Below are 57,671 nucleotides of genomic sequence, written 5' to 3'. Positions count from 1 at the left end.
AATCTTTTCAGGCCAGTCAGGATTAGCAAGAGCCCCTGTTCCAAGCGCAATTAAATCTGTGTGACCACCCGTTAATACACGATCCGCCTCTGATGGAATGTGAAGTCCTCCGTTGGCAATAACACTAAGTTTTGTTAGCTCTTTCGCCTGCCGCGGCAGACTTTCGCCTGTTCGCGTTAAACAACCATGATCAAAGCCCTTTCCTTCACTAGCAAAATGAATGTAATGCGCACCTGCTTCTTCAATTGCTGAAAAAAAGACTTTTCCGTCCTCCAGACCACCTGACCATAGGTAATCAAAATCATTCACTTTCCCTTGTGAAAGCCTGACACCAACAATAAAATCAGGAGAGACAGCAGATCGAATTTTTTGAGTGATCTCACATGTTAGACGCACCCTGTTTTCAAGTGACCCCCCATATTGGTCTTCCCGCATATTTGTATAGTCTGTGATAAATTGATCGAGAAGATAGCCATTAGCTGAATGAATTTCCACACCGTCAAACCCTGCCTCTTCTGCCATAAGTGCAGATTTTAAAAACCCGTCGATGACCTGATCTATCTCCGCTGAATTCATTGCCTCGGGTATTGGATACCGTCCTTGCTTACGGCTGTAACCCGGTAACATGGTGCGCATAGGCTCAATCTTTGAAGGTCCGCGGGTGCTGCTTAAATGCTGTGATAGTGCGCCAGCATGCATTAACTGCAATATAATTTTTGCGCCTTTGCTTTTTACCGCCTGAACAACTTTACGCCAACCATCCTGTTGTTGGCTGGTCGTTATTCCGGGTTGATTTGGGTAGGCTTGTGCATAATATCTATCGGTATAGGTTCCTTCAGTTATCACCGCTGCAAAGCCACCAGCCGCAAAGGAAGAATAATAATCTGCCATTGCCTTTGTTGGTATTCCGTCCCCGGCAGTACTTACCCTGCTCATGGGGGCTACAACTGCCCTATTCCTTAGTATCTGGTTATTCAGTGTATAATCTTTCAATGCGATATGGGTCATTTACTTGTCTCCTTGCTTGTCAATGCAGGAGAAATAATTACTATACGCAAAACAAACAAGTACGCACTATTTTGTGCTATAGTATCAAAATGTATACTGCAAAAGATCTAAGGAACAACTATGGACGATGACATTTGCCCAACTGAAACGGCGCTTGATGTGATTGGTGGGAAGTGGAAAGGGATGATTTTATTTTATCTCAATCCTGATAAAAAACGCTTCAACGAACTGCGGCGAGTATTACCAGGCATCACACAGAGAATGCTCACCAAGCAATTGCGTGAACTGGAAGAAGACGGTCTCGTACACAGAGAAGTATATCCTGTCGTCCCGCCAAAGGTAGAATACAGCCTGACCGATTTAGGCCAGGCACTAAGTCCCGTGCTATCGTCACTAAAAGTATGGGGTGAAAAGTATCTTGAATGTAAGAAAAGCAAATAACCAATGGTTATTGTAGCTTTGCTATACCGCCTTTAAGAAGCAGTTTTTCTGGCAATGTCAGGTAGTATCTCGTCTTCGAGGACACGGATAAGTGTCTCGAGGCGTGCATGTAATTCCTGAATAAATACATTTCGGTCCGGATCGTCTAAGCCCAATGTGTTCCTATGCTCGGCCCGCTCCGCCTCGCGTGCTAAGTTCCAGGCACCAATACTGCGTGCTGCCCCCTTTAGTTTATGGGCGCATGTTCGCCATTCTCCCGGCCCAGCTGACTTCAAAGCCTCCAGATATGTCGGTGCATTTTCAATAAAGATGGATAATACATCCGTCTCCAGGTATGGGTCACCTTCGGTAAAATCCCTAAAATGAGTGCTGTCAAAAACAATGGACTCATCCCACTTAGATTCAGTTGCCATACAAGATCATTCCACTGCTTTACGACCAGCATCAGTCAGTTTACATACAAGCCAGTCAGGTTTTAACGGATTATTAAACCACGGTTCTGCATAACCGCGATCAATGCAAGCTTTAATAGTCTTGGGATTGATTCGCTGACCGTTTTTATCAAACAGGGGCAGTTTCCCGCCTGGCTCTGTCAGTCCACGCAGCAAATATTTTCTCTGAACCGAAGATAAAGAAGCGCCTCTAAGCGCTTGTTTTTCTGTATTTTTCACCAAGCCAATCCCCTTATGTTACGCGGATTTTCTGCCCATAGTCGTTCAGCACATCTGTGAATAACTCTTACAACCTTGGTACGATCTCACCTTTTCCCCCTACAGAGTATAATAATCTCCTTCTTTTTCAAACCTGTGTCCCATATGATAAAGCCCATGTGCATAGGCCGCCACATTAACAGCATTATTCGCCACTAATGTGCCTGCCAAATCAGGGGATGCACCTTCAGGGGTAGATATGAGTAGAGCGGAATCCATCATCAACAAAGTACCAGAGTCAGACAAACCAACTGACAACACAGCGGATGGAGAACAACCAGCCGTTACTGTTGAACAAGAAACAACAGTCAGTCCAGCTGAGACTGATCATAAAAATACTCCTGCAGATTCAGATACTAGCTCTACCCGGTTGTGGCCTGTTTACAGCGCGGTGATTGTCTCGCTCCTCTGGCTATCGCTTTGCGGATGGTATGCATTCAATCATGCATACAATGATTTTTCATTACCGGAACTTTTAGCCGGTGTTTCTACGCCCCTTGTCCTGATCTGGTTAGTCGCACTGGTTGCCCAGCGCACAGACCCGATGCTGGAACGGCGCGTGGACTTATCACGAAACCTGCACAAAGCAATCGCGCCGGTAGAGATTGCCGAGCAGCGTTTGGAAAACCTGACCAAGAAGCTCAAAAAAGAGCTGGAGGGCCTGAATGCGGTCTCTGATTTAGCCAGTGACCGCATAAGCAATCTGGAAAATAGTTTTCAGGAACAAATTTCTAACCTTTTTGCTGCGACCGCAGATGCCGAAGCCAGATCCGTCAGTATTCGTGATGTTATCGAACGTGAGCGATCGCAAATAGATGCGCTATCAATTGATCTAGTTGACCGTGTTTCCCTGTTGGAAGATAAGCTGGACATTCTAATAAAGTCGCTGACAGAGGCGCGAGCAGACACAGAAACCAGCATTCAAAAAGCTGAGGAAAGTGTTCGTGCCGGTGGTGATACCTTATCCCGTGCGGGGCAAGACCTTGAAAATAGTATGGCCGATTGGCAGGGACGGCTGGCAAAAGAAACATCCAGAGTTTGCGAGACAATTACACATGCTGAAACGCGCGTAGATACAGTTTCCCGACAGATGCAGGAGGCGGTCGCCTCTTTCACCCATCAGATTGGGGATATGAATACCGAAGCAGATAAAATCGCCGCACATCTGATTGAACAGGCAGACAAGCTTGCTGCCGTTGCAAATAGCTCCAGCGAACAGGCGGCCCATATTGAAGAAACGCTAAGAGTTAATCAGGAATCTCTGCAGAAGATGACAGATGAGACGCTCGCGCACTCTGCCGGTGCTGTTGATGTCTTCACTGACCGGGCTGAAAATATGAACAGCAAAATCCGTCAGTCAATGTCAGAGGCACACACGCTTCTTGAAAATGTGGGCAAGGCACAAGTTGCACTGTCTAACACAACAACCACACTATCCAGTTACGGTGATGAAGTAGTTGCCAAGGCTGAAGAAACGGCAAACCGTTCTCTAAACCATATACGCCAACTGCAAGCAGGTATAGAAGACCAGCTAAAAGAACTGGAAGCAGCGGGTCTGCGGACTGGGGACCAGTTGCGCCACCTAACGGAAGACCTTTCCGGCCAAGGAGATAAAATGCTTGCACAGGTCGGCGAAGCGTCTGAGAAACTCCAGCAGGCACAAGAAGAATTTAGCACGCATGGCGGCAGCGTCAGTAATTGTTTAATGGCGGCACGACAAGAACTTAGCAGACTGGAAGAAGACCTGCTGCGACAGAAAGAAGTTCTGGCCACTGCATCACAGGATGCAGCCAGTCACATACTAGCTGCAAGCGACATGTTTAAAGGTGAAGGCTTCGAGATTTCCAAAGCAGCTTCCGATGCTGTAGAGCGTCTGACTTCACAGGCAGGCATGGTAACACAGACTGCAGCCTCTTTATCCACTGAGGCCGCCCTCGTGGAAGAAAAGCTGAAATCCACGTCCAGTGCATTGGGCCAAGAGGCCAGTACACTGAAGGAAGAATTACAGGCAACCACTGGTTCCCTTGGCCGTGCTGCGAAGGATTTTGCCGATGAACGCAAACGCATCCGGGACGAAAGCGAATCTATTGTCGCCAATCTGAATGGTGCAACCAATCAGATGGTTGACGAGATTAATCGCTTTACAGAAAGCTCTATGGAGGCATCAAACCGCCTTGACAACGCCAGCCGTGCATTGGTTGACGAAACACAAAATGCACGCATGAATCTGGAAACCGCTATCAAAGAAACACAGGAAAATCTTGAGAACAGTGTTCAGGGCGTAAGTGAAAAAGCAGGCGAACATATCACTTTCATGCAGGATGAACTTCAGGCAACTCTCGCCCGGCTGCTGCAAGAGTACCAGGACACCGCCAGAAATGCCCGGGATGAAAGCGATCATCTAGCCAAGCAAATGGGTATAAACGCAGAGCGTATCACTGCCTTTTCCACTGATTTTCAGAAAAAAGCAGAAGCCATTGAAAAACGCCTTGCTGACAGCTCAAAAGATGAGTTTGCCAGAACATCTCAGTTACTGATGGAAAGTTTGCAGTCTCTTTCAATTGATATTCATAAAGGCCTTTCCGCGGATATTCCCGACGATGTCTGGGAACGCTATATGGAAGGTGACCGGTCAATATTCCTAAGGCGCACAATGAGCCTAGGTGACCGCAAATCGAAAAAGGCGATCAAAGAAAGATATGACACAGACCCCGAGTTCAGAGAAGTTGTTGCACGGTACCTTCGGGACTTTCAGGACATGATCGAACGGGTGATGCTGGCAGACAGAGGCAGCACCATGTCGGTAACCCTGCTTTCGTCGGATGTTGGCAAACTCTATATATTGCTTGCTCAGTCACTGAAAAAATTATCCTGATGTTGTAATAGCCGCTAACCCGTGCCACTTTTCTATTTTACTATTTTGACTTAGGGGGATTTGTATGATCAGGGGCGCATTTATAGGGATTGCAGCATGCTTAACTTTAGCAGCCTGTAGTCAGGAAACAGGTACCAAATCATCCGTTTCTGACCAGACAGCAACCACAGAAGCAGCCCCTGTTCGGTGGCGCATGACCAGCACTTACCCTTCCACACTCGCAATATTAGGGAGTATGGGTAAACGTTTCTCAGAAGAAATTGACACGCTATCCAATGGTGACGTAACGATCGAGTTTTTTGAACCGGGTGTTCTGGCGCCGCCATTTGAAATATTTGATGCAGTTAGCTACGGCGCGATCGAAGCGGGGTGGTCAACACCAGGTTACTGGGCGGGGAAAGTACCGGCACTTCAACTATTTTCCAGTGTACCCTTCGGCCCACTTGCGCCAGAATATCTTGCCTGGATGGATTATGGGGGCGGCAAGGAACTATTCGAGGACATCTACCACAAACACGGCATTCACAGTGTAATCTGCGGTGTTATCCCACCGGAATCCTCAGGCTGGTTCAAGGAAGAGATTCATACGCTTGAAGACTTAAAAGGCAAAAAAATTCGTTTCTTTGGCCTTGGCGGCAAAGTGCTTGAAGAAATTGGCGCGTCTCCGCAACTAATCTCAGGTGGTGAGATTTATCAGGCTCTGGAATTGGGAACCATTGATGGGACTGAGTTCTCCATGCCTGCCGTTGATCTGAATATGGGCTTCTACCAAATAGCCAAACATTATTATTTTCCCGGCTGGCACCAGCAAGCAACCTTCTTTGAGCTGATGATCAATTTGGAGAAATGGCAGACACTGTCCCCCCATCAACAAACTCTGATTGAAACAGCCTGCTCGACCAACGTGCGATACAGCTTGTCGATGGGCGAAGCAATGCAAGCAGAAGCCATGGCTGAATTAGAGAAAAAAGGTGTCCAGTTTCACACGTGGTCACCTGAAGTACTGGATGGACTGCGTACTGCGTGGGAAAAAGTAGCAGCCGACTTACGGGCAAAAGACCCGGAATTTGCACGTGCCTGGGATAGCCTTCAGTCTTTCCGTGAAAAATACAAAGCCTGGTCTGACCGCGGCTTCTTGAAGGACTAATTTCATGGGATTCCTTTTGAAGTTTTCGCACACCATTGACCGTTTTGTAAGTATTTTTGGTAAGGCTGGGGCCTGGGGTTTGATCCTGATGATGCTAGTCATTGTTGCAGACGTACTTTTGCGGCACTGGTTTGTTATAGGGTCCACCCAGCTTCAGGAACTCGAATGGCATTTCCACGGTATAGTTTTTCTGCTTGGGCTTGGTTGGGCTTACAGCCAAAATGCCCATGTCCGGATTGAACTGGTTAGTGAACGTCTCAGTCCTCGGGCACAGGCCTGGATAGAGGTATTTGGCATTCTCTTGCTTCTGTTACCCTATGTAACAGCCTTATATCTGTTCAGCGCTGATTACGCTGCAATCAGCCTAGAGTATAATGAGGGTTCAGCCTCCCCTAACGGACTGCCCGCACGATATGTGATTAAATACTGTATTGTTCTTGGCGTTTTTCTTTTAGGACTTTCAGCAATATCCCGCCTGTTTAAAGCCATCGTGTATTTATTCGGTCCGGAAGTGCTTGCTGCACAAACACCCTTTAAAATTGCCCACCAGCAAGAAGGGGCAAGCTAATGGAAAGCCTGATTGATATCTTACCGCTCTTGATGTTTGTGGTGCTAACGCCCCTCCTGTTCACAGGTTTTCCTGTTGCCTTTATTCTGGGCGGGGTGGGTCTAGGGTTCTGGCTCTTGGCCGTTGCGCTTGGGCTGGAAAATGGTGAAAGTTTTTATCTTGTTATAAGTCGCATATACGGCGGTGTTGTCACAAAACTGGTCCTTGTTGCCATACCCATGTTTATTTTTATGGGGTCTATGCTGGAACGAAGTGGTGTTGCGCGCGACCTATTAAACACATTGCAGATATTAACGCGTCGGGTGCCTGGCGGGCTCGCGTTATCCGTCACTGTCTTGGGTGTCATTATGGCAGCCACGACCGGCATTATTGGCGCAAGTGTGGTTATGATGACCTTGTTAGCCCTGCCCGTCATGCTTGAAAATCGTTATGAACCGTCCTTGGCGACCGGCACCATAGCCGCGGCTGGCACACTGGGAATTCTATTACCACCATCAATTATGCTCGTAGTAATGGCCGACCTATTGTCCACTTCTGCCGGTACCCTTTTTATGGCAGCGATTGGGCCTGCAATGCTTCTAGCCGTCATGTATATGGCCTATATACTTCTTAGAACATGGCTCAATCCCTCGCTCGCACCGCCACTGGAAAAACCCACGGATGAAACACCGCTCACGGTCGGCCTTATCATAAAAAGCTTTTTACCGCCTGTGGTTCTTATTCTTGCAGTCCTGGGGTCAATATTTGCAGGATTTGCCACCCCGACAGAAGCAAGCGGCATAGGTGCACTTGGAGCCACGTTGCTTGCCCTGATAAATAAATCCCTGTCCCTCAAGACACTGAAAGAAGTAACCGAGCAGTCTGCCCTGACCAGCACGATGATTTTTGGGCTGTTTATCGGTGCAACAGCTTTTTCATATGTCTTTGCGCTTCTTGGTGGGCATGATCTTATTGTCCATGCTTTAGATAGTATGGGGGCTGACGCATGGACTGTTCTTATACTGTTGATGATAACTGTGTTCCTGTTGGGCTTCTTTTTTGACTGGATAGAAATCACATTGATAATTCTGCCAGTTTTTGCACCCATCATCACGGCACTGGATTTTGGTACTCATGTCCCCTACCCTGAGCTGACCGTCGCGTGGTTTGCAGTCATGATGGCAGTAAATCTTCAGACTAGTTTTCTTACACCGCCGTTTGGTTTCGCCCTTTTTTATATGAAGGGTGCTGCCCCAAAATCCATCAGCCTGGGATCAATATATAAAGGCATCATCCCTTTTGTACTGATACAGCTCCTGGGGCTTTTAATACTTCTTCTTTGGCCCGAACTGGCACTTTGGTTGCCCGCACAATCAGCATCATAGAAACTGTAAGTCTTGATGGTTTTCAAAAACAAAAGCCGGCAGGAAATCCAGCCGGCTTTTAAACTTGAGGACTAACCGCGCAATTATTTGTCCACTTTAACCAACTTGCTAAGAAGATAATCAAGACTGTCTGCATCAACAGTATCTTCCATTTTGGTCAGAACACGCTCAATCATAAGCTGGCGGAAAACTTCACGGTTATCGCCCGCTGCGGACTGTGTTTCTTCAACCACGTCCAATGCCACACGGGAAACCTTAATGTAATTTTCTGGTATACCTGCTTTCTCAAACAGCTTGGCTAGTCCCATTTCCCCACCCTTAGTGATAAGCTTATACACATTAAGGACCGGAATATCTGCCAGTTTTGCAAGCGCCGCTTCAAAGAAACCAGTATCACCCATACAAAGCGCCCGAACCACCAAACTTGGGGTCAAACGCTTGTTAGTATAAAGCTGTTCAATAAGCTGATTAAGTGTTGTGGTATTTTCCGTACCAGACAACAGAGATACAGTAGCCTTCTCGCGGCTTGTCATCAGTAAATCAGTAGCGGTGGACGCCGATACATTATGATGGGTCATAATATGCTGCTGTAATTGTTCAGACACCAAGGTGACTAAACGTTCAGCAATATTCAGTGGTAGCTCGCCGCGGTGCGCCAGAGGTTCTTTAACAAGATCACTCTCTGAATATTTATCCAGCACCTTATTCATCGTGCCTTCTGCGATTTTTGCGCCCTCGTTCCCAACAAGTGTCGCAACCGCCGCTTCTTCACCCTTCTCGGCAATAACATCGGCTACATCACTGGATACAGTCTCCCGTTTTGCAATCGCCACCTGCACATCAACACCGCGGGTCTGAACCAACTCAACCAAATCTCCATCCGTCAAGACCGTGGAGAATTCGATCACGGGCAAAGCAACTTCATCAACATCACGTGCAAGTACGGTCGCAATATCATGTGGAACACTAGGATTGTCTTTCAGATTCTCAGACAAGGCCTTACGGACGCGAACCTCGGCATCCCGAACCATGACATTAAATATATCTTCTGCAATTTTACGCGCGCTCGGACTCAGGTCATTTCCTGAGAAAGTCATCGCTACTTTGGCAGCAGCGGCTGCACGGTTTTCCCCGCTTGGGTCCTGTAATAACCGAGCAACATCTGAGCTGGTAAGTGCCTGATCGTTGGACAAAGAAAATTCCTATTCAAAATCGTTAGGTTCTGATTTGCGTATCATACGCTAAAATATACAGGTTAACCACCGGTTAAAGAAAACATTAAACACTATACATAATAGGCATTTATTTGATTACGTGTGTCAGGCTACAGGCTAAACCGTAAAAAACACAACTCACAATTCTTCTCGATATTCTGTCATTTTATAAACACATTCACACAAAGGTAAGATTCTTTCATTGAGGATGAGAGCATTAGCCGCTAGCATGGCTCGAATCGGGGAAGGCGGTAGCCAACTAATTCGCTTCATAGGGGGGCAAGGCAAGTGTATTCTCCATACGTAAAACCAAAATAACAGCTCAGGATATTCGAGCTGATTCATAATATTTACGAAGGATCTTGGTAACGATGTTCAATAAATTACTCGCCACAATTACTGCTGTTTTTGTGGCTAGCTTTTCTGCATTTGCTCAAGAGGCAGAAAAAACAGTTAGTGAACGTGTAAATGAAATTATGGGCCCAGTTAGTGAAGCTATTTCAGCGGTGGTATTCTTTGAATTACCGATGGGCTGGTTAATTGACGGTGCACCCGGAATTCCCATGATTGTTATATGGCTGCTTGGCGGTGGTATTTTTTTCACTGTCTATATGGGTTTCATTAACTTTCGTGGTTTCAAACAGTCACTGAAAATCGTTTCCGGAAAATATGACGACCCGGATGATCCTGGCGAAGTTACCCATTTTCAGGCATTGACGGCCGCAGTATCTGCGACAGTTGGCCTTGGTAACATCGCAGGTGTTGCAATTGCAGTATCGGTCGGCGGTCCAGGAGCCACCTTCTGGATGATTATGGCAGGCTTCTTCGGCATGACCTCCAAGTTTGTTGAGTGTACGCTTGGTCTAAAATACCGGGAAATTGATGAAAATGGTGTCGTGTCTGGTGGCCCCATGTATTATCTGTCAAAAGGCTTGGCCAACCGCGGTTTACCTAACCTTGGCCGTGTTCTGGCGATCGCCGCTGCGGTGATTTGTATTGGTGGTGCATATGGCGCAGGTGCCATGTTCCAGACCAACCAGTCTTCGATGCAGTTCACAAACGAGATTGTTGCCATGACCGGCGGTGTGGACAGCGTCTTTTATGACCGTCCGTGGATTTTCGGTCTGGTTTTCCTAAGCTTCGTTGGCCTCGTTATCATTGGTGGTATTCGCCAGATCACGCATGTGACCGAGTATCTGGTTCCTTTCATGGCTGCCATCTATATACTTGCATGTCTGGTTGTTATCGGCACACACATCGAAGCTATTCCGGATGCAATCAGTCAGATTTTTGCAGGTGCCTTCACGGGTGAAGGTGTTGCTGGTGGTATTATTGGTGTTCTTATCCAGGGTCTGCGCCGTGCAACATTCTCCAACGAAGCTGGCCTTGGTTCTGCGGCGATCGCACATGCTGCTGCCAAGACAAAAGAACCTGTTGCGGAAGGTCTTGTTGCCCTGCTCGAGCCGTTCATCGACACAGTGGTTATTTGTACAATGACTGCACTGGTTATTATTGTTACCGGACAACATCAGGTAGCAGCTGCTGGTGACGGGATTGTATTGACATCAGCTGCGTTTGCGACTGTGATCGACTGGTTCCCTAAAATCCTGACTGTTGCAGTTATTCTGTTTGCATTCTCAACCAGCATTACATGGTTCTATTACGGCCAGCGGTCTTTCCTTTACCTGTTTGGCAACAACAAAAAGGCAGACCTTGTCTTTAAGGCGTCGTATCTTCTGACTATCTTTATCGGGTCCGCAATGGCACTTGGCCCCGTTATGGACATGGCGGACGCTCTCCTTCTTGCGATGGGTGTTCCGAATATCCTTGGCCTGTTCCTCATGCGTAAGGAAGTTAAATCCATGTTGCAGGATTATTTCGCACGCCTGAAAAGCGGCGAAATCAAAGAAGTTAGTTCCTGATGATAGAAAAAGCCTAGGACATTCTGTCACGGAAGGCTTGAAAGCTATTCATCTTGCATTAATGTAATAACCATAAGGTATGGCGGGGTTTGATCTCCGCCATATTTTTTGCGACCCCATGAAACACTATTAGGAGCATTTTCATGTTTAAGCGTTCTCTTACTTTTGTTATCGCAGCGGCTCTATCAATGTCCGCAATTGCCCCAACGGCTTTTGCTGATGACGACCCGACGTCAACGGCACTTTCCAGTAAAGGTGATGCTGCTAAAGGCAAGCGCGTATTCAATCGCTGTAAAGCATGCCATATTCTCGCAGCCTCTGGCCCTAAAAAACTTGGCCCATCTCTTGGCGGAATTTTTGGCAGAAAAGCAGGCTCGCTGGACGGCTATAAATACTCGAAAGCCCTGGCCGAAGCAGATTTCGTCTGGACAGAAGAAAAGCTGGATCAGTGGCTTGCACAGCCAAAAACATTCCTGCCTGGCAATAAGATGACTTTCATGGGCCTGCGCAAGGAAGATCAGCGACAGGATTTGATGGCATATCTGCGTGAAGCAGCGTCTGCCGAATAATTGCCTTTTTCCGGCCCTATACCTATATACCCCATATTGATATAGGGCCTTATAAGGAATTTCTATTTATGATACGCGTTTTTAAAATCATCGCTACATCAGTATTGATTGCATTCACTGGCATTAGTGCTGCCTTTGCACAGGACAGAGCCGTAGATGACCCAAAGGGTGCGATGGACTTTATCGCTAACCTTTCACTGGATACACAGACCGTTTGGAGTGATAGCAAACTAACCGCGGATGAGCGTTCAGCCGCCTTTAAAACGCTATTTGAGCGTGTCACTGATATTGAACTGCTTTCCAAGGGCATTCTAGGTCGTCATTACCGAACAGCATCAGAAGCGCAGCGCCGTGCCTACATGGCGGCTATGACAGACTATATCATCAATGAACTAGATATTCAGATGCAGAAGATTGGCTTCAAAAAGCTTGATATCACAGGCACCACACCTGCTTCCGGCAAGAATGGGCATTTGTTTGTACGCACCAAAGTAGACCGTGAGCAAGGAGAGCCGATGCTGGCAGATTGGCGCGTCAGAAAAAAAGACGGTGTCTTTCAAATCGTGAATCTGGAAGTGGAAGGCATCAATCTATTGATCACGAACCGTGAAGTCTTCTCTGCGAGAATCAAAGAAGTTGGATTGGATGGTCTAATCGCTGAGCTCCGCGACTCTGTAGCCAAAACATCAACTGCAGACTAACAAGTCAAACTAACCTTCCTTACAGATTACTCCACTAAGGCAGCCCTACCCGGCTGCCTTTTTAAATTCACAGGTTAGCCGCATGCTGCCCGCTGTATTATAAAGTGCGTTTTCCAAAGCCTCGGCATTTCCACCAGAAATATTTAATCCAAACCTGGTTCTGTAATCATAACCGTCTTCAGTCTCAACGCGCCGGGATGTCATTCTGACTATATTTGCACCGTACTCTAGAATAACCTCACTAACACGCGCGACCAAACCTGGTTTATCGCCACCAATAATTTCCAGGAAATGTGTTATAGTGCCTGTATGTTCGCGCGCTAGATCAAACGGGAAAGGCTTGACCGATATTTCTGCCCCTTGCAGCGAATTCAACGATGCAAGCCCATCTGATATTTCATTTGTGCTAATCTCAACATCAAATTCAGCGACCGCCGTATAGTCAAAGCCCTTGCCGAGAAGCGCAAAAGCCGTATCTGCCAGATTACCCCCTATCTCGAACAAATATCCGCTGACTTCGGATACAACACCGACACGATCAAGGCCCGATATCGAAATAAGAACCGCAGATTTTGAATGGCTCACAGAGGGTCTCCTTACATAGAAACTGATATTTTTCTGGCTTTTTTTACAAATACTGTTACATAGTCGCGGCCAGAAACTATACTAATATTTAGGGGCAATACCAATGTCAGACAAGCAACTTCTTCATTTGGTTTTCGGTGGTCAGGTTTCTGATCCCCAGAGCCTGACATTCGCAGACACCAAGAATCTGGACCTGGTGGGCATTTTCGGCTCTTATCAGGAAGCAGAAGCTGCATGGCGTAAAGTTAGCCAGCAAAATGTAGATGATGCCATGACCAAATATGTGGTTGTGCACCTGCATAAGCTTTTGGAACCAGAAGAGCTTTAAGCTGTTTTCAATCAGCAACAAGCATTAAAAAGGGCCCCGGAATTTCCGGGGCCTTTAGTCTGGAAGGATAGTCTTGGGGGACTGTAGAAAGACAGGTCTGAATTAATTTAATGCAGGCCTGGTAGTGAAATAATCTTCAATTCCGAGTGCTAAGCTGCTGCCGTCATCATCATAAGCGCCGAGCGTACCTTTAAGCATTACCAGCGCTTCTGTCTTCGACAGTGGGGCTGAACGTTCCAGATACAAACGTGCTACACGTCTGAGACCATTTGTATTGATTGGTGTATGCATCATCTATTACTTATCTATTGTCATTTCTGTTGATTCGAAACTAACCTGATCCAGTGACCAACAGATTTCACAATCATTACAAATTCATTACAAAAAACGGTTTTGATTACAGTTCTTTGTCAACACTCCTACTGGCCCCATTGACAAACAGGCCTGTCAGCTCTATCTGGAACCACATACAGGAGTACCCGATGGACAATTCACCAATAATTACAAAAAAAGCACTATTTACCATTGGACAAGTAGTTCGCCACCGTGTGTTCTCTTTCCGCGGTGTAATCTATGATGTAGATCCGGAATTTGCGAATACGGAAGAATGGTGGGAGTCTATCCCGGCAGAAATTCGGCCAGAGAAAGAACAGCCTTTTTATCATATTCTGGCTGAGAATGAGGAAAGTAGCTACGAAGCTTATGTATCGCAGCAAAACTTATTGCCGGATGACAGTGATGACCCTATCCACCATCCTGACGTGACAGAGTTATTCGGCTCCTTAACCGATGGGCAGTATCAGTTAAAATCTATTCCCAAACATTAGTATCAAACGTCAACCGTTTGACACAGTGCATAAAAAAAGCGGCTGAAAACAGCCGCTTTATTACGTTACGCGCCTAATAATTAGACTAGCGCAACTTTCATCAAAATGAGAATTGCCACACAGGCGATTGTGGTACGAACAGTCCACTTAATAAAGCCTGTATATGTGCTTTCCTGTTCTTTAATTTCCATTACCCTACTCCAGCCGTTATGTTTATGAGTATTAGTTTATCCAACCATACCCACAGAAATCAATAATATTTTATGGTCTATAACCCAGTTGAGTAAGCTTGCCAAGTTCAATAGTCAGCAAGTGCTTTTGAAAGCATATCCGGATCAATATTGCCGCCAGAGATAATACAAACACTGACTTTGTCTTTTGCATCAATCTTGCCCGTTAAAAGTGCTGCAAGGGAGACTACACCTCCTGGCTCTCCAATCAACTTTAATGTCTTGGCTGCGTAGGAAACAGTGCGAAGCGCATCTTCATCAGAGACGACAAGACCCTTTGCACCTAATTGACGGATAACATCAAAGGTCAGAGCCCCAGGCTGATCTGTCAAAATTGCATCACAAATTGAACGGGCGTCCGGATCAACCTTCTCGCGCTTACCACTTTCCAGAGAGCGTCCAAAATCATCGAAGCCAGTCGGCTCTACTACATAGGTGTCAGCTTGAGGAAAACTGTCCTTCACTCCTGTGAAAAAGCCGGACGCCAGCCCACCACCGCCACAGTTAATTAGAACTTGATCAGGGTTTATTCCCAACTCCTTCAGGTCTTCTGCGACTTCCAGTCCAGCTGTTCCCTGCCCGGCCATGATATGCACATCATCAAACGATGGGACTACAGTTGCACCGGTTTCCTCACCAATCTTGGCTGCGATGGCAATCCGGTCTTCTTTATAGCGATCGTATAAAACAATCTTTGCACCATACTTCTTGGTGTTTTCAAGCTTCACAGCAGGAGAGTCTGTCGGCATCACGATAGTCGCAGATACACCCAGCATATTGGCCGCGCATGCAACCCCCGCAGCATGATTGCCACTGGAGAAAGCAACAACACCGCCTTTTCGCTCGTCTTCCGACATACGACTGATGCGGTTATAAGCACCGCGAAATTTGAAAGATCCTGTGCGCTGTAAACATTCAGGCTTGATGAACACACGACCACCCACCAGATAGTTAAGTTCCTGATTTTCTATCAAAGGTGTTCTGACAATGACGTCCTGAATTTGTTCGTAAGCATCCCGGACATCCTCGATCGTGATCGGTAAATTCACAGTATCTTCCCCCTCAATAGTATTAGATTTTTTATAACGCTGATAAAATCTTCCAGCCTTGATCTCAATTTTACGCCGCTGTCTGCGCACAAAAGGAGAATCAACAGAAAGAATAAACAAACCAAGAGGTATCATCCAAAAACCAAGCACAGGCAGAAAGCCAAGAATACCGCCGATTATTAACGCGACACCAACTATTGTACGGCTTAGACGCGTTCTTGGCATGCGTCGCTGGATATGCTTGCGCACCATATGTGCTTCCTCTTGTTTTTTTTGCTTATAAGCAAAAAAAAGAGGGCCCGAAAGCCCTCATTATTAATTCTAGAATGTGATACGAATTATTCGCCAAAACGCTTGGTGAATTTGACACCAAATGTCCGTGGACGGCTAATACCAAATCCGTGCCCCGGGAATGGCGTTTCACCTTCGGAATACCCATCGAAGTATTTTTCATCGAACAGATTCTCGACATATGCAGTCAAAGACCAGTTCCCTGCTTCTTCATCATATCCTACACGCAGAGAAACATCCTGCCAGCCAACCTGTGCGCCGCGCTCAAGGTTCTCCAAGCCACCATAGATTTTTGTCTGAGTACGGAAATCCAGAGATGCATTGACTTCCGCCGTGTCTGATACAGGGACATGGTAGTTCAAGACACCGGCAAGTGTCCATTTAGGCGAACCCGACAAACGGTTACCATCTGGCCCAAGGTTAATCACTTCTCCATCCGGCAACGTGGCATCAGCATCACTGATTTCGTTTTCATTAAACGATGCAGCGAAGAAGACATCAAAGTTTTCGCTAAGGATGGCCTGAAGCGTGGCTTCAACCCCGTAAGACTTCACCTTACCGACGTTAACGACCTTAGTACCCTGATAGAAATAGTTCAGCTGCATGTCTTTAAAGCGATAATAATATGCAGTGATATCTGTGCGAATACGGCCGTCCAACAGGTCGCCTTTGGCACCTACCTCGTAGGACCAGACTGTCTCTGGATCAAACGCGTTTGGTACCGCATTCAGTGCCTGCAAATCATCTGTAATATCGTCTTCGTCTGCTACAACTGCGAAGGAACCAAAACCACCAGACTTGTAACCACGTGTGGCACTTGCATAAACCATCCAGTCTTCGTTAGGACGGTAACGTGCAATGAAACGCGGTGTTACGTCTGACCATGACTGTTTATCACGCGCCCAGTAATCCGTGTAGACACCGAACATCCACCATGGGCCCAGTTCACTTTCAACAGGAAGAACGTTAATTCCAAACTTCTTCTTGTCTTTTGTATAGCGAACACCAGCTTCCAGATCGAACTTATCTGTCACAGCATATGTCAGATCAAGATATGCGCCCCAACCAGAGTATTTACCCTCAACAAGGTTCTTTTCCTCCAGACCAAGTGGACGATAGTTGAAATCACCATATTCCCAATACGCCCAAAGATCAGAACAGCTCATGTAGTAATAAGCCGCACACTGCACGTCTTCATCGCCACGGTTGTTAAACATGGCATCGATGTTTTCTTTGTAGTAAGAAACACCAGCATACCAGCTTAGGTCACTGTCAGTGTCAGAGACAACGCGCAATTCAGTTTCGAAGTAATCCCCTTCCTGATCCTGTGCATAATCGTTAAAGCCTACAGGCATGCCGTCAAAGTCTTCGGCATATTCGTAAGTATGATCGGTGTAACCGGTCAGTGACGTTACTGTGAAACCGTCAAAATCCATGTTGATTTCAGCAGATAGACGCAGAATTTCACCACGATCAAAACTGCCAAGTTTCTCATCTGCATCAATATCACGCACATCACCGCGTGGGAAAATATCCTTGCCAAGCACATCAGACAGGAAATCAAGCGCACCATTACCGTTATGGGCACGGTAGACAGAGCCACTCTGATCCCGGTCTTCATACTGAACCATCAATGTAGAATCCCAGTTTTCCCCTTTGATTCCAAGCGTCGCTCGCATCGCTGTTTTATCGTGTGCAACCTGCTTGTCATCATCCGGATAAGACAGATTTTTCACATAACCATCTTCTTCAGAGTGATAAGCCGCGACACGCAGAGCAAACATTTCACTGAGAGGAACGTTTACAGCGCCTTCAACTTCAAAAATTCCGCGCTCACCCAGTCCAAGCTCGAAATAGCCGCTTGTGCTGTCGAAGTTTGGACGTGCAGTATGAATGTTAAGAGCGCCTGAAATCGCATTCTTACCGAACAGGAAGCCTTGAGGACCACGCAGCACCTCTGCACGCTCTAAGTCAAACATAGAGGATACAACTACACCATTACGCCCCTGATACAGGCCATTCTGGAAGAAACCGACTGATGGATCGCCACCAACACCAAAATCATTGGTGGAAATACCGCGGATGTTTACATAGTCAATGAAACTATCTTTACTATCCCCAGCAAAACCCGGTGTAAATTTCACCAGATCTTTCACATCGTCCAAATTCATTCGTTTTGTGAAAGATGCATCAAATGCAGCAATTGCCACAGGCACATCCTGCACTGATTCAGCCCGCTTTTGAGCCGTTACTACAACTTCTTCAATTGTCAGGCTTGTTTCATCCTGAGCAAGTGCACTGCCTGCTGACAAACTAACTGCCAAAGCAGATACACCAGCCGCGTACTTCCCTGACTTAAACCATGTTGATGATTTCATTATTGGTCCTCCCTAAATATGAGCGGAAATACATACCCCGTCTTTTTCCCATTTCAGAATAAAGACAGCAAGACTTCCACTATGTCTAATTCACTCTGACTTCTGATTTTTATACCCAGACTGTTGCTCTTTTTCCTCTACATTGTATTTCAGTGCCCTGAGCATAGGCCCTAAATGTTCCTGATATTGCCTCCACAACCCGACTGACCTTGTGTGAGCTTTCTCCCGCACCTGAACTGCGCTTGCAGTAGTTACCGCACCTGTTTGCTTATGAAACTTTGCACAAGCGTCCTGCCAATCAAGATCAAGATAGTTGATGATGCGCCGTGCCTGCCCCTCCAGGTCCGATACAACGTCTTCGTAAGAAACTTCCAACATTCTATCCCCAAGGAGCGCACGCCAGTGTTTCATCAGCTCCCTGTACCGCAGATGATGCCGCGCCATCTCTTCCTGATCATAGGAATGAAAATACGCATCAGCAAAAAGCTGCTTGAAGGAAGCAAAGCAACTATCCGCAGGGTCACGGGTAATATGAATAATCTTCGCGTTTGGTAGACTTTTGGCAATCAGCGGAGCATAGAGATAGTTGATCGGCATTTTATCTACGAAATGTGGTTCCTGACCGCGCATCATCTGACTGGTTTCAATATATAACTTACCCAGTGTTTCCAAATTCAAAGATACTGCAGATGTCATGCCCTCTAAACCGACAGGACCAGGCGTGGTAATACCTGTCATCCGTTTGATGGCCATACCAAATTGCTGTAATTCACCGGCAGAATGAACCTCAGAATGTGCTGTTATGATACGCTCAACCAGTGTGGTTCCAGTCCTGGGCTGACCTATGATAAATATTGGCGACCGGTCATCAAACCCCTGCCCGCCTTCTTCTTCAGTTTGATTATCATACCAGTCACGTGAATAGAGCTGCGGCAAAGATTTATATAATGCATCTTCTGACTGTTCATTATAGGGCACTTCGCGCCTGCGAGCTGCCGCCCCTCTTGAATATGCTTCGAAAGCCTTGTCAGGTTGGCTCAGGTCTTCATACTCCTTGCCCAAGGCATAGCTTAACATAGCTTGGTGATGATCATTGTTACCCAGCTTTTTGAGCAACTCTTCCATTTCTGCAACATGTGTGTCATCCGTGACTTTCTCCAGTCGCGCCAACATCCAGTGACCTTGCGAAACGTCCGGATAAGCTTCTAGAAATCTTGTAAGTGCTGTTCGGGCCTCTTGAATACGTCCGAGAAAGGTCAGGCTTTTGGCGCGACTAAGTTCGAACATCGACGTAGGGGAATGTGCGTTTGCTCGGTCGTACCACTCCAACGCCTTGGTCTGGTCGCCGAGTAAGCTGTAAACGGTACCAATAACATCTTCAACCAAGGGATCGTCCGTCCCTAGTTTTATCGCACGATCAAGCGCCTTATTGGCATTTGAATATTGACCCAAATTTACAAAAACGCGCGCCAACTGCGCCCATGCAGGTGTATGAGTTTCATCAAGGACAACAACGTTTTTAAAGGCATCACGCGCAATTCCAAATTGCCGTTTTTCCAACCCCAAAAGCCCCATCAAAAAATGAGCCTCTTTTGTTTTTGGATAGGCTTGAAGGATAGTTTTGCAGACAGCAGCAGTTTCATTATATGCACCCTGCCTAAATGCACTGTAACCACGGTTAAGTAACCGTCCAATATCAGAACGAGAAAGTGTCGGAGTTTTTCCGGTCATTTTTCCGCCTGTCTGCATTATCCAATCGCATCCTTCAGTCGGTAATACGCCATACCAATCGCCTGCATAGGTGCCCGTAACAGACGGCCTCCCGGGAATGGTGGGTGTTTAATACGCGCCATAATGTCAAACCGCTGCTTGTTGCCGTCTATTGCCTCTGCAATCAGCTTTCCTGACATATGGGTCGGGGCAACACCGTGACCAGAATATGCCTGTGCAAAATAGGCATTAGGCGCCACTTGTCCAACTTGTGGTATCCGGTTAATACCTATTCCCATATATCCGCCCCATTCATGGTCAATTTTGACGTCCTGAAGCTGAGGGAAAACCTTGTGCATACAAGGAAGTATAGCCTTTTTTATATCCTTGGGATGAAGACCCGAGTATGTCGCCAATCCACCAAATAACAACCGGCGGTCAGCCGTTAAGCGAAAATAATCCAATGCCCACCGCTGGTCACAGATGGCAAAATTGGCCGGCATAATTTCTTGTACCATCTCTTCTGAAAGTGGCTCTGTCGTCACGATATAACTCCCTGCCGGCAGTACCCGTGATTCCAGCTTTGGAACCAATTTGCCCAGATATGCATTACCAGCAAAGACAACATAATCAGCCGTTACCGTTCCTTTATCGGTTTTAACGGTAACAGGTTCGCCAAAGGTAACGTCTTCGACCATTGCATGTTCAAAGATTTTGGCACCGAGCTTCTGGGCTGCACGCGCTTCTCCGCGCAGAAGGTTAAGAACGTGCGCATGACCCCACCCCATATTGGTAACACCGCCAATATATCTGTCTGACCCAACAATCGTATGAACTTCATCCTGCTTGATTATACGCTGCTCAGGTTTATAACCATGATCCAGAAGTGTATCCCGTGCACGCAGCAGATAGTCCATGTCACTTTGTTTCATGGCGGCATCGAAGTACCCCCACGTCAGGTCGCAGTCGATCTGATATTTTTCTACCCAGTCAGCGATAATATCGACACACTCAACGCCCATCTGCCAGACTGAAACAGCATTTTCTTTGCCAAAAACTTTTTCAATCTTGGAAAATTCTGACAAGGAAGGACCGTACCCACCGATAACCTGCCCACCATTACGTCCGGATGCACCCCATCCAATCTCATTCTGCTCAAGCAGGACCACATCATACCCGCGTTCCCGCAGATGCAGCGCCGTGGCCACGCCTGTAAACCCGCCACCCACGACACAGACATCTGTACGGCAGTCTTCGGTCAGTCGATCAAAGCCATCAGTGTCATTGCTTGTGGCCGCATAGTAAGATTGCGGCATGGTATTAGAATGCACTCGGTCGGTAATCCGCATGGTTGCCTCTTTATAGAACTCTTAAATATTTTTCATGATCAGCCTGGGGAACCGACCGATGGTAATCATTTTCTTCGCTTGCCCGTACCCTGTGATACAGCTCAATAAAATCTTCCCCCAGATACTTTTTCATCACCGTCCCCTCTTTCAGGGCTTCAAGTGCAGAGTACCAGCGACTTGGGATACAGTCTGTAAAATCTACCAGCTCCAATTCACCAGTTTTTTCGCCAGGATCAATTTTCTCAGCCATGCCGTGCCACGCACCAACAAGAATGGCCGCCAGCATTAGATGCGGGCTTGCATCAGCGCCACAAACACGGTGCTCGAAACGACGATTCTTATCATCTGACATTGGCAACCTTACGGAAAGCCTGCGATTGTTTTCACCCCAGTTGGGCACCATCGGCGCAAACCATTCAGGGTCGAATCTCCGATAGCTATTCGCATTGGGTGCAAACAACGCGGTTGCTTCATTCATGGTAGTCAGAAGCCCCCCTACCGCATGCTTTAATGCTGTACGGCCCTGCTCGCCAGCAAATATATTCGCGCCTGATGCATCAAGGACACTAACATGTGCATGCATGCCGCTACCCGCCTCGTCGTAGGTTGGTTTTGCCATAAAGCTGGCATGCAAGCCGTGTTTCAGCGCGACCGACTTGACAACACGCTTCAGCATCATTGCTTCGTCACAAACACGCAGGGCGTCATCGCTGTGATTAATATTCACTTCAAACTGACCGTTTCCATATTCGCAAACAAGCCCGCTGACTGGTATGCCCTGTGCTAGACAGTCATCTTCAATTTCCTGCAGGATGTCTTCGAAATCATAAAAGACATCCATATTGTAGCAGTTCGCACCTGTCGCCATTGGCATACCGTTTGGCGGCGCTACTGGCTTTGGTGGATTTGATCCAATCTCAAAAAGATAAAATTCATATTCTATTGCAACGACCGGCTTCAGATTTGCCGCTTTGTATGGCGCCAAAGCCTTTGACAGAACAACCCGTGGATCCATGAAGAAAGGTGAACCATCTTTATCCTGCATTGTCAGCAGAACCTGGACAGTTGGACGCCTCGCCCACGGCACAGGGCGCAGACTACCCGGAACGGGAACACACGGCCTGTCCGGATCACTTCCGTAGTCATCCAGAATAGTGTCTGCGTTTGCACCGTCCGTTGTAAGGAAACAAGTGGTGATTGGAAAGTACACCACGCCCTTAAGAGCATCAATCGTCGCCTGTTTACCGCGATAAATCCCATTCATATCCGCTAGTAGGAACTGAACAATTTCTGTGTCTGGATATTCTTCTAAATACGCTTTAATTTCAGACTGCATAAATAATACTCACTAGACGTCCCAACTGTGCCCCCGATGCTCTGCCTGAAATGGCCAAAAAGCACCCCAATGAAGCATGTTATGTCCTTATCACCTCAACAATTACACGCCAATATTTTTATATTGTGATCACAAAGAGAGAGGATTGTCAATGGCCAACACCCGCAAAAACTGCGCAATAATACGCAATTACAGCCAAGAGTTCTGTTACTTTAATTTTCCTCGCTTGACCATTTGATTTTTTTGTGATCACATTTATGCATGGAAGGTAAAATCCTAAAGAGTGATTGCCACAACGCGTAACATTGATAATGATGGCAGGAACGAGATTTTTTAGGTTTTTGAGGGGTCTTTATGTCAAAGATACTACATAGGGTCGGGCTGGGAAACAAAAAGGCATTTCAAGCCTTTAAATATATTGTTTATCTGATTTTATTCGGCAATTTCGTCTACTTCTTGCTCGAAGATATGGGCTCTTCTGCTCATACGTTCCGGGATGGGATTGCGCTTACCGACATTGTAAATGCATTCTCTGCGTCTACAGATACACTGGCTTGGTTGATTTTGCTTTTGGCGTTCGAGCTTGAGACTTACGCAATACCCGATGAAAAATTTACCAAAAAAGTTAAGTGGTCACTGAATATAGTCGCCGCTGTTTGCTACGCAGCTATTCTCACTGCTCTCAATGGATACATAGTACATGCAAGCTGGTTTTATAACTTTGACCCTGCCGAGCTAACCGATGCCTGTGCCTATGTCGGGCAAATTCTATCCGCAGGCGTCTACTTACATGAGTATGAGCCATTAACGCTGGAGAACTGCGCATCTTATGTCGCTCCACTGTTCATTAACTCAGAACTGAGCATACTAACAAGCAGTGAAGGGCTTTCCATGTTACGAAGGCTTTCAACACTGGATGTTGTAAATGCCTCAACTTGGGTTTTGGTTGTTATCGTCCTTGCGATTGACGTTTACCTGCAGGAGCGCGGCAAGCTGACTGATCGCCTATATGATTACAGTAAACGCATCAAATTTGTGCTGTATGGCTCCTTGTTCCTGTGTGCTTCATACTGGGCTATGCTTGGGGACGGAATTGGCACATGGGATGCTGCGATCTGGATTATTGCCTTCTTCTTCATCGAAATGAACGTCCAGCAGTGGCACGAAGAAGAATCAGAGAAAGAAAAAGTAAAAAATACCCCTGTTAGTTCGGAGACAGTTTCATGAAGCCTGTTGTAGCTATAATCTGCGACACAACTCATAGCGGGCCGCACATGTATCATCAAGTTGGTGATAAATATATCGTTGCCCTAAGGCGGTGTGCTGATGTTACACCAATATTAATCCCTGCCCTGAGCACGGATCCAATTGGCGCAGATGACATCATGAAAATCGCAGACGGTATTCTTTATACTGGCGGGTACAGCAATATTCAGCGGTCCAGATACGGCGATGCTGAAGCACCATCCGGTGAACATGAAGACCCATTACGCGACGCGAACACACTGTCTACTCTGCCCGACTTGCTACAGTCTGGTTTTCCTATGCTGGGTATTTGCAGGGGTTTGCAGGAAATGAATGTGGCACTTGGCGGCACTTTGTATCCACGCGTTCATGAAATTGATGGACGTTTTGATCACAGAGAAGACAAAAACGCCCCTGTTGATGTCCAATATGGACCAGCCCATTCAGTATCAGTGGTAAAAGACGGTATCCTGGGTGCTATTGTCGGCGAGGAAGACTTTATGGTCAACACGGTACACGGTCAGGCCATCAAAGACCTGGCCCCTGGCCTACAGGTGGAAGCCTTTGCTGATGATACAACTATAGAGGCAGTTTCTTGCCCCGAAGCACCAGGTTTTAATCTGGCTGTGCAGTGGCACCCTGAATGGCGTGCTTGGGAAAACGAACAATCTAGTAAAATCTTTCGTGCATTCGGCGATGCCGTACATGCACATAACAAGGCGAAGAGCGCCTAAACTACAGAGGACAGACCTCCCGGCAACGGGATCTGAATGGTGATCTATGTATGATGCAGAGCGCATCGAAGATCTGGATAGATGGTTAAAAGCAGAGAATGTTGATGACATTGAATGCATGGTTTCTGATAACGCCGGGATTGCCCGCGGAAAGTCCATGCCTCGGGTCAAATTCATCGAGGGACTGAAGTCCCGCGGACTTCGCCTGCCTGAAACCATTTTTGGCATGACCATTCATGGCGATTATGCCCTGAACAAATATTTAAGTGAAACAGAACGGGATGTTATTCTTGTCCCGGATCTGGACACAATGTGTTTCACCCCGTGGCAGGTTGAGCCTACAGTCAGTGTTATCTGCGATGCAGAACTGAACAACGGCGATACAGTAGAATTTTCACCTCGTCAGGTACTGAAGCGTGTGATGAAACTCTATGAGGATGAAGGTTGGCTACCAATCGTCGCGCCGGAATTTGAGTTCTATCTGCTGGACAAACAGGACGATGTTGAATCTTCGCCCATTTCCCCAATTGGGGTTTCTGGTCGCAGGGATACTGGCTCGTCTCCATATTCTATCGACAGTCTGGACGAATTCGCACCCTTCTTTGATGAAATTTACGATGCATGCGAAGCACAGAACGTGCAGGTTGATACACTCATTCACGAAGCTGGGCCTGCCCAGTTTGAGTTTAATGTATTCCACGGGCCTGCGCTGAATGTTGCGGATCAGTCTTTCTTGTTCAAACGCATCATCAAACAGGTCGCAATCCGGCATGATATGTTCGCCAGTTTCATGGCAAGCCCCTACCCTGATAATTTTGGTAGTGCTATGCATATTCACCAGTCGGTTGTCGATATCGAGACAGGTAAGAATATTTTCTGTGGCCCGAACGGTGAAAACTCACCACTATTCCTGAACCACATTGCTGGTCTGCAACATTATTTGCAGCATGCAATGCCGCTGATTGCCCCGTTCGTGAACAGCTATCGCCGGTTTAGTTCAGGATTGTCTGCGCCCACCAACACTCACTGGAGCCGTGAAAACCGTTCAGTAGGGCTGCGGGTGCCAGAAGGAACACCAGAAAGCCGCCGCGTGGAGAACCGTGTAGCGGGTTCCGATGTGAACCCATACTTCGCAATCGCCACATCCCTTGCCTGTGGTTATTTGGGCATGAAGGAAGGCTTGAAAGCATCACCTGAATTTAAAGGGTCCGCTTATGAAGCCAGAGGCCGGGCACTACCACGTCACTTCCTGGATAGTATCAAGAACATGCGGCGCTGTGAGCCGCTGAAAGAGATCCTTGGCGAAGGTTTCGTCGAAACGTATCTCGATGCCAAAGAGCTGGAGTATGAAAGCTTCTCTTCATACCTAAGCCCTTGGGAAACAAAATACCTACTGTTGTCAGTATAATAGTAAGAGGTCCTAATATGAACGCACCACATTTAAAATCAAACAGCACCAAACAGTGGCAGGATAAAGATTCTGCCCATTTGCTGCACCCATTTATGTCTCACCCTGACCTTCGCAAAAAGGGCGCCAGAATCGTTACTGGCGCAGAAGGTGTCTATATCTTCGACAGTGAGGGTAACAAAATCCTGGACGGCATGGCGGGTCTATGGTGCACCCAAATCGGCTACGGCAACGAAGAACTGGTTGAAGCTGCAACAAATGCTATGCGTCAGCTGCCTTATTACAATCTTTTCTTCATGACATCTCAGCCATATGCCATTGAACTTGCTGCAAAAATTGCAGAAAAAGCCCCTGGCAACATTGATCAGGTTCATTTTGCTACCTCTGGTTCAGAAGCAGTTGATACGGCCTATAAGCTGATCAAATATTACTGGAACCTGAAAGGGCAGCCGCAGCGTAAACAGTTTATTTCCCGTGATCGTGCATATCACGGCTCAACCACTGTTGCTGCATCCTTGTGCGGCCTGACTGGCATGCACCCACAATTTGACCTGCCGATTGAAGGCATTCACCATGTCAGCCCTGCTCCCTACTATTTTGAAAATGGGGGTGATTTGACACCGGAAGAGTTTACAGATGTTTGCGTAAAGGCCATTGAAGATAAAATTCTTGAAGTCGGCCCCGAAAATGTAGCGGCTTTTGTCGGCGAACCTGTCATGGGCGCCGGAGGCATGATTCCACCTCCACCAGGCTACTGGAAGAAGGTGGAAGCGGTTTGCCGCAAATACGGTATTATCATGTGGTGTGATGAAGTGATCTGCGGCTGGGGCCGTACAGGCGAATGGTTTGGTAGTCAGTATTTTGACATTGAACCTGACATCATCACGATGGCAAAGGGCTTATCATCTGGTTATCAGCCGATTTCAGCTGTCGCCATGGGCGGTGATCTTGCAAAAACCATCCGTGACGGTGACGAGGAAATGGTTCACGGTTTTACATACAGTGGCCACCCGGTTGCCTGTGCTGTTGCGCTGAAAAACATTGAAATCATGGAACGGGACAATCTGATTGGTGAGGGAGCCAAAGACAGAATTGACTATTTCCAGGAACAATTGGCCAGCCTTTCCGACCATCCTATTGTCGGCGAAACACGGGGACTTGGCTTCCTTGGCGCGATAGAGCTTGTTAAAGACAAGAAAACAAAAGAACGCTTCGAAGTAGAAGGTTCTGACGCAGGTTTCATTTGCCGTGAGCACTGCTTTAACAACGGGCTTGTTATGCGTAGTGTGGGCAACACCATGATTCTTTCCCCACCAATCATCATCACTAAGGATGAGATTGACGAGCTGGTCACAAAAGCAAGACGTGCTCTTGACCTGACCGCAAAAGATTTAGGCGTCCTTTAAGGAGGTACACACATGACAGAAAAAAACTTACAATATTATCAATCCGTTGCAGCAAATGCGACCATTCGAACACAGGCATACATTGGCGGTGAATGGGTCGATGCTGTATCTGGTGAGACATTTGATACCATTAACCCTGCGTCTGGCGAAGTGATTGCCAAGGTTGCAAGCTGTGACGTTGCAGATGTCAACAAAGCAGTCGCAAATGCCCGCGCAACATTTGACAGTGGTGTATGGTCAAACATGCACCCGAACAAACGGGGACGTATCCTTGTTAAATTTGCTGACCTGATTGCAAAAAACAAAGAAGAACTCGCAGTGCTTGAGGTCATGGACATGGGCAAGCCTATTTCTGATGCCCTTGCCATTGATCTTAACGGTACGATCAACACAATGCGCTGGTACGGTGAAGCTGCAGATAAAACGTTGGACGAGATTGCACCAACTGACCCTTCAGCACTGGCAATGGTAACGCGCGAACCGCTTGGTGTTGTGGGCGCGGTCGTTCCGTGGAACTTCCCTCTTGTTATGGCAGCATGGAAACTTGGCCCTGCCCTTGCGACCGGTAACTGTGTTGTCCTGAAACCAGCTGAGCAGTCACCTCTTTCAGCACTAAGACTAGCAGAACTTGCTGTTGAAGCAGGCATTCCAGCAGGCGTTCTAAACGTTGTACCTGGACTTGGTCACACCGCGGGGAAAGCCCTTGGTCTCCATATGGATGTTGACGGGCTTGTGTTCACAGGCTCCACGCAGGTCGGTAAATATTTCATGGAATATTCCGGTCAAAGCAACCTAAAGCGTGTTGCTCTTGAATGTGGCGGTAAATCTGCTCATATCGTCATGGCTGATTGCCCTGACCTTGATGCAGCTGCCAAGGCAGCAGCAGGTGCGATCTTCTTTAACCAGGGAGAAGTCTGTACTGCTGGCTCTCGCCTTCTTCTGGACAGGAAAATCAAGGATGAATTCCTTGAGAAGGTACTGAAAGCTGCAAAATATTGGGTTCCCGGTGAACCGCTTTGCCCGAAGACCAATCTCGGTGCCATTGTCGACGACCAACAGTATAAGCGTATTCTGGAATATATTGATATCGCGAAGAAAGAAGGCGCAAATCTGAGAACAGGTGGTGATGCTGCGCGAACAGAAACTGGTGGATATTTCGTCTCCCCGACAATATTTGACGGCGTAACCCCTGAAATGACCATTGCTCGTGAAGAAATTTTCGGCCCGGTTCTCTCTGTTATTGAATTTGACGGTGAAGAAGAAGCTATCAAAATCGCTAACAGCACCATCTACGGTCTTGCTGCTGCGGTCTGGAGTGAAAACATCAGTCGTGCACACCGTGTTGCGCGTGCACTGCAGGCCGGCACAATTTGGGTAAACTGCTGGGATCCGACGGGCGACATGACTATTCCGTTCGGTGGATATAAACAAAGTGGTTTCGGCAGAGATAAGTCCTTGCACGCCATGGAAAAATACACCAATCTGAAAACTACTTGGGTTCAGCTTTAGGGGTTACTACGGGGGGGCTAAATGGAAGACACAACTGCTACGTATGGAATTTTGTCCATTCTACCTACGGCGATAGTTTTAATACTGGCCGTCTTGTTGCGTCGCCCCATAGAAGCCCTCCTCATTGGTGCCGTTATTGGATCTATACAGGTCGCAGGCACCGGATTTATCGGTGAATTCACCGACATGACACTTCGGACGATGCAGGATGAAGATTTCACCTGGATCGTCCTTGTTTGTGGTGCAATGGGTAGCCTGATTGCACTTCTGGTCCGAACAGGCGCCATGCAAACTTTCATAGATTTTGCAGCTAACAGGATCAAATCCCGCTCATCCAGCCTGATGTCTACGTGGGCGCTAGGTATCGCATTATTCGTCGATGATTACTTCAACAGCATGATGGTCGGTGCGACCATGCGCAAAATTACAGACAAATTCAAAGTGTCCCGCGAAATGCTGGCCTATGTTGTCGACAGTACCGCAGCGCCAGTAAGCGTTATTATCCCCATTTCCACTTGGGGTGTATTCTTTGGGGGCTTGCTTGTGGACGCAGAACTCGCGGCCGAAGGTCAGGGAATTGCTCTCTATGCGCAGTCAATCCCATATATGCTGTATCCTATCATTGCCATCATCCTTGTGCCGCTGGTGGCAAAAGGCATTATTCCGACCATCGGCCCAATGAAAAAAGCGGAAGATTTGGCATTGGCCTCTGGCGATGAGGGGGTCCCTGTCCCGCACGGCGAGCCAAATTTTGTCGACACACACACAGCTATTAAAAGGAAAGAAGGCACAAACGTCAGTATCCTTCTGTTTATCCTTCCTCTTTTTTCTCTCGTTGGCTTCACCTTTTTCTTCGATTTAGACTTTCTAAAGGCGGTGTATGTCACTCTCGCACTAATGTGTGTCTATATACTTTCTGCGCGCATTCTTGATCATCATGACACCTTCAGCACAATCATAGACGGCTTTAAAACAATGATAGAAGCCTGCGCGATAATCTTCGCTGCCTACACGCTTAAGGATGCTAACGACCAGCTTGGACTGACCGTATATATCCTTGATGCCACTGCTTCTTTCATCTCCGCAGAAACCCTGCCGATGATTGTGTTCGCTGTTATGGGATTTATTGCCTTTGCCACTGGGTCAAGCTGGGGGGTATTTGTCATTGCAATCCCTATCATTGCAGAGCTTACGCGGTCTACTGGCGCTAATCCTTCCCTGATCATTGGCGCAACACTCTCCGCATCCACTTTTGGCTCTCATGCCTGTTTATATTCGGATGCGACGGTCCTTACGGCTCAAAGCTGTGGTACAACACCCATCAAGCATGCTCTGACACAACTACCTTATGGCTTGCTGGCGGCATCGCTGTCACTGGTTGGTTTCTGGTTAATTGCATAGGCACTCAGTATGACAAAAACAGTAAATCAGTACGGCATTAATTTCAGCGCCATTGAGCGATCCGATACCGAGACTGCTCAGGAATGGGTATATCGTGCCCTGCGGTACGCCGTCATGTCCGGCCAGGTACAGCCAGGCATGGCCCTGACCATTCGTGGTATCGCCAACATGCTGTGTGTCAGTGCGATGCCTGCCCGTGAAGCATTATGGCGACTTACATCGGAAGGGGCGCTTCATCTCAAGGCAAATCGCAGAGTTGAGGTACCAACCATGTCACCTGCAAAGCTGTCAGAAGTTTTGCAACTACGCATTTTGCTGGAAACCCATGCGGCAGAGCGTGCTCTACCTTATGTAACAGAAGAAATTCTGTCCCAAATGGCTATTTTGAACGAGCTTCAGAATGAGGCATTACGCAGACAGGACCCAGAGCAAACGATCATTCAAAATCAGGCATTTCACCGGTGCTTGTATGAGGCGCACCCTAATCCTGTGTCCATGCCGCTCATTGAGGGACTGTGGCTGCAACTAGGGCCGCTACACCGGCTTGCCCTGTCCAACATGGAAGATCATTATTTCACGGACCGGCACGTCGAAGTTATCAAGGCTGTTGAAACACAAAACCCTTTTGGACTGAAAGTTGCGATTGAATCGGACATTCGTGAAGGTGCCGGCTACGCAACACAAACAGAATTACTGGAACAATATGCCCGCGGCGAAGCCCCACTTGACTTGCCTGAAGGTGAATTTGTTGAAGGTCTGTTGAAGCAGTAGCGTAAAACTGCACATCTGGCATTCTTAGCTAATCACAAATGCACAAATACATATCCCCGGGTGGGGAGTATCACGTGCATTAAATATCAGGAAATAAAGAAGTAAAGCTGGTGATCCCTACGGGACTCGAACCCGTGTTTCCGCCGTGAAAGGGCGGCGTCCTAGGCCACTAGACGAAGGGACCATCCAGATTTATGGCCAGGTGCAACGATGGTGATCCCTACGGGACTCGAACCCGTGTTTCCGCCGTGAAAGGGCGGCGTCCTAGGCCACTAGACGAAGGGACCGTTTGCACCGAACGAGCGCTTAAATACCTACCCGATCAGGTTGGGTCAACTGTTTTCTCATATTTTCTTTCATATTCTTGTAAACTAATTCTGACTAGTGTCTTGGGGCTGCATCTTCGAGGGTCATTTCAACCTTCGGAGCCCCCGTCCACAGGTCTTTTTTCAGTTTTCCAGCCAAATGAAAATGCTGACCAACACCATTCAATAACATTTGTCCAAGAGGTTCATCCGCCTGACGAAAGGCCATAACTTTCATCGACCCGCCGTCTTTTCCCTTCGCAATGACCCGGACGTGATTCTGACCGACCCTGTCTGCCTTTGTAATAACGACATCAGGGATCGCGAATCTGGGTGCAGAGTTTCCAACACCAAAGGGGCCTAAGGTTTCAATATCGTCCACCAGTGACGGTGTTGCACCCATCATGCTAATGGACACATCAATAACCAGCTTGCGCGCCTCTGAGGCCTTTTCTACGGCCTTACCAAGCATGTCTGTCAGAAAGCTTGTCAGATCGTCTATCCTGTCCGGTGCGACAGTCAATCCTGCCGCCATGGCATGACCGCCCCCTTTGACAAGTATTCCCCTCTGAACCGCCTCTATAACGCCTGCACCGAGGTCAACACCACTGATAGACCGTCCAGACCCCTTGCCTTCGCCATCTTCGATTGCGATTACGAATGTCGGAACACGGTATTTGTCTTTTAACCGACTGGCGACGATCCCGATAACACCCGGATGCCAGCCTTCACTAGCCACAACAAGCACTGCTGGCGGTTTACCGTCCAGCCCGACAATACGCTCCGCCATTTCAAGTGCCTCAGACAGCACATGCTGTTCAATTGCCTGCCGATCCTGATTATAACCATTTAACTGCTCTGCAATCATGGAAGCAGTCATCCGGTCATTAGTGGTTAAAAGTTTCGCCCCTAGTTCCGAGCTGCCAACCCTGCCCCCTGCATTGACACGTGGCCCCAATAAAAAACCGGCATGGTATGTATTTGGCGCCTCGCTTACCCTTGCAACGTCTGAGAGTGCCGCAATACCTGCATTCTGCCTCTTAGCCATTACCTTAAGACCTTGCGCGACAAAGGCTCTGTTCAGGCCGACAAGCGGTACCACATCGCATACCGTACCAAGTGCTACGATATCCAGCAGGCCCAGTAAATTTGGCTCTGCCTGCTCAGGCGTGAACCACCCTGCTCCGCGAAGTGCACGATTAACGGCAATTGCAAGCAAGTAGGCTACACCGACAGCAGCTAGGTGCCCCAGATCGCTGTCGTCATCAAGCCGGTTAGGGTTTACAACCGCAACCGCCGGCGGCAACTCTGGCTCAGCCTTGTGGTGATCAACCACAATAACATCTAGGCCGATATCTTTGGCATGTTGAAGCGGTGCGAAAGATAAAGTACCGCAGTCAACTGTAATGACAACATCAACACCCTGATCCCGAAGCGCAGTCATCGCAGCTGCATTAGGGCCGTACCCTTCTGCCATACGGTCTGGTATATAGATCAATGTATCTTTTGCACCAACCGCATCAAAAAATCGTTTCAGCACCGCACTTGATGTGGCGCCGTCAACATCATAATCGCCAAATATGGCAATCCGTTCTTTTTGCTGAAGTGCGCGGACAATACGGGTAACAGCCTTGTCCATATCCAGTACCACTGAAGGATCAGGCATACTGTCCCGCAGGGAAGGATTGAGAAAGGATGCGATTGTCTCTTCCGGCACGTTTCGGGCACAAAGTATACGTGCAAGAGTGATAGAAATTGACATTCTACTTGCCAGGGCCTCTGCTTCCCTATCGATACAGGGGCGCAACACCCACTCTTGCTCCATAGCAGAACGGCGAACCCCCAGGAAGGGGTCCGCCGCAGAATTTCCAGTATCCTGAAGTGTAGTCAAGACACCACCTTATGCATGACCAAAGTGGTTTGGCCCATGAACAGATTTCACCATACGAATTGTCTTGCTTGCAGACCGCATGACTACTGTCTCAGTCTCGTACCCATGGGAAGTCTTACGAACACCTGACAACATGGAACCATCGGTTACACCGGTCGCGGCAAAAATCACATCGCCTTTTGCCATGTCCTTGGTGTCATATTTGCGGTTCAGGTCTTCAATGCCCCATTTGGCAGCCCGTGCACGTTCATCGTCATTACGGAACGTCAGACGGCCCTGAATTTGACCACCGGTACAGCGTAGTGCCGCAGCAGCCAGAACACCTTCCGGTGCGCCGCCAGAGCCCATGTACATATCAATACCTGTATCCGGGTTCGTAGTTGCGATAACACCCGCGACGTCACCGTCACCAATCAATGTTACACCGCAACCAAGGGCGCGAAGTTCATCAATCATTTTTGCATGACGTGGACGGTCCAGCACACAAACCATGGTATCTTCAACTGCTTGGCCCTTTGCCTTGGCAACTGCCTTGACATTCTCTTCGATTGTATTGTCCAGATCAACAACACCCTCTGGCAAGCCACCGCCAACAGCGATTTTATCCATGTAAACGTCAGGTGCGTTCAAAAGACAGCCTTCCTGCGCAATGGCAATAACCGCCAAAGAATTCTGCATAGCCTTTGCACAGATAGTCGTACCCTCTAGCGGATCCAGCGCGATATCTGCCTTCACGCCGCCTTTACCGACTTTTTCACCGATATAGAGCATTGGTGCTTCGTCACGCTCGCCTTCACCGATAACAACTGTGCCGTCAATTGACAGGTCATTCAGTGATTCACGCATTGCTTTCACCGCAGCAGCGTCAGCTGCTTTTTCATCACCGCGCCCAATCCACTTGTGACAGGCTACAGCCGCTGCCTCGGTCACTCTTACCATCTCCAGGACCAAGACCCTGTCTAAAACAAGTTTACCCATTCATTGTGCTCCCATTGAATCAGGTTTTATTATTGAGTACCCGCTACCTGTATACGTAGCATTGTGGGGGTCTCTAGCACACAATCGGCCTCAGTCAAATGACTGAGTGCTGCTTTAACCGCTGATTCCGACGTTTCGTGCGTTGTCATAACAATATACACGCCTTCGTTCACAGCACAACCGCGCTGGATCAGACTATTGATGGAAACCTGTTCTTTACCAAGAATTGACGTGATGGTAGCCATCACTCCCGGTTCATCCTTAACACTTAGTCGAATATAATAAGTGCCTGGATTGCCACTCACTTCTTCTGTAACCGGAGTTTGTAACTCTGCTACAGGAACACCGAAAACCGGCCCACCACTGCCGCGCAGCACATCAACAATATCCGCAACAACTGCAGATGCTGTTGGACCTTCGCCGGCCCCTGCACCTACATAAACGGTTTGTCCAACATAATCACCCTGCACCACAACTGCATTGGTTGCTTCATGCACCTGCGCCAACGGCTCGCTGACAGGCACCATTGCAGGATGAACGCGCGTTTCAATCCCGTTCTCTGTTCTGTTAGCAACACCCAGCAATTTGATGCGGTACCCAAGGTCGCGTGCCTGGTCGATGTCCACTGGTGCGATATTCCGAATGCCTTCAATTGGCATTCCGTCAAGTGTGGGTGCCTGGCCAAAGGCAATCGCTGCCAAAATTGCTGTTTTATGGGCTGTATCTATGCCGTCAATGTCAAAAGTCGGATCTGCCTCGGCATAGCCAATACGCTGTGCATCCTGAAGAACCTCATCAAAGCCAAGCCCTTCACGCTCCATACGGGTCAGAATATAGTTACATGTACCGTTCAGAATACCGTAAACCCCGCTAATTGTATTAGCAGCCAGTCCTTCACGCAGTGCTTTCACAATGGGAATACCGCCGGCTACAGCAGCTTCAAAGCGTAAATGTGCATCATTTGCCTCCGCTAGCTCTGCCAGTTCGCGTCCATGCATGGCTATCAGCGCCTTGTTAGCCGTGACAAAGGCTTTACCGCGTTTGAGTGTTTCCCGCGCCAGTGCAAGAGCCGGCCCATCGCTGCCGCCAATAAGCTCAACAACCAGGTCAACTGTATCCAGGCCTGCCAGATCAACGGGATTGTCACACCACTCATATGCAGACAGGTCAACACCGCGATCACGACTGCGGTCACGCGCAGATACTGCTACAACTTCAGCTACCGAACCGCCCCGGTGGCCCAAAACCTGTTTAGAACCTTCAAGAATTTTAATAACACCAGCACCGACAGTCCCCAGACCAGCGATTGCTATTTTAATAGATTTACTTGTCATCTTTACTCTCTGCATTTTTATTTTTCCGCCACGCTTGGATATGTGCGTCGCGATTTGACATAAACTTTTTGATATTTCTTACAGCCTGACGAATTCTGTGCTCGTTTTCCACCAAAGCTATCCGAACAAAGCCTTCGCCGTATTCCCCAAAACCTACACCTGGTGCAACCGCAACTTCTGCTTCAGACAACAGAAGTTTTGCAAACTCCATGGATCCCATTTCCAGGAAGTCTTCCGGTAGCGGCGCCCACGCAAACATCGTTGCTTTTGGGGACGGTACGTCCCATCCTGCTCCGGCTAACCCTTCTATGAGAATATCCCGCCGCTTTTTGTAGATCTGACGATGTTCTTCCACACAGTCCTGCGGCCCATTAAGCGCTGCCGTTGCCGCCACCTGAATTGGAGTAAACGCCCCGTAATCCAGATAACTCTTCACACGTGTCAGTGCTTCGATCAGTGTTTTGTTCCCCGCGGCAAAACCAACGCGCCACCCCGCCATAGAATAGGTTTTTGAAAGGCTTGTAAATTCCACTGCTATCTCGCGACCTTTAGGCACAGACAAGATGGACGGCGGTGGATTATCATCAAAATAGATCTCTGCGTACGCGAGGTCAGACAGTATCCAAATGCCTTTCTTGTGGCAAAAGTCTACTACTTCCTTGTAGAAATCAAGGTCGACAACCTCTGCAGTTGGATTTGAAGGATAATTCAGGATGACAGCACTTGGCGTTGGCACACTATGCTGGACCGCATGTGCAAGTTCCGACATAAAGTCCGAGCCTGTTGTCATCGGCATGTGCCGTACAGATGCACCAGCAATCATAAAACCATAGGGATGGATTGGATAACTTGGGTTCGGCGACAAAATTACATCGCCCGGTGCGGTAATGGCCTGTGCAAGGTTTGCAAGACCTTCCTTTGACCCCAGTGTGACAACTGCTTCGGTATTTGGGTCAATGGTAACACCAAATCTGCGCTCATAATAGGCAGCCAATGCTTTGCGCAGTCCCGGAATACCTTTCGACATCGAATATCGATGCGTCCGCTTGTCATCGACTGATTCTTTCAACTTATCAATGATATGTTGCGGTGTTGGCAGATCGGGGTTGCCCATTCCAAGGTCGATAATGTCTTCGCCTCTCGCTCGCGCCGCCGCCTTCATCTGGTTTACTTCAGCAAACAGATAAGGTGGCAAACGGCGAATGCGATAAAAATCCTGACTAGACATTTCGTTTCTCTTTTAAATGACGTTAAAACACCCCCAACACACATGCGTTGAGAAATACCGGATACAATTAAGGGAATTGCACTCTTTGTACAATGATCGTAATGTTTTTTTGCAATTATTGTAATGATAATGCGCGTAAGGACGCTAACGGGAGGAGCGGACAGATGACAGAGACCAGCACAAAAACTACTGAAAGCACTGAAATTCCTAATCTAGAGGACATTAATGCAGTTCTGGAGGAGGCGTCTCGTCAAACCTGCAACATGATGGAAAATTTCATGGAAAATCAGCCTGCGCAAGTCCGGCAGATGCTCGATCCCTTGAATCTAACGCCCACAATGCTTGCGATGACGCAAAAAATTGCTGCTGACCCCTCTGCGCTTCTGATGAATCAGCTGGCATTTTTTCAGGACTATATGAAGCTTATTCAAAATCAATCCCAAAAAATGTCTGGGTCTGAGGCTGAGCCCGTTATCAGCCCTGCCCCTACGGATAAAAGATTTAAGGCAGAGGAATGGTCAAAAGAAGCGCCTTTTGATTTCATCAAGCAATCCTATCTGCTGGCATCCAAGCATATGCTTGATACCATTAGCAGCATTCAGGGACTTGATAGCAAGGATGCTCGAAAAGCAGAATTTTTTACACGCCAGTTTATTGATGCAGCCAGTCCATCAAATTATCTTCTGACCAATCCCGTGGCGCTTAAAGAGACAATGGAGACCGGCGGCGAAAACCTTGTGAAGGGGTTCAATCACCTCCTTGAAGACTTCGAGCGGGAAGAAGGCATGCCGCTCCTGAAAATGGTAGATCATAATGCCTTTGAGGTTGGCAAAAACCTTGCGACAGCAGAAGGCAAGGTGGTTTTCCGTAACCGTTACCTTGAACTTATTCAATATGCCCCTACGACGGAAAACGTTTACACAACACCGATCGTAATTTTCCCACCGTGGATCAACAAATTTTACATTCTTGACCTGAGTGAAGAGAAAAGCTTCGTACGCTGGGCGGTTGCTCAAGGGTACACAGTCTTCATGGTTTCATGGGTTAACCCAGACAGCAGTTATGCTGAGGCCAGCCTGGATGATTATCTGCAGGAAGGCTATCTGGAGGCCTTGCATGTTGCCCAGGAAATCACCGGCGCACCTAGTGTTCATACTATTGGCTACTGTGTTGCTGGGACCATGCTCGCAGCGACCCTTGCCTACCTTCACGCTACCGGGAATGAGAAAATCATTAAATCCGCCACCTTCTTCACCGCACAGGTTGATTTCGAAGAGTCTGGCGATTTATCGCTTTTTGTAGATGACGAGCAGCTAAAAGCGATTGATGCACGCATGGCTGAAAAAGGCTACCTGGACAAACGGTCGATGGCACTGACATTCAACATGCTCCGATCTAATGATCTTATATGGTCCTATGTCGTGAATAATTACCTTCTCGGCAAAGAACCAATGGCATTTGACCTTCTTTATTGGAACTGTGACAGCACCAATCTCCCCAGAAAACTACACCTCCAGTATTTGAAGCACATGTATAAGAATAATGACCTTGTGAAACCTGGTGCTCTGAAACTTAAGGGCGTGCCAATTGATTTGGGCACTGTTGAAACCCCCTGTTATGTTCAAGCTGGGCGTGAAGACCATATTGCCCCAGCTAAATCTGTGTACAAAATTACGGATCATTTCAAAGGACCTGTTCGTTTTGTTCTGGCAGGTTCAGGTCATATCGCAGGCGTTGTTAATCCGCCAAGCGCCAATAAATATCAATATTGGACAAACGATGAGCGTGTTCAAAGTCTGGATGAGTTTATTGCAGGTGCCAACGAAACACCGGGAAGTTGGTGGGGAGATTGGCATAAATGGCTATCAAAACGATCTGGTAAAAAAGTTACAGCAAGACAGCCTGACCGTGGCCCCTATCCACCCTTGTGTGATGCGCCTGGGGAATATGTAAAGGTTAAAAATTAGCCTGTTTTTGCATACTGCTAAACAAATTCCATACATGGCCTACTTCTGCAGGGCAAGGTAACAGAAATAAAAAAGGGACTAAGTTTCTAGTCCCTTGTTGTTTGCTACAAAACTTTGAAATTTCGCTGGCGTCTTATTCCTGGTTCCGCTCTGGCGAGGCGTCCGGGCTTGGTTCTGCCTGCGGCGCAGCATCTTGGCCTGTTGTCAGGCTTTCAAGAGCAATTAACCCTTCCAACAGCGCCGTGCGGGTGTCCTGACTAAGAACCCCATTTTCAGCTGAACTGCGGATTGCATTTAATTTTGCCAGATCAATTTGAAGCTTTATTCTCGCTTCAGACGCAGCTTTCGAAAGCTCTTCAATCTCTGAATAACGCTTCATAAGGCTTCGTTCGATTTCAATCTCACGTGCCCGCAACCGGTAAATAGACTCAATCGCAGTATTCAGACTGGCACCGTCAGCCGCAGCATCCAAAAGCGGCGCAAGCTCAAGCATCCGGCGTTCTACATGCTGCATTCTGGGATCTTCACAGCTATCTGGCATCAATGGTGTTGACGATAGCGAACCAATATCCTTAGGCTTGGCAAGGGAAACACGTGTATTCTGAGAAGACTGCATATCACGCATTATAGCTCCGATACCGTCAAATGCGCCGATATCATCATCCGCAAACGCGAAAGGCGTGGACAGTGAAAATGCCACACCTATCATTCCTAGAATTTTAATATGTCGAGCCATAGCTCTGCCAGTCTTTCAAATATTTGATGCCAAACAATGACGCATAAACTCAAAATTAACAACCTAAACTTTGGTTCGCCACTTATTGGCGTCACAAGACTTGTAAAACACAACAAACTTCAGTGCACCTGAACAGCTGCACTGAATTAGTTTTTTAAAATTTATCGGCGTCTTCATTCACTACTGATGACCGCTCATTAAGTCGCTTTTCAAGTCGCTTGCGCGCTCTTTCAATGTCGCGCTCTGCCTGTTTAAGGGCTCTCATCTGATGCTTTTCCATATCACGCAGTGATCTTTCAGCATCCTGCAGAGCCTGAAGTTTAATCGCCTGCAACTCCTCCTCATCAAGCTCTCCTTCGAGTTCGGCCATCGTTTCTTCGATTTCAGCACGAACCTCCGCAAGTTCTGCTTCCAAGTCGATCTTGATGTCATCTAACTCTAGTGCCTGCTCATCCAGTTCGGCTAATGCCTGCCGGATTGCTTCATCTATGTGGCGGCTCATTTCAGTGGTTTCAATCTGAACCTCAATCAGATCATCACCATATTCACGAAGCGCTTCCACAGATTCGAGCAGCCCTTCTCGCGCACCAAGAAGTGCTTCTCGCTCAATTTCACTGTCAGAGCTTTCTAAGCGTTTCTCGATATCTGCCAGGGCTTTCTCGGCAGATGCGAGCGCCGTACGGTTTGCTTCTACATCTATTTTGTAATGATATTTTGCATTCTCGGCATGCTTTGCTGCTTCTTTTGCATGCTCAGCGTGCTCTTTTGCATGCTCCTTAGCTAGACGAGCATGCTTAGCATGCTTTTCAGCGTTTTCTGTAACTACTACAGAACGTGTCACGGTCTCCGTGCTGCCGTCACCCGATTTTACAACTGTAACCTTTTTACGCGCTTTAGTGTCTTCTGCCTCATTAGCTTCCTGAAAAGTAGCGCCCGTCTCGACATAGGCATTAGACATCGGAGCACACGCCACCGTTAGAAGAGAAGCTCCCATAAGGAGACGCATCATATTTTTGTTTGTCACAATCATTTTTCACTCCCTCCGGCTTTCACTAACTTTTGTTCTGTGTAGCCAGCTGTTTTTCTTACCACTCGCCGTGCATGACTTCGGGTCATGTCTTGTAAGCACACTTAATCAGGCGATCGTGCTAATTCCAACAACGAAGCGATTAAAAGTTCTTTCAATGCGGTAAAGCGTTAAGCTGAAAAAGACGAGGATCAGACAGCTGAGCCATTTAAATTGCGACTAAGACTATTCAACCGGGATCAGTAACACAGCAACTCTTCTGTGTTCCATCATCAGGATATTATATGTCCTGGCTGCTGCCCCGGTATCCATTGGGTCATGGCCGATACGGCGCTGTTCAAGGTATGAACGTATCATAGGGGGGACCGGAATTAACCTGTCCCCCGTACCAAATAGAATCAATTCTGGCAGGATATCAGCCTCTAAGGCTGGCTTCAGGTCATCAAGCGATACTTCTTCCAAAGAATTGGCCTGAATAGGAAATACACCTGACGGCAAAACGAGAACACCACCATCAAATCGGCGTCCCATTAACCGAAATCCACCATCACCATATCCTTCAACGAGAAGGACGTCTTCTGGCTTTTCCTGTTTCAGGACCATACCACCTGATGAGATTTTCTCAGACAAGAATGCCTCCTGACATCACCAATAAATGTCTAGATATGTTCGAACGGATTGCCCGTACGGGTTTTATCTACAGTTGGGTCTTTCTCGTCATCAACCGGCAGCAGAGATTCACGCTTCACATTCATCTGCAATAGCAAAGGAACGGCAACCAAAACGGAACTATATGTACCGATAACAACGCCCCAGATCATCGCTGCTGTGAAACCTTGAATAACAGGACCACCGAAGAAGAACAACGCGAACAGCGCCAGAAGCGTCGTTGTAGACGTCATCAAAGTTCTTCCAAGTGTCTGATTCAGGGAAAGATTAAGCAGGTCTTCCATAGGCATCTTGCGGTACCGGCGGATATTTTCCCGCACGCGGTCATAAACAACCACTGTATCGTTCAAGCTATAGCCAACGATCGTCAACAGTGCCGCAATGATCGACAGGTTAAAGTCCAACTGAGTGACCGAGAAAAAGCCAACTGTCAGCAGTACGTCATGGACAAGTGCTACAACAGCACCAAGACCAAACTGCCATTCAAAACGGAACCAGATGTAGACCAGAACCGCAAAGACCGCGACAGCAACCGCAATGGTGCCGTCCCGTTTCAGCTCGCCGGAAACCTTTGGGCCAACAACATTTTCCTGCCTGAAGCTAACTGCAGGTATTTCCTCAGAAAGCGCAGCACGAACACTGGACATTGCATTCGTTTGAGCCCGTGCATCACCAGGCTGACGTTCAATACGGATAAGTGCTTCGCTGGCACCTCCGAACTCTTGAACCTGTACATCACCCAAATCAAGACCACCAACGATACGCCGTACGTCAGCAAGCGGAACATCACCACCGTCTTCCATGCCAATTTCGATGGATATCCCGCCGCGGAAATCAATACCGTAGTTCAGTCCATTCACGGCGAACAATCCGATAGAGGCAATGATAGCAAGAAGCGACAGGACAAACCCGAAATAGCGGGCTTTCATGAATTTAATATTTGTTTCCTGTGGAACCAGACGCAGTAACATAATCCTCGCCTCCTCTTAAATTGGTAATTTTTCTGGACGAGCACGGGTAACCCAGCTCGCGAGGAAAAACCGCGTCAGAACAACAGCGGTAAAGATTGATGTCACAATACCTACACCAAGGGTGACAGCAAATCCCTGCACCGGCCCCGAACCAAGCACATACAGAAGGGCCGCAGCAATGAATGTAGTGATATTGGCATCCATAATTGTCGAGAATGCCTGACCATACCCCTGCTCCATCGCGGTAAAGGGTTTGGCGCCAGCATTCTGTTCTTCCCGTATTCGTTCGAACACAAGAACGTTAGCGTCAACAGCCATACCAATGGTCAGAACAATACCTGCAATGCCCGGCAATGTCAGTGTCGCTCCAAACAGGCTGAGCGCCCCCATAATCAGGATCAGGTTGACCACAAGGGCAATATTGGCAGCAATTCCAAACAACCCGTATGAAACAGTCATAAAGATAATAACACCGACAAAGCCGATTACGGCCGCCCACTCACCTGCTGCGATAGAGTCTGCACCAAGGTCTGGACCTACTGTCCGCTGTTCAAGTACTTCGAGCGGAATAGGCAGTGCACCTGCTTTCAACAGCGTAGCAAGTTCCTGCGTTTCAGTAACGTCACCGGCCCCTGTGATAATACCAGAACCACCCAAGATGGCGGACTGAATGGTTGGCGCGCTGATGACCACCTCATCAAGGGCGATAGCAAACGGACGGCCAATATTTGCACGGGTATGGTTACCAAACTTGCGGGCACCAGATGTGTTAAAGGTAAAGGAAACTGCCGGCCGACCATTTTGGTCGAATGAAGGCTGGGCATTTGTCAAATCTGCACCATCGACAATAACCCTGTCTCTGATGGCGATCATACCACCTTCTTTCAACGGCAAAAGCGACACACCTGCACCGAGACGACCACGCTGCATGTCCTGCTGACTAAGGTCAGTGACCACATCATGGAATGTTAGCTTTGCAGCTGTTTGAATGATGCGCTTCAGAGCCTCCGGGTCATCTTCACCGGGAACCTGAAGGACAATACGATCATCCCCTTCCCGCTGCACAGTAATTTCGCGTGTACCATTCGGGTCAACACGGCGCCGTATTACTTCCATTGCGCGGGCTACAGCATCACGCTTCTGAACATTAATACCTTCAGGGGTCAGGTTCAGCGTAAACTTACGGCCTTCACGCTCCAACGTTACTTCCTGAACACCACCGCCAAGAAGCGGGTTTACACCGCCTGTTGTTGTCTGGGTAATTGGAAGCAACTCTTCCCGTGCCCGTTCAATATATTCATCCCGCGTTACCTCGAACGTTACAGAGGTCCCGGAAATTCGAATATTTCGGAAATTCAAATGGGCAACACTTTTCCTGATATCCCGTACCTGCTCGGCCAGGTTTTTCAGTTTGGTGTCGACAACATCGTCAGTTTCGGCTTCCAACAGAAGATGAACACCACCCTGCAGATCCAGCCCCAGACTAAGTGTGTCCGACGGCATCATAGCAGGCAACTCACTGCGCTGCTCTTCAGTTAAAAAGTTGGGAAGTGCGGTCAATATACCGCCAAGGCATACCAACAGTATGAATAGTTTTTTCCAACGCGGAAAGGTCAGCATGCCTTGCCCCTGTCTTCTGGTTATATTTAGGAATCAGTCTTTGCAGGCTCGCCTTTGGCGCGCACTTCAGAAATCGTACTTGCAACAACGCGAATGCGCGTACCCTCAGCAATATCGACTTCAACTTCATTATCTTCTTTTACCTTGGCAACTTTACCAATGATACCGCCAGCAGTAACGACTGTATCGCCTCTGCGCACATTGGCGATCATTTCACGGTGCTGTTTCATCCGCTTGCTTTGTGGGCGAATAACCAGAAAATAGAAGATAAAAACGATTAGGATAATCGGCAGGAAGCCTTCCAGAAGACCTGGCTGAGCAGCAACGGCAGCATCCTGTGCATAAGCGGCAGTTGAGAACATAAAAAATAACCCTTTTGTCTATGCGGCACAAAGTCCCCCCTTGTACCGATATGTCACGAAATTTCAAGGCGCGACTATAGCCCCTGACACCGTAAATGCAACATTCTCCGCTCACTTCAAGAACGGCTAATTGCTTTTCCTTTAGTATCACCGTAAATAAGTAGCATGTGCTCAGTTACAAGTGGCGATCATGGAAGAAAAAATACTCGAAACCCTTACCCGTATTGCGGATGCTTTGGAACAACAGAATTCCCCTGTTGTATCACATGCTGTTGATCCAAATAAAAATGCATTCGTATTTGATGTCTCGACAACGTCTCTGATCTCCATAGACAAAGTAGCAGCTCCCCCTCTGAGTCTCTTATTGGGCGTTGATCGCACGAAAAACACCCTACTGGAAAATACAGTCCGGTTTGCTAACGGCTTTAGTGCTAATAATGCCCTGCTGTGGGGCGCCAGAGGCATGGGCAAAAGTACCCTTGTCAAAGCACTGCATAAACATATCAACGAAACCAACCCACATAGCAGACTTGGTCTGGTTGAAATCCACAGGGAAGATATTTCTGCCCTACCTAGTCTTATGGCTCTCCTGAAAAATGAAGACAGACCTTTTGTTGTTTTTTGTGATGACCTGTCTTTCAATCGCCCTGACAGAGACTTCAAAGCACTAAAATCTGTCTTGGAAGGTGGTCTGGAGGGCAGGCCAAATAATGTCTTGTTTTATGCGACCTCCAACCGTCGCCACCTGATGCCGCGGTCGATGATGGATCAGGAACAGGCTACAGCCATTAATCCAACAGAAGCGATGGACGAAACCATTGCCCTGTCTGACAGGTTTGGTTTGTGGCTTGGATTTCACGCCTGCGATCAAAAAGACTATCTAGCCATGATTGAAGGATATTTTGCGCATCTGGGCTTACCTTTCTCTGACACATGGAAAGAAGAAGCTTTGAACTGGTCAAAGACCCGCGGTAGTAGGTCTGGCCGCGTTGCCTGGCAGTTCGTGACAGATTATGCAGGCCGCAATAATCGCACCATTTCGCTATAATCCATTCACTGGCCACACGTGTGTGATGCATATCACGCGTATGCATCTAACTTGCCGTGCCTTCTGCTAAAAAACACGCTCAGGATAAAAGATACCAGATTAACTGAGATACCGCAGTGGGTCGAGCGCCCGGCGGCCCTTACGTATTTCAAAATGCAATTGCGGCGTGGCTACACCACCTGTGCTCCCTGCCCTGGCAATCACCTGGCCTTTGGTTACTTTCTGCCCATGCCTGACAAGCAAACGTTCATTGTGCGCATAGGCTGTCACCCATCCGCCCGCATGACGCACCAACAGTAAATTTCCGTATCCTTCCAGTGCGTTAGATGCGTACACTACTACACCGCTTTCAGCCGCCTTTACCGCTGTCCCACGTTTAACCAGGATATTTACACCGTCGTTATGAAGACCACCTTCTTTCGGGCCAAAACGGCTGCTGATAGTTCCCTTTACCGGCCAAGCAAACCCTGACCCGGTTCTTGGTGGCGGTGTAGGAATAGCAACAGTTCTTCCCGGGGCTTGCTTAGCGGTAGTCCTTGGCTGACTGGCTGCAGTGTTACTTGCGCTTTGCACACCACCGCCAGGAATACGTAATTTTTGCCCGACTGATAGTGTGTATGGTTTTCGGATATTATTCACCCGAATCAAATCAGAAAGGTTAATACCGTACTGTCGACTAATGCCGTAACTGGTCTCGCCGCGCCTAACCGTATGATAGGAGCTTGTATGCACGACCAGCTTCTGCCCAATTGCAAGCGCATAAGGCGGACGTAGCTTGTTTGCCTGCACTAAATCCTGCAGCCCGACCCCTTCTCGTCTTGAAATAGCATAGAGCGTGTCACCTTTTTGCACGGTGACAGTCCGCATTCCCTGACCGGAGGCAGTATAGTCTGATCTTGCAACAGATGACTGCGTCTGCGCTTTGGTTGAAGTACGCTGCGCCGCATAACGATTGGGTGGTTTTGGTTTAAAACGTGGGTGCGGTACAGGAATTGGGCTGTTTCGAACCTGATACACAGGTTTTATATCGGCAGGACTGCGCGAGGAATAACCGCTGGAACACGCCACGAGAGACATTCCAGCAAGCAGAATTACCGTTTTATTCCATAAACTTATGCGCATAGCATTAACAACCATGCCAAAAGAGTAGCTGAGCTTTGACTATTCGGCAAGAGGTCCTTGAATTTCTGCTGCAAGTGCACGCCGCATATCATCATGAGTTAAGTTTAAATGCAGCGGTGTCACAGAAATACATCCTTCACGAACAGATTTCAGGTCCGTTTCCAGACCAGGCACACCAGAATCACTGGCAAGTCCAAACCAGTAATATGGGAACCCGCGTGGATCCATCCGTTCATCTACCTGAACACCCAGTATTTGACGACGTCCCTGCTCAGTAACCCGAATTCCCTTGACCTGATCAGGTGCAACTGCCGGGAAATTTACATTCATCAGGACATCATGTTGCCAGTCTTGTGCGATCAAACGTTTGATAACTTCTTCGGCATACGTTTCAGCTGTTTCCCAGTGTATTGGATGTACACCGTCGATACACTGACTAAGCGCAATAGAAGGAATACCGCCAAGTGTCCCCTCCATTGCCACCGATACAGTCCCGGAATAGGTAACATGCTCTGCCAGATTACCGCCGCGGTTCACACCTGATAGTATCAACGTGGGCAGATTATCTTTCATAAGCTTGTTAATGGCCATCATTACGCAGTCTGTTGGCGTCCCTGCAACGGCATATTTCTTGTCGTCAAGCTTGCGCACGCGTAATGCGGTCGTCAGAGTTAGCGAATGCCCCGCACCGGACTGTTCGCTTTCCGGGGCAATAACCCAGACATCGTCTGACAGCGATCGTGCAACTTTTTCCAGTATTTCAATGCCTTTGGCCGAAATACCATCATCATTACTGACCAGAATGCGTGTTGTAGAAATAGCCATGATCGAGCCTTATGCTTTGATTACGTCAAGTCCGCCCATGTACGGCTTCAGCACCTCTGGCACACGGATACTGCCGTCTTCCATCTGATAGTTTTCTATAACGGCGATCAATGTCCGCCCCACAGCAAGGCCGGATCCATTCAGTGTATGAACAAAGGTGGTTTGTTTTTCACCCTTTGGCCGGCTGCGCATCTTCATGCGGCGTGCCTGAAAATCACCGCAGGTAGAGCAGCTGGAAATTTCGCGGTATCTGTCCTGACCAGGTAGCCACACCTCAATATCATAGGTTCTACGGGCACCAAATCCAATGTCACCGGTGCAAAGCTTTACAACACGATACGGTAATTCAAGCGCCTTCAGAACTGCTTCTGCGCAGCCCGTCATACGTTCAAGCTCTGCATCACTGTCTTCTGGCTTTGTGATGGATACCATTTCAACTTTTTCAAACTGGTGCTGACGGATCATACCACGAGTATCACGGCCAGCAGAGCCCGCCTCTGAGCGGAAACACTGGCTGAGAGCAGTAAAACGATAGGGCAACTCTTCCTCTGGCAGAATTTCACCGGCAAAAATATTGGTCAGTGTCACTTCTGCAGTCGGGATAAGATAATGATCTGTCGTTGCTTTAAAGAGATCTTCTTCAAATTTGGGGAGCTGTCCGGTACCAACCAGCGCATTATCGCGCACAAGTGTTGGGGTCAGCACTTCTTCGAGACCATGTTCTTCTGTATGCAGATCCAGCATAAACTGCCCAAGTGCGCGCGACAGTCGTGCAAGGCCACTTCGTAGCAACACAAAACGTGATCCAGACATGCGTGCTGCACGCTCAAAGTCCATCTCTTTAAGCTGTTCACCCAGTTCAAAGTGTTCCTTGGGGCTGAAAGAGAATGTAGGCTTGGTTCCCCATACCCGCACCTCTTCATTGTCATCTTCATCATCCCCGTCAGGAATGTCATCATAGACCATGTTAGGCAGACTAAGGAGCAAGTTTTCAATCGCCGTGCCCTGCTCCCGGTCAGTATCTTCCATTTCCTGAATTTTGGTTTTCAGGCCTGATACTTCTGCCATCAAGGCCTGGGCTTCGTCTTCATTGCCCTGCGCTTTTGCTTTACCGATCATCTTGGAAGCTTCATTACGACGAGCTTGTGCAGCCTGTGCCTCTGTCTGTAAAGCGCGGCGCTTTGCGTCCATATCAAGTATGGTGCTTGCAACGGGGTCCACACCACGACGTTTAAGGGCAGCGTCGAATGCTTCTGGGTTTTCACGGATAAATTTCAAATCAAACATGCGTTATGCCTTTTTGGCTTCTCTACGTTTATTGGTTGCTGCGATCAGCAGAATGGAGATTTCATACAAAAGCAGGATTGGAATGCCAAGTGCGATCTGGCTGATTGGGTCTGGCGGGGTTAAAAAGGCCGCTGTGACGAAAGTCCCGACAATCATATATCTGCGTTTTTGGCGTAACCCGTCCGGTGTAACTATCCCCGCGCGCCCCATTAGCGTCAGCCCGACAGGAAGCAAGAAAGCAAAGCCAAATGCGAAGATCATTTTCATGACCAGTGACAAATATTCATCCACCTTGGCTTCTGCTGCGATCTCAACCATACCATTTCCGCCAGCCTCTTCAAAACTTAGCAAGAACTGCCAAGCCCAGGGAATGACCAGGAAATAGGCCAGACACGCCCCAAGTGTGAATAAAACTGGCGTAGCGACCAAAAACGGCAAAAAGGCCTTTCTTTCGTCTTTATAAAGACCGGGGGCAACGAATTTCCAAATTTGTGTGATGAGTATAGGGAATGAAATAATAAAGGCGGCATAGAGTGCCACTTTGATATCAACAACAAATTTTTCCATCAACCCGGTGAAGATCATCCGAACCGCTTCTTTGTCGGTTTGAGCGTCAACATATGGCTTTGCCAGAATTTGAAATATTTCTGACGAGAAAAAGAGCGCACACACAAAGAAGATAATTAGACCGATAAGCACTTTGATGATGCGGGACCGTAATTCAATAAGATGATCCAGCAGTGGTGCGCGACTGGCATCCACCTCATCCTGGCCCTCGTTGTCATCATACAAGTCAGGGGCGTTAGGCTGAGGCTCTGTGTTATCAGGTACGGCCGGGTCTTTTTTACCAAGATCAGAAGGCATCATGACTGTTTCCCTTCTGTGCCTTTGTCTGCATCCGGGCTTTGCTGATCTGCAGCTACGTCCGTAGCCTTTTCATCGTTCTTGCCCGTTTTAGCAGTTTTGGCTTCTGCCTCACGATTTGCCATGATCTTTTCGGTAATTTCTTCAGGCGACATACCGGGCCTTAACCCTTCCTGTTTTCGAAGATCACTGAAAGGATCAGACTTGCTGACTTCCTGCTCTACTTCATCAGCAAGACTTTCTATGCCCTGACGAAATTCATTCGCCATTGCTTTTGCCTTACGGACATAACTACCAATAGTGCGCAGTAATTTGGGCAACTCTTTTGGCCCCACGACAACAAGCGCAAGGATCGCAACCACAAACAGTTCCATGGCACCGATATCAAACATGATGCATTTGCCTTCTCACATCCGGAGACGTCAGGAATTAATTCTTGGACTTTTCTTTCTCATCAGCCACAGGCGTTGCACTTCCTTCGATAGTGCGCTTGTCCTCAACTGATTTGGATGGCTCGTCTTCCTCAGTATCAACCCCTTCTTTGAGGCCTTTGCGGAAGCTGGTGATCCCTTTAGCCACATCACCCATCAGGTCAGAGATTTTACCCCGCCCAAACAACAGAACAATTAATAGGACAACGAGTGCAATCTGCATCCAGCCTGGGAACATGTTTATCTCTCCTTCTTTTGCGGATTTGAAACCCGCCTATTCGCTATCGAATTTTAGTTTTACAATATTTACTGAACGGCGCAATCAACCATCTGTGTTTTCCCTATTTCCATCCTCTGAGATGTCCTGCGACATATCGGATACAGCGGAATGACGATGTTGGTTACGTTCATCTGTGACTTGTCTCTCTGATGCTGCAATTGCTTCCTCGAGGTCAATCTGCGCATCATCTTCCTGACTATCAGACCTGCGTGACGGCACACCACCCATTTTATCAAGCGCAACATCAACACTGTCCAAAAGTCCTGCAGCCTTCAACTCCTGAAGGCCCGGGAGGTCCTTAATGGACTCAATCCCAAAATGGATAAGAAAATTCTCTGTAGTACCATAGGTAACGGGCCTGCCCGGGGTGCGCTTGCGCCCCATCATCCGTACCCACTCCGCTTCCATCAGAACATCCAATGTTCCTTTGGAAATGCTTACGCCCCGTATTTCTTCAATCTCAGCCCTTGTAACAGGCTGATGATAAGCAATGATCGACAATGTCTCAACCGCAGCCCGTGACAGTTTTCTGGGTTCATCCACTTCCCGGCGAAGCAGAAAAGACAAATCTTCTGCCGTGCGAAACATATATTTACCGGCAACCTGCACCAGATTTACCCCTGCTACAGCATACTTCTCTGTCAACTCAGACAAATGTTCTTCTACGTTCGCACCTTCAGGCAGGCGCTCTGCTAACTCATCAACAGATAAAGGACGCTCGCTTGCAAACAAAACTGCCTCAACCATTCTTTGGTGTGCTGCTGCTCTCTCTGGGTTTGTTTCAATGATGGCTTCAGTTGTCATTGGCACCCTGTTCCCCGGCTTCTTCTTGTTGTTTTTGTCGTAAATAAATGGGACCAAACGTTTCCATCTGCCTCAGATCCGCCTGCCCTTGCCGTGCCAGTTCTAAACTGGCAGCAAACATGCTGGCAAGCGCAGATTTTCTATGCTGTTCATCTTTTAAATTGGCGGGCAAGAAAGTGCTGAGTGTTGACCAGGTGAAAACCTCTCCAATCAAGCCTGACAGTCGCTCTATCGCTTCCTCAAGTGCATAGACCGGACGGCGTTCAATTCGTATCTCTGTGATAGTATGGCGTTGCCTGTTATCCGAGTAAGCGCGCAATAGCTCATATAGAGTGACATCATATTGTCCGCGCTTTAGCAGCTTTAGACCCTCTGGATTGCCGCGTGCGAACACATCACGCCCCATTCGGTCCCGTGCCATCAAACGGGCGCCACATTCACGCATTGCCTCTAGTCTTTGAAGGCGCAGTTGCAGCCGTAATGCCAACTCTTCTGCCGAAGGCTCATCCCCAGCCTCTTCCTTAGGCAACAATAGCCGGGACTTCAAATACGCCAGCCATGCCGCCATCACCAGATAATCAGCCGCTATCTCTATCTTGAGCTTTCTCGCTTCAGCTACAAACGCAAGATATTGTTCCACAAGCTCAAGAATTGAGATTTGGGTCAGGTCTACTTTCTGGGCGCGCGCCAGGGTCAACAATACATCAAGCGGTCCTTCGAACCCATCCATATGCAGGACCAGATGATCCGGGTTAGGACTGTGGTGCGTCCCTGCTGGTGATATATCTTCTTCGAATTCCATAAACCCCAAAACCTGCTTAAACACAGGTAACCTATTAGTCGCCTAGAAGCCCCCGAGTGGCACCCCCACCAAAAAGACAACAAGCTCTACCATAAACAATGTTGGCACGAGAACGATTTCTTTCGCCAAGATGATGATTCCCATCAGTATGAAAAAGCCAAAAGGCGCGACTGAACGATACGCCGCAGCCATTTCTGACGGCAGGAACTGTTCCACCACACCTGCACCGTCCAAAGGGGGTATAGGCAACAGATTAAATATCATGAACAGACAGTTTAGGAAAATACCATAAAACATTGTGTTATATAGCCAATCTTCCTCCGTAACCCCTGCGCCGATTGCAAACCGAAGTACATATGCGCAGAATATTGCTACGATCAAATTACCCGCGGGACCAGCAAGCGCTGTTAAAACCATATCACGTTTATAATTACCAAAATTACGCGGATTAATCATGACGGGCTTGGCATAGCCAATCAAAAACGGAATACCGAAAAAGATTGCAATTGCCGGCAGGGCAATCGTCCCGAACGGATCAATATGAACCAGCGGGTTAAGAGACAATCGTCCATCAGCCTTTGCAGTGTTATCACCGAAATAGTAGGCGGCAAACGCATGACCAGCTTCATGTAGCGTGACAGCAAGAAGAAAAGGCAGCGCCATTACACTGAGCAAATATAAGCTTGCATCTAAACTCGGCACAAAACCTCCTGCGTCTTAAGTGCTTGTTTGCAGAATTCCTGCATCTTGCATCATTTGATTATAGCGCTGCTCCATTTCCTGACGGTCAGCAGGCTCCAAACGGTGTAGTTCATAAATAAGCCCGGCAAGCTGTTTTTCAAGCGATGTTGCGGCAAACGGAACAGCAGATGCGATATCCTGCATCTCTTCCATATTACCATTGCAGTGCAAAGCAATATCACACCCAGCAGACAAAGCGCCTGTCGCCCTTTCCTTTAACGAACCTGAAAGAGCCTGCATTGACAAATCATCAGACAGAAGTATGCCGCGAAAACCCATTTTCATGCGAATAATGCGGCTAATCACAATTCTGGACAAGGTACACGGCGCCTTGTCATCCAATTGTGTGTAGCGAACATGCGCCGTCATAGCGAGTGGCATATCAGACAGCATTTCAAATGGCCTGAAATCATGGCTGGAAAGCTCTGCGAGATCACTCTCCACTGTAGGCAATTCCAGATGACTATCGACCAGGGCCCTGCCGTGCCCCGGAATATGCTTCAAAACGGGCAATACACCGCCTTCTCTGAGACCATCACACGCAATCCGCCCGAGCATACCAACAAGCTCAGGATCATCTGAAAAGGCACGATCACCAATCACATTGCTACTACCTTCCTGCGGTACATCAAGGACCGGTAGGCAGTTGACGGTTATACCTGACCGGCGCAGGTCGTCAGCAATCAGGCGGCAATGCAGCCTAAGTGCACTGGCAGCCAGTGAAGGTTCGTCGGAGCACGCCAGGTCACCAAAGACAGAAGCAGGTGGATAGTTCCGCCAGTGTGGTGCCTTCATCCGCTGCACCCGCCCGCCTTCCTGATCAATCAGAATGGGGAGTGCATCACGCCCTGTGACTGCGCGCATTTCAGATGTCAACGCATAAAGTTGCTCCTTGTCCACAACGTTACGCGCAAACAGGATAAAGCCAATTGGATCAACTTCCCGGAAGAATGATTTCTCATTATCAGTTAGCTGTGGGCCTTCACAACCGAATATTACCGGGATCATTGCTCCGGACCTTATGGATTGACAGCCATACAACCCTGCCCTTTTTCGGTCAGGGCCAGGCAAATACGGTCCACTTCACTCCGCGTATTAATCGGACCAAAACGCAAGCGGTAAAGCGTTCTGTCTCCTGTATTAACCGGCTCGTAAATAGGCGTCAGTCCGGAAAGAGCATCCCGAAACTTTCGTTTCAGATCACGCGCTGTGCGCTCCGCACCTTCTCTGCTTCCAAAGGCACCCAACTGAACTTTATATTTACCTGCCATATCAGGCGTGGTTGCAGCTGGTTCTGAAGCCGAGGTTTTTGGTGCCTCTTTTGCAGTGTTTTCTGCAGGCGAGGTCTTGGGTGCAGATGCATCAGCAGTTGATTTGGAAATTTCAGCAACCTGCTCGTCAATCCTGTTGTCCTGGCTTTGGTCCAGGAACGCTTTATCATCAACGGTCGGGGTCTGTACTTCTTCAACAGCTTCTTGCGGCAAGTCAGCAAGAGGGTCTTCTGCTTGTTCGCCAAGCGCCATTTCAGAGGACGGAATGGTATCACCACTGCGGTCAAATACCTGCTTGTCCTGATGGTCAACACGCATGCCGCCGCGGTCTTCTGGACGCTCTTTCACTGGCGTGGAGGGCGCTGCAACACGAACTGGGCCCTGATTAGAATCATCAACTGAATATAGCATTGCAATGACTGATATAAACAGGATGACGATGACTATCGCACCACCAGCTATAAACATCATGGTTTTATCACCTGAGAAGAGTGACTCAGACTGTTCTTCAGCTGGCACTGGTTGCAGCCATGGTGGTGTTTCTTTATCCATTGCGCCCTCCCGAAACTCGCTTGCCTGTTACCTGTTTATCGCATTTCCTCAACTGGAACCACGCCCAGTACATCAAGGCCGCTTGCAATGACAATAGCAATTGCACGAATTAGCGCAAGACGCGCGTATGTCAATTCTTCATCGCCATCAATCACAAACCGCAGGGATGGGTTGTCATTACCCTTGTTCCAGAAACTATGGAATTCAGAGGCCAGATCATACAGATAAAATGCAATCCGGTGTGGTTCGTGCGCTTCTGCAGCGCTTTCAAGCAGTCTAGGCCATAAAGCCATCTGCCTAATCATGGATATTTCAGAGGCATCGGACAGAAGGGACAGCTTGGCATTTGATAGAGCGGCATCAGCGGTATCCAGACCGTCAAATGCCTCCATAGCCTTACGCAGAACAGAGCAGATACGCGCATGCGCATACTGCACATAAAATACCGGATTATCTTTTGACTGCTCAGTCACTTTGGCAAAGTCAAAGTCCAGAGGCGCGTCATTTTTCCGCGTCAGCATAATGAATCGGGTAACATCAGGGCCAACTTCATCCACCACATCGCGCAGTGTGACAAAATTCCCTGCCCGTTTGGACATTTTAAAAGGCTCGCCATTACGGAATAACCGCACCAACTGGCACAGACGAATGTCCAGATCACCCTCACCACCATCCGTGATGGCCTTCACTGCAGACTGCATACGTTTGACATAGCCGGCATGATCTGCGCCCCAAATGTCGATCATATGCTTAAACCCGCGCAGATACTTGTCGTGATGATAGGCAATATCGGCTGCGAAGTAGGTGTAATCCCCGTTCGATTTCTGAAGCGGACGATCAACATCGTCACCGAAAGCGGTTGCCCGGAACAATGTCTGCTCTCGTGGTTCCCAATCTTCAGGTTTCATGCCTTTCGGTGGTTCCAAAACCCCTTCGTAAATATGGCCTTTACTGCGGAGGTGCTCAATAGCTTCACCGATACGGCCACTTTCATGCAGGGTGCGTTCCGAGAAGAACACTTCTTGCTCAATGCCAAGCGCCTTCAAATCTTCGCGCACTAGGTCCATCATCGCTGAGGACGCAAACTCCTTGAATTTCAGTAACCAGTCTTCCTCTGGTGCATCAAGATACTGGTCGCCAAACTCCGCCTTCAGTCCTTCTCCGACTGCAACAAGATAATCCCCGGGGTACAACCCTTCAGGTATTTCGCCGATATCGCGGCCATGAGCTTCCTGATAACGAAGGTGGGCAGACCGTGCCAAAGTATCAATCTGCGATCCTGCATCATTGATATAATACTCTTTAGCTACCTCGTAACCTGCTTTGGATAAGAGGTTTGCAAGTGCATCACCGAACACGGCACCGCGAACATGGCCCACATGAAGCGGTCCTGTCGGGTTTGCTGACACATATTCAACATTGACCTTCTCACCTTTACCAAGGCTGCTATCGCCGTAGTTCTTCCCTGCCTTAAGGACCTCTTGAACCTGTTTCTGCCAAAAGCTGTCAGAAATACTCAAATTGATGAAGCCCGGACCAGCCACGTCAACGCTTTCAACCGCGTCAACGCTGCGTAAAGCTTCTGCAAGCTTTTCAGCGATATCGCGCGGCTTCATTTTAGCCTGTTTGGACAGAACAAGCGCCGCATTTGTGGCAATGTCACCGTGACTTGCATCTCTTGGTGGTTCTACAGACAGCGCTGAGCAGTCCATGCCCCCAGGCAAGTCACCAGCCTTGGCCAGAGCAGTCAGACAATCTTCAATAACGGTGCGAAAATAAGAAAATACATTCATAGGGATACTTTGGATAAATCAAATAGCTTTGTGTGTTCCCGGAAAGCAAAACGATCTGTCATGCCAGCAATGAAGTCAGCTACGACACGTGCGGTTTCCGGTGTGTTCGGTCCTGATGCTTTCTGCCCCCATTCGGTTGGCAGAACTTCTGGCTCGGTGATATATAGATTAAACAGGTCTGTGACCACCCTTTTTGCCTTACTTGTCATTCTGTTGACAAGATAATGCTTATACATGCGTTCGAACAGGAAGTCTTTAAGCGCTTTAACGGCGCGTCCGGTTTCATCTGTGAAGGCAATAACCGGCCTGTCTGCATTGCGAATATCTTCAACTGTTTCCGGTTTCAGGTCCTGCAATCTTTTACGGCTCTCAACAATCAGATCAGCAATCAGGCGATTGATCAGACGGCGTACCAATTCATGAATAAGAATATCACCGCTTGCCTTGGGGTATGTCCATCTAACTTCATCGGTTAACTGTGCAATCACAGGAATTTTGCGCAGTTCCTCAATTTTAAACATGCCAGCCCGCAAGCCATCATCAAGATCATGCCCAGAATATGCAATATCATCAGCCAGCGCAGCAATCTGGGCCTCGGCACTTGGGTATGTATGTAATTCAAGGTCATACTTTGCGTTAAAGTCACGCAAGCCAAACGCCAATTCAGCCGGCGGATTCGACGGATCAAATGCCTTGTCAACCAGCGGACCATTATGCTTTGCAAGACCTTCAAGACTTTCCCATGACAGGTTCAGGCCATCAAAGGAAGCATATCTGTGTTCGATTGAGGTTAGCAGCCGAATTGCCTGTGCATTATGGTCAAACCCGTCATAATTGGCCATGCATGTATTCAGCACGGTTTCCCCGGCGTGACCAAAGGGAGGATGGCCCAGATCATGTGCAAGTGCCAACGTCTCCCCCAAGTCTTCATTCAAAGATAGTGTGCGGCAGATAGACCGTGCGATTTGCGCAACCTCTAGCGAATGCGTTAAGCGCGTTCTGAAATGATCCCCTTCGTGATACACAAAAACCTGAGTTTTATGTTTCAAACGTCGGAATGATGATGAGTGAATTACTCTGTCTCGATCTCTTTGAAAACAGCTTCTGCTTGCTGTCTCTGGCTCTTTCACCAAACGTCCACGGGACTGACCCGGCAAACATGCATAGGGTGCCAGGGTATCTTCATATCCAGGACGTGGGTCAGTCATATAGCTCTCCTAATACCAAAATCAGAGTAACACAGCCAAAGCCTGAATGCGCAGCATGTGTCTGTTTCACATATTGGCAGCCCAAAAGGGACTCACCAAAAGTCTGTGCACGATAATCACATGCCAAAATTCACGCAACAAGTTTGGTACCCCGGCGACAGACTTTGTTGATATCATTAAAATTTGATTAACAATATCCTTGATTGTTAATGAATTGTTAACTAAAATGCATGGCATGATTGATCACATTGAAAATCTGCAGACGTCAACGGCTGATTTGACAGCATCTTTTCACCGTTCACTGTACAGTCACTGGGTACAGATTGCTGACGACAACAAGTTCCCGGACAAAAAAGATTTTCGCCCTCAACTCTTTAGCAGCTTCCTTCCACAGGTTGCGCTGATCACAATCGACAAAAATGGATACAGAGACCGCTTAACCGGGTCAGCAATCCTTGAGCGTTTTAGACTATCTAATC

The 57,671-nt window shown here is 48.0% G+C and carries 55 protein-coding genes and 2 tRNA genes (2 of these 57 cut by a window edge); 20 read left to right on the top strand and 37 right to left on the bottom strand.

Features of this window, described 5'->3' with window-relative positions:
• Positions 1 to 1,008 carry the 5' portion of an oxidoreductase gene (locus IE181_RS10785; RefSeq protein WP_191252838.1) on the bottom strand. It extends 63 nt beyond the left edge of the window, so only the first 1,008 of its 1,071 coding nucleotides appear in the window; it begins with the start codon at positions 1,006 to 1,008; its stop codon lies off the left edge, out of view.
• 120 nt (positions 1,009 to 1,128) lie between these two features.
• Between IE181_RS10785 and IE181_RS10780 the strand changes: the two genes are divergently transcribed.
• On the top strand, positions 1,129 to 1,449 hold the full coding sequence (locus IE181_RS10780) for a winged helix-turn-helix transcriptional regulator (RefSeq protein ID WP_191252836.1): 321 nt from the start codon (positions 1,129 to 1,131) through the stop codon (positions 1,447 to 1,449).
• Between the two features lie 32 nt (positions 1,450 to 1,481).
• Here the strand turns inward: IE181_RS10780 and IE181_RS10775 are convergent, their stop codons facing one another.
• Together IE181_RS10775 and IE181_RS10770 are read right to left on the bottom strand one after the other, a co-directional pair.
• Positions 1,482 to 1,862 (bottom strand): Hpt domain-containing protein, encoded by a 381-nt coding sequence (locus IE181_RS10775; RefSeq protein WP_191252833.1) that lies wholly within the window; start codon positions 1,860 to 1,862, stop codon positions 1,482 to 1,484.
• 6 nt (positions 1,863 to 1,868) lie between these two features.
• The gene (locus IE181_RS10770; protein WP_229819353.1) at positions 1,869 to 2,120 is read right to left on the bottom strand and encodes a hypothetical protein; all 252 of its coding nucleotides are present in this window, start codon (positions 2,118 to 2,120) and stop codon (positions 1,869 to 1,871) included.
• A gap of 238 nt (positions 2,121 to 2,358) precedes the next feature.
• Here IE181_RS10770 and IE181_RS10765 point away from each other — a divergent pair, with 238 nt between their 5' ends.
• The 4 genes from IE181_RS10765 to IE181_RS10750 all read left to right on the top strand — a co-directional run bounded on the left by IE181_RS10765 (position 2,359) and on the right by IE181_RS10750 (position 8,113).
• The gene (locus IE181_RS10765) at positions 2,359 to 5,034 is read left to right on the top strand and encodes a coiled-coil domain-containing protein (RefSeq protein WP_191252832.1); all 2,676 of its coding nucleotides are present in this window, start codon (positions 2,359 to 2,361) and stop codon (positions 5,032 to 5,034) included.
• A gap of 64 nt (positions 5,035 to 5,098) precedes the next feature.
• On the top strand, positions 5,099 to 6,181 hold the full coding sequence (locus tag IE181_RS10760) for a TRAP transporter substrate-binding protein (protein WP_191252830.1): 1,083 nt from the start codon (positions 5,099 to 5,101) through the stop codon (positions 6,179 to 6,181).
• Between the two features lie 4 nt (positions 6,182 to 6,185).
• On the top strand, positions 6,186 to 6,749 hold the full coding sequence (locus IE181_RS10755; protein ID WP_191252828.1) for a TRAP transporter small permease subunit: 564 nt from the start codon (positions 6,186 to 6,188) through the stop codon (positions 6,747 to 6,749).
• Entirely contained in the window at positions 6,749 to 8,113 is a 1,365-nt protein-coding gene (locus IE181_RS10750; protein ID WP_191252826.1) for a TRAP transporter large permease, read from the top strand. The genes IE181_RS10755 and IE181_RS10750 overlap by 1 nt, the downstream gene beginning before the upstream one ends.
• Before the next feature lie 83 nt (positions 8,114 to 8,196).
• Here IE181_RS10750 and spbR read toward each other — a convergent pair whose 3' ends face one another.
• On the bottom strand, positions 8,197 to 9,306 hold the full coding sequence (gene spbR / locus IE181_RS10745) for a SpbR family protein (RefSeq protein ID WP_229819351.1): 1,110 nt from the start codon (positions 9,304 to 9,306) through the stop codon (positions 8,197 to 8,199).
• Between the two features lie 392 nt (positions 9,307 to 9,698).
• Between spbR and IE181_RS10740 the strand changes: the two genes are divergently transcribed.
• From IE181_RS10740 to IE181_RS10730, 3 genes are all read left to right on the top strand, one after another.
• Positions 9,699 to 11,249, top strand: coding sequence for an alanine/glycine:cation symporter family protein (locus tag IE181_RS10740; RefSeq protein ID WP_191252824.1), 1,551 nt, complete (start codon positions 9,699 to 9,701; stop codon positions 11,247 to 11,249).
• Positions 11,250 to 11,392: 143 nt separating this feature from the next.
• Complete coding sequence (locus IE181_RS10735; protein ID WP_229819349.1) at positions 11,393 to 11,818, top strand: c-type cytochrome; 426 nt, start codon at positions 11,393 to 11,395, stop codon at positions 11,816 to 11,818.
• A gap of 68 nt (positions 11,819 to 11,886) precedes the next feature.
• On the top strand, positions 11,887 to 12,519 hold the full coding sequence (locus IE181_RS10730) for an MlaC/ttg2D family ABC transporter substrate-binding protein (protein WP_191252822.1): 633 nt from the start codon (positions 11,887 to 11,889) through the stop codon (positions 12,517 to 12,519).
• A gap of 45 nt (positions 12,520 to 12,564) precedes the next feature.
• Here IE181_RS10730 and IE181_RS10725 read toward each other — a convergent pair whose 3' ends face one another.
• Positions 12,565 to 13,104, bottom strand: coding sequence for a glycine cleavage system transcriptional repressor (locus IE181_RS10725; protein ID WP_191252820.1), 540 nt, complete (start codon positions 13,102 to 13,104; stop codon positions 12,565 to 12,567).
• Positions 13,105 to 13,207: 103 nt separating this feature from the next.
• On the opposite strand from IE181_RS10725, the gene IE181_RS10720 reads away from it, so the two are divergent.
• Complete coding sequence (locus IE181_RS10720) at positions 13,208 to 13,432, top strand: DUF4170 domain-containing protein (protein ID WP_191252818.1); 225 nt, start codon at positions 13,208 to 13,210, stop codon at positions 13,430 to 13,432.
• Positions 13,433 to 13,534: 102 nt separating this feature from the next.
• On the opposite strand, the gene IE181_RS10715 is transcribed toward IE181_RS10720, so the two are convergent.
• Positions 13,535 to 13,726 carry a hypothetical protein gene (locus tag IE181_RS10715; protein WP_191252816.1) on the bottom strand — a complete coding sequence of 64 codons (192 nt, stop codon included), beginning with the start codon at positions 13,724 to 13,726 and terminating at the stop codon, positions 13,535 to 13,537.
• Positions 13,727 to 13,914: 188 nt separating this feature from the next.
• Here IE181_RS10715 and hspQ point away from each other — a divergent pair, with 188 nt between their 5' ends.
• Positions 13,915 to 14,259, top strand: a complete 345-nt coding sequence (gene hspQ, locus IE181_RS10710) for a heat shock protein HspQ (protein ID WP_191252814.1) — start codon at positions 13,915 to 13,917, stop codon at positions 14,257 to 14,259.
• A gap of 80 nt (positions 14,260 to 14,339) precedes the next feature.
• On the opposite strand, the gene IE181_RS10705 is transcribed toward hspQ, so the two are convergent.
• The 6 genes from IE181_RS10705 to IE181_RS10680 form a co-directional block, all read right to left on the bottom strand.
• A complete protein-coding gene (locus IE181_RS10705; RefSeq protein ID WP_191252812.1) occupies positions 14,340 to 14,450 on the bottom strand; it encodes an aa3-type cytochrome c oxidase subunit IV in 111 nt (36 codons plus the stop codon).
• A gap of 107 nt (positions 14,451 to 14,557) precedes the next feature.
• On the bottom strand, positions 14,558 to 15,790 hold the full coding sequence (locus IE181_RS10700) for a pyridoxal-phosphate dependent enzyme (protein ID WP_229819347.1): 1,233 nt from the start codon (positions 15,788 to 15,790) through the stop codon (positions 14,558 to 14,560).
• Between the two features lie 86 nt (positions 15,791 to 15,876).
• Complete coding sequence (locus IE181_RS10695) at positions 15,877 to 18,207, bottom strand: TonB-dependent receptor (protein ID WP_191252810.1); 2,331 nt, start codon at positions 18,205 to 18,207, stop codon at positions 15,877 to 15,879.
• 90 nt (positions 18,208 to 18,297) lie between these two features.
• A complete protein-coding gene (locus tag IE181_RS10690; RefSeq protein ID WP_191252808.1) occupies positions 18,298 to 19,938 on the bottom strand; it encodes a tetratricopeptide repeat-containing sulfotransferase family protein in 1,641 nt (546 codons plus the stop codon).
• A 17-nt stretch (positions 19,939 to 19,955) separates the two neighbouring features.
• Complete coding sequence (locus IE181_RS10685) at positions 19,956 to 21,266, bottom strand: NAD(P)/FAD-dependent oxidoreductase (protein ID WP_229819346.1); 1,311 nt, start codon at positions 21,264 to 21,266, stop codon at positions 19,956 to 19,958.
• Positions 21,267 to 21,276: 10 nt separating this feature from the next.
• Positions 21,277 to 22,602, bottom strand: a complete 1,326-nt coding sequence (locus tag IE181_RS10680; protein ID WP_191252807.1) for a glutamine synthetase family protein — start codon at positions 22,600 to 22,602, stop codon at positions 21,277 to 21,279.
• A 354-nt stretch (positions 22,603 to 22,956) separates the two neighbouring features.
• On the opposite strand from IE181_RS10680, the gene IE181_RS10675 reads away from it, so the two are divergent.
• From IE181_RS10675 to IE181_RS10645, 7 genes are read left to right on the top strand one after another with little or no spacing between them, the layout of a single operon-like run.
• Positions 22,957 to 23,829 carry a hypothetical protein gene (locus IE181_RS10675; RefSeq protein WP_191252805.1) on the top strand — a complete coding sequence of 291 codons (873 nt, stop codon included), beginning with the start codon at positions 22,957 to 22,959 and terminating at the stop codon, positions 23,827 to 23,829.
• Complete coding sequence (locus IE181_RS10670) at positions 23,826 to 24,581, top strand: gamma-glutamyl-gamma-aminobutyrate hydrolase family protein (RefSeq protein WP_191252804.1); 756 nt, start codon at positions 23,826 to 23,828, stop codon at positions 24,579 to 24,581. The genes IE181_RS10675 and IE181_RS10670 overlap by 4 nt, the downstream gene beginning before the upstream one ends.
• A 46-nt stretch (positions 24,582 to 24,627) precedes the next feature.
• Positions 24,628 to 25,989 (top strand): glutamine synthetase family protein, encoded by a 1,362-nt coding sequence (locus tag IE181_RS10665; RefSeq protein ID WP_191252803.1) that lies wholly within the window; start codon positions 24,628 to 24,630, stop codon positions 25,987 to 25,989.
• 17 nt (positions 25,990 to 26,006) lie between these two features.
• Complete coding sequence (locus IE181_RS10660) at positions 26,007 to 27,395, top strand: aminotransferase (RefSeq protein ID WP_191252802.1); 1,389 nt, start codon at positions 26,007 to 26,009, stop codon at positions 27,393 to 27,395.
• A gap of 12 nt (positions 27,396 to 27,407) precedes the next feature.
• Positions 27,408 to 28,904 (top strand): aldehyde dehydrogenase, encoded by a 1,497-nt coding sequence (locus tag IE181_RS10655; protein ID WP_191252801.1) that lies wholly within the window; start codon positions 27,408 to 27,410, stop codon positions 28,902 to 28,904.
• Between the two features lie 21 nt (positions 28,905 to 28,925).
• Positions 28,926 to 30,305: a Na+/H+ antiporter NhaC family protein gene (locus IE181_RS10650; RefSeq protein ID WP_191252800.1), complete on the top strand. Its 1,380-nt coding sequence runs from the start codon at positions 28,926 to 28,928 to the stop codon at positions 30,303 to 30,305.
• A 9-nt stretch (positions 30,306 to 30,314) separates the two neighbouring features.
• Positions 30,315 to 31,076, top strand: coding sequence for a GntR family transcriptional regulator (locus IE181_RS10645; protein WP_191252799.1), 762 nt, complete (start codon positions 30,315 to 30,317; stop codon positions 31,074 to 31,076).
• 108 nt (positions 31,077 to 31,184) lie between these two features.
• On the opposite strand, the gene IE181_RS10640 is transcribed toward IE181_RS10645, so the two are convergent.
• From IE181_RS10640 to IE181_RS10615, 6 genes are all read right to left on the bottom strand, one after another.
• Positions 31,185 to 31,260: transfer RNA gene (locus IE181_RS10640), tRNA-Glu, on the bottom strand.
• 27 nt (positions 31,261 to 31,287) lie between these two features.
• Positions 31,288 to 31,363: transfer RNA gene (locus IE181_RS10635), tRNA-Glu, on the bottom strand.
• A 94-nt stretch (positions 31,364 to 31,457) separates the two neighbouring features.
• Positions 31,458 to 33,272, bottom strand: coding sequence for a single-stranded-DNA-specific exonuclease RecJ (recJ, locus tag IE181_RS10630; RefSeq protein ID WP_229819341.1), 1,815 nt, complete (start codon positions 33,270 to 33,272; stop codon positions 31,458 to 31,460).
• A 9-nt stretch (positions 33,273 to 33,281) separates the two neighbouring features.
• On the bottom strand, positions 33,282 to 34,250 hold the full coding sequence (gene glpX, locus IE181_RS10625) for a class II fructose-bisphosphatase (RefSeq protein WP_191252797.1): 969 nt from the start codon (positions 34,248 to 34,250) through the stop codon (positions 33,282 to 33,284).
• Positions 34,251 to 34,279: 29 nt separating this feature from the next.
• Positions 34,280 to 35,584: a homoserine dehydrogenase gene (locus IE181_RS10620; protein ID WP_191252795.1), complete on the bottom strand. Its 1,305-nt coding sequence runs from the start codon at positions 35,582 to 35,584 to the stop codon at positions 34,280 to 34,282.
• Entirely contained in the window at positions 35,574 to 36,812 is a 1,239-nt protein-coding gene (locus tag IE181_RS10615; RefSeq protein WP_191252793.1) for an LL-diaminopimelate aminotransferase, read from the bottom strand. The genes IE181_RS10620 and IE181_RS10615 overlap by 11 nt, the downstream gene beginning before the upstream one ends.
• A gap of 164 nt (positions 36,813 to 36,976) precedes the next feature.
• Between IE181_RS10615 and IE181_RS10610 the strand changes: the two genes are divergently transcribed.
• A complete protein-coding gene (locus tag IE181_RS10610; protein WP_229819339.1) occupies positions 36,977 to 38,779 on the top strand; it encodes a PHA/PHB synthase family protein in 1,803 nt (600 codons plus the stop codon).
• 133 nt (positions 38,780 to 38,912) lie between these two features.
• On the opposite strand, the gene IE181_RS10605 is transcribed toward IE181_RS10610, so the two are convergent.
• The 6 genes from IE181_RS10605 to yajC form a co-directional block, all read right to left on the bottom strand.
• Complete coding sequence (locus tag IE181_RS10605) at positions 38,913 to 39,479, bottom strand: hypothetical protein (RefSeq protein WP_191252789.1); 567 nt, start codon at positions 39,477 to 39,479, stop codon at positions 38,913 to 38,915.
• A gap of 190 nt (positions 39,480 to 39,669) precedes the next feature.
• Entirely contained in the window at positions 39,670 to 40,545 is an 876-nt protein-coding gene (locus IE181_RS10600; protein ID WP_191252787.1) for a coiled-coil domain-containing protein, read from the bottom strand.
• A 222-nt stretch (positions 40,546 to 40,767) separates the two neighbouring features.
• A complete protein-coding gene (locus IE181_RS10595; protein WP_191252785.1) occupies positions 40,768 to 41,172 on the bottom strand; it encodes an Mth938-like domain-containing protein in 405 nt (134 codons plus the stop codon).
• A 29-nt stretch (positions 41,173 to 41,201) separates the two neighbouring features.
• Positions 41,202 to 42,182 carry a protein translocase subunit SecF gene (secF, locus tag IE181_RS10590; RefSeq protein WP_229819337.1) on the bottom strand — a complete coding sequence of 327 codons (981 nt, stop codon included), beginning with the start codon at positions 42,180 to 42,182 and terminating at the stop codon, positions 41,202 to 41,204.
• Positions 42,183 to 42,197: 15 nt separating this feature from the next.
• Complete coding sequence (gene secD / locus IE181_RS10585; RefSeq protein WP_191252783.1) at positions 42,198 to 43,802, bottom strand: protein translocase subunit SecD; 1,605 nt, start codon at positions 43,800 to 43,802, stop codon at positions 42,198 to 42,200.
• A gap of 26 nt (positions 43,803 to 43,828) precedes the next feature.
• Positions 43,829 to 44,164: a preprotein translocase subunit YajC gene (gene yajC, locus IE181_RS10580; RefSeq protein WP_191252781.1), complete on the bottom strand. Its 336-nt coding sequence runs from the start codon at positions 44,162 to 44,164 to the stop codon at positions 43,829 to 43,831.
• Between the two features lie 190 nt (positions 44,165 to 44,354).
• On the opposite strand from yajC, the gene IE181_RS10575 reads away from it, so the two are divergent.
• Positions 44,355 to 45,212: an ATP-binding protein gene (locus tag IE181_RS10575; RefSeq protein WP_191252778.1), complete on the top strand. Its 858-nt coding sequence runs from the start codon at positions 44,355 to 44,357 to the stop codon at positions 45,210 to 45,212.
• Positions 45,213 to 45,311: 99 nt separating this feature from the next.
• Here IE181_RS10575 and IE181_RS10570 read toward each other — a convergent pair whose 3' ends face one another.
• From IE181_RS10570 to IE181_RS10510, 13 genes are all read right to left on the bottom strand, one after another.
• Entirely contained in the window at positions 45,312 to 46,289 is a 978-nt protein-coding gene (locus tag IE181_RS10570) for a M23 family metallopeptidase (RefSeq protein WP_229819520.1), read from the bottom strand.
• An 84-nt stretch (positions 46,290 to 46,373) separates the two neighbouring features.
• Positions 46,374 to 47,159: a 5'/3'-nucleotidase SurE gene (gene surE, locus IE181_RS10565; protein ID WP_191252776.1), complete on the bottom strand. Its 786-nt coding sequence runs from the start codon at positions 47,157 to 47,159 to the stop codon at positions 46,374 to 46,376.
• Between the two features lie 9 nt (positions 47,160 to 47,168).
• Positions 47,169 to 48,446: a serine--tRNA ligase gene (serS, locus tag IE181_RS10560; protein ID WP_191252774.1), complete on the bottom strand. Its 1,278-nt coding sequence runs from the start codon at positions 48,444 to 48,446 to the stop codon at positions 47,169 to 47,171.
• A 3-nt stretch (positions 48,447 to 48,449) separates the two neighbouring features.
• Positions 48,450 to 49,313 (bottom strand): twin-arginine translocase subunit TatC, encoded by an 864-nt coding sequence (gene tatC / locus IE181_RS10555; RefSeq protein ID WP_229819335.1) that lies wholly within the window; start codon positions 49,311 to 49,313, stop codon positions 48,450 to 48,452.
• The gene (tatB, locus tag IE181_RS10550; RefSeq protein WP_191252772.1) at positions 49,310 to 49,702 is read right to left on the bottom strand and encodes a Sec-independent protein translocase protein TatB; all 393 of its coding nucleotides are present in this window, start codon (positions 49,700 to 49,702) and stop codon (positions 49,310 to 49,312) included. Before tatB ends, tatC begins: the two co-directional genes overlap by 4 nt.
• A gap of 37 nt (positions 49,703 to 49,739) precedes the next feature.
• Positions 49,740 to 49,979 (bottom strand): twin-arginine translocase TatA/TatE family subunit, encoded by a 240-nt coding sequence (locus IE181_RS10545; protein ID WP_191252770.1) that lies wholly within the window; start codon positions 49,977 to 49,979, stop codon positions 49,740 to 49,742.
• A gap of 84 nt (positions 49,980 to 50,063) precedes the next feature.
• A complete protein-coding gene (gene scpB / locus IE181_RS10540) occupies positions 50,064 to 50,825 on the bottom strand; it encodes an SMC-Scp complex subunit ScpB (RefSeq protein WP_191252768.1) in 762 nt (253 codons plus the stop codon).
• On the bottom strand, positions 50,815 to 51,627 hold the full coding sequence (locus tag IE181_RS10535; protein ID WP_191254185.1) for a segregation and condensation protein A: 813 nt from the start codon (positions 51,625 to 51,627) through the stop codon (positions 50,815 to 50,817). Before IE181_RS10535 ends, scpB begins: the two co-directional genes overlap by 11 nt.
• 42 nt (positions 51,628 to 51,669) lie before the next feature.
• The gene (locus IE181_RS10530; protein ID WP_191252766.1) at positions 51,670 to 52,329 is read right to left on the bottom strand and encodes a site-2 protease family protein; all 660 of its coding nucleotides are present in this window, start codon (positions 52,327 to 52,329) and stop codon (positions 51,670 to 51,672) included.
• Positions 52,330 to 52,344: 15 nt separating this feature from the next.
• Positions 52,345 to 53,376: a beta-N-acetylhexosaminidase gene (gene nagZ, locus IE181_RS10525; protein WP_191252764.1), complete on the bottom strand. Its 1,032-nt coding sequence runs from the start codon at positions 53,374 to 53,376 to the stop codon at positions 52,345 to 52,347.
• Positions 53,377 to 53,387: 11 nt separating this feature from the next.
• Positions 53,388 to 54,191 carry an SPOR domain-containing protein gene (locus IE181_RS10520; RefSeq protein ID WP_191252762.1) on the bottom strand — a complete coding sequence of 268 codons (804 nt, stop codon included), beginning with the start codon at positions 54,189 to 54,191 and terminating at the stop codon, positions 53,388 to 53,390.
• A gap of 35 nt (positions 54,192 to 54,226) precedes the next feature.
• Positions 54,227 to 55,984 carry an arginine--tRNA ligase gene (gene argS / locus IE181_RS10515; protein WP_191252760.1) on the bottom strand — a complete coding sequence of 586 codons (1,758 nt, stop codon included), beginning with the start codon at positions 55,982 to 55,984 and terminating at the stop codon, positions 54,227 to 54,229.
• Entirely contained in the window at positions 55,981 to 57,192 is a 1,212-nt protein-coding gene (locus tag IE181_RS10510; RefSeq protein WP_191252758.1) for a deoxyguanosinetriphosphate triphosphohydrolase, read from the bottom strand. The genes argS and IE181_RS10510 overlap by 4 nt, the downstream gene beginning before the upstream one ends.
• 235 nt (positions 57,193 to 57,427) lie before the next feature.
• Here IE181_RS10510 and IE181_RS10505 point away from each other — a divergent pair, with 235 nt between their 5' ends.
• A protein-coding gene (locus IE181_RS10505) for a PAS domain-containing protein (RefSeq protein ID WP_191252756.1) crosses the window boundary here: on the top strand, positions 57,428 to 57,671 show its start. It continues 275 nt past the right edge of the window; only the first 244 of its 519 coding nucleotides appear in the window; the start codon lies at positions 57,428 to 57,430; its stop codon lies beyond the right edge, outside the window.

Origin of the sequence: Kordiimonas sediminis, from assembly GCF_014656395.1 — a bacterium.
Taxonomy (GTDB): Bacteria; Pseudomonadota; Alphaproteobacteria; order Sphingomonadales; family Kordiimonadaceae; genus Kordiimonas_A; species Kordiimonas_A sediminis.
The sequence above is the reverse complement of the archived record's forward strand: the minus strand, read 5'-3'. Positions and strand labels throughout refer to the sequence as shown.

Excerpts from the sequence above, each read along its gene's own strand:
- IE181_RS10780 (WP_191252836.1), top strand. The coding sequence starts at position 1,129 with ATGGACGATGACATTTGCCCAACTGAAACGGCGCTTGATGTGATTGGT.
- IE181_RS10775 (WP_191252833.1), bottom strand. The coding sequence starts at position 1,862 with ATGGCAACTGAATCTAAGTGGGATGAGTCCATTGTTTTTGACAGCACT.
- IE181_RS10765 (WP_191252832.1), top strand. The coding sequence starts at position 2,359 with ATGAGTAGAGCGGAATCCATCATCAACAAAGTACCAGAGTCAGACAAA.
- IE181_RS10760 (WP_191252830.1), top strand. The coding sequence starts at position 5,099 with ATGATCAGGGGCGCATTTATAGGGATTGCAGCATGCTTAACTTTAGCA.
- IE181_RS10755 (WP_191252828.1), top strand. The coding sequence starts at position 6,186 with ATGGGATTCCTTTTGAAGTTTTCGCACACCATTGACCGTTTTGTAAGT.
- IE181_RS10750 (WP_191252826.1), top strand. The coding sequence starts at position 6,749 with ATGGAAAGCCTGATTGATATCTTACCGCTCTTGATGTTTGTGGTGCTA.
- IE181_RS10740 (WP_191252824.1), top strand. The coding sequence starts at position 9,699 with ATGTTCAATAAATTACTCGCCACAATTACTGCTGTTTTTGTGGCTAGC.
- IE181_RS10735 (WP_229819349.1), top strand. The coding sequence starts at position 11,393 with ATGTTTAAGCGTTCTCTTACTTTTGTTATCGCAGCGGCTCTATCAATG.
- IE181_RS10730 (WP_191252822.1), top strand. The coding sequence starts at position 11,887 with ATGATACGCGTTTTTAAAATCATCGCTACATCAGTATTGATTGCATTC.
- IE181_RS10720 (WP_191252818.1), top strand. The coding sequence starts at position 13,208 with ATGTCAGACAAGCAACTTCTTCATTTGGTTTTCGGTGGTCAGGTTTCT.
- IE181_RS10715 (WP_191252816.1), bottom strand. The coding sequence starts at position 13,726 with ATGATGCATACACCAATCAATACAAATGGTCTCAGACGTGTAGCACGT.
- hspQ (WP_191252814.1), top strand. The coding sequence starts at position 13,915 with ATGGACAATTCACCAATAATTACAAAAAAAGCACTATTTACCATTGGA.
- IE181_RS10705 (WP_191252812.1), bottom strand. The coding sequence starts at position 14,450 with ATGGAAATTAAAGAACAGGAAAGCACATATACAGGCTTTATTAAGTGG.
- IE181_RS10700 (WP_229819347.1), bottom strand. The coding sequence starts at position 15,790 with ATGGTGCGCAAGCATATCCAGCGACGCATGCCAAGAACGCGTCTAAGC.
- IE181_RS10695 (WP_191252810.1), bottom strand. The coding sequence starts at position 18,207 with ATGAAATCATCAACATGGTTTAAGTCAGGGAAGTACGCGGCTGGTGTA.
- IE181_RS10690 (WP_191252808.1), bottom strand. The coding sequence starts at position 19,938 with ATGACCGGAAAAACTCCGACACTTTCTCGTTCTGATATTGGACGGTTA.
- IE181_RS10685 (WP_229819346.1), bottom strand. The coding sequence starts at position 21,266 with ATGCGGATTACCGACCGAGTGCATTCTAATACCATGCCGCAATCTTAC.
- IE181_RS10680 (WP_191252807.1), bottom strand. The coding sequence starts at position 22,602 with ATGCAGTCTGAAATTAAAGCGTATTTAGAAGAATATCCAGACACAGAA.
- IE181_RS10675 (WP_191252805.1), top strand. The coding sequence starts at position 22,957 with ATGTCAAAGATACTACATAGGGTCGGGCTGGGAAACAAAAAGGCATTT.
- IE181_RS10670 (WP_191252804.1), top strand. The coding sequence starts at position 23,826 with ATGAAGCCTGTTGTAGCTATAATCTGCGACACAACTCATAGCGGGCCG.
- IE181_RS10665 (WP_191252803.1), top strand. The coding sequence starts at position 24,628 with ATGTATGATGCAGAGCGCATCGAAGATCTGGATAGATGGTTAAAAGCA.
- IE181_RS10660 (WP_191252802.1), top strand. The coding sequence starts at position 26,007 with ATGAACGCACCACATTTAAAATCAAACAGCACCAAACAGTGGCAGGAT.
- IE181_RS10655 (WP_191252801.1), top strand. The coding sequence starts at position 27,408 with ATGACAGAAAAAAACTTACAATATTATCAATCCGTTGCAGCAAATGCG.
- IE181_RS10650 (WP_191252800.1), top strand. The coding sequence starts at position 28,926 with ATGGAAGACACAACTGCTACGTATGGAATTTTGTCCATTCTACCTACG.
- IE181_RS10645 (WP_191252799.1), top strand. The coding sequence starts at position 30,315 with ATGACAAAAACAGTAAATCAGTACGGCATTAATTTCAGCGCCATTGAG.
- glpX (WP_191252797.1), bottom strand. The coding sequence starts at position 34,250 with ATGGGTAAACTTGTTTTAGACAGGGTCTTGGTCCTGGAGATGGTAAGA.
- IE181_RS10620 (WP_191252795.1), bottom strand. The coding sequence starts at position 35,584 with ATGACAAGTAAATCTATTAAAATAGCAATCGCTGGTCTGGGGACTGTC.
- IE181_RS10615 (WP_191252793.1), bottom strand. The coding sequence starts at position 36,812 with ATGTCTAGTCAGGATTTTTATCGCATTCGCCGTTTGCCACCTTATCTG.
- IE181_RS10610 (WP_229819339.1), top strand. The coding sequence starts at position 36,977 with ATGACAGAGACCAGCACAAAAACTACTGAAAGCACTGAAATTCCTAAT.
- IE181_RS10600 (WP_191252787.1), bottom strand. The coding sequence starts at position 40,545 with ATGATTGTGACAAACAAAAATATGATGCGTCTCCTTATGGGAGCTTCT.
- secF (WP_229819337.1), bottom strand. The coding sequence starts at position 42,182 with ATGTTACTGCGTCTGGTTCCACAGGAAACAAATATTAAATTCATGAAA.
- secD (WP_191252783.1), bottom strand. The coding sequence starts at position 43,802 with ATGCTGACCTTTCCGCGTTGGAAAAAACTATTCATACTGTTGGTATGC.
- yajC (WP_191252781.1), bottom strand. The coding sequence starts at position 44,164 with ATGTTCTCAACTGCCGCTTATGCACAGGATGCTGCCGTTGCTGCTCAG.
- IE181_RS10575 (WP_191252778.1), top strand. The coding sequence starts at position 44,355 with ATGGAAGAAAAAATACTCGAAACCCTTACCCGTATTGCGGATGCTTTG.
- IE181_RS10570 (WP_229819520.1), bottom strand. The coding sequence starts at position 46,289 with ATGTCTCTCGTGGCGTGTTCCAGCGGTTATTCCTCGCGCAGTCCTGCC.
- surE (WP_191252776.1), bottom strand. The coding sequence starts at position 47,159 with ATGGCTATTTCTACAACACGCATTCTGGTCAGTAATGATGATGGTATT.
- serS (WP_191252774.1), bottom strand. The coding sequence starts at position 48,446 with ATGTTTGATTTGAAATTTATCCGTGAAAACCCAGAAGCATTCGACGCT.
- tatC (WP_229819335.1), bottom strand. The coding sequence starts at position 49,313 with ATGATGCCTTCTGATCTTGGTAAAAAAGACCCGGCCGTACCTGATAAC.
- tatB (WP_191252772.1), bottom strand. The coding sequence starts at position 49,702 with ATGTTTGATATCGGTGCCATGGAACTGTTTGTGGTTGCGATCCTTGCG.
- IE181_RS10545 (WP_191252770.1), bottom strand. The coding sequence starts at position 49,979 with ATGTTCCCAGGCTGGATGCAGATTGCACTCGTTGTCCTATTAATTGTT.
- scpB (WP_191252768.1), bottom strand. The coding sequence starts at position 50,825 with ATGACAACTGAAGCCATCATTGAAACAAACCCAGAGAGAGCAGCAGCA.
- IE181_RS10535 (WP_191254185.1), bottom strand. The coding sequence starts at position 51,627 with ATGGAATTCGAAGAAGATATATCACCAGCAGGGACGCACCACAGTCCT.
- nagZ (WP_191252764.1), bottom strand. The coding sequence starts at position 53,376 with ATGATCCCGGTAATATTCGGTTGTGAAGGCCCACAGCTAACTGATAAT.
- IE181_RS10520 (WP_191252762.1), bottom strand. The coding sequence starts at position 54,191 with ATGGATAAAGAAACACCACCATGGCTGCAACCAGTGCCAGCTGAAGAA.
- argS (WP_191252760.1), bottom strand. The coding sequence starts at position 55,984 with ATGAATGTATTTTCTTATTTTCGCACCGTTATTGAAGATTGTCTGACT.
- IE181_RS10510 (WP_191252758.1), bottom strand. The coding sequence starts at position 57,192 with ATGACTGACCCACGTCCTGGATATGAAGATACCCTGGCACCCTATGCA.